General features: G+C 65.5%; 49 protein-coding genes and 1 pseudogene (2 of these 50 running past the window's edge). 27 read left to right on the top strand and 23 right to left on the bottom strand.

The window, feature by feature from the left end; translation table 11 throughout:
- Positions 1-489 carry the 3' end of an L-threonine dehydrogenase gene (gene yiaY, locus AC2CGW_RS09920; protein ID WP_484573969.1) on the top strand. The gene continues 660 nt to the left of window position 1, outside the view, so only the last 489 of its 1,149 coding nucleotides appear in the window; its start codon lies beyond the left edge, outside the window; the stop codon is at positions 487-489.
- Between the two features lie 60 nt (positions 490-549).
- Here the strand turns inward: yiaY and AC2CGW_RS09915 are convergent, their stop codons facing one another.
- From AC2CGW_RS09915 to AC2CGW_RS09895, 5 genes are all read right to left on the bottom strand, one after another.
- Complete coding sequence (locus AC2CGW_RS09915; protein ID WP_186665346.1) at positions 550-1,476, bottom strand: HvnC protein; 927 nt, start codon at positions 1,474-1,476, stop codon at positions 550-552.
- A 283-nt stretch (positions 1,477-1,759) separates the two neighbouring features.
- Entirely contained in the window at positions 1,760-2,947 is a 1,188-nt protein-coding gene (locus AC2CGW_RS09910) for a hypothetical protein (protein ID WP_186665344.1), read from the bottom strand.
- 91 nt (positions 2,948-3,038) lie between these two features.
- Positions 3,039-3,506 (bottom strand): VOC family protein, encoded by a 468-nt coding sequence (locus AC2CGW_RS09905; RefSeq protein WP_484573968.1) that lies wholly within the window; start codon positions 3,504-3,506, stop codon positions 3,039-3,041.
- Between the two features lie 100 nt (positions 3,507-3,606).
- Entirely contained in the window at positions 3,607-5,226 is a 1,620-nt protein-coding gene (locus AC2CGW_RS09900; RefSeq protein ID WP_186665342.1) for an NADP-dependent glyceraldehyde-3-phosphate dehydrogenase, read from the bottom strand.
- Positions 5,227-5,378: 152 nt separating this feature from the next.
- Positions 5,379-9,263: a dermonecrotic toxin domain-containing protein gene (locus tag AC2CGW_RS09895; RefSeq protein ID WP_484573967.1), complete on the bottom strand. Its 3,885-nt coding sequence runs from the start codon at positions 9,261-9,263 to the stop codon at positions 5,379-5,381.
- A 296-nt stretch (positions 9,264-9,559) separates the two neighbouring features.
- Here AC2CGW_RS09895 and AC2CGW_RS09890 point away from each other — a divergent pair, with 296 nt between their 5' ends.
- The 3 genes from AC2CGW_RS09890 (at position 9,560) to AC2CGW_RS09880 (ending at position 15,998) form a co-directional block, all read left to right on the top strand.
- Complete coding sequence (locus AC2CGW_RS09890) at positions 9,560-13,645, top strand: RCC1 domain-containing protein (protein WP_484573966.1); 4,086 nt, start codon at positions 9,560-9,562, stop codon at positions 13,643-13,645.
- Positions 13,642-14,535, top strand: coding sequence for an Ig-like domain-containing protein (locus AC2CGW_RS09885; protein WP_186665338.1), 894 nt, complete (start codon positions 13,642-13,644; stop codon positions 14,533-14,535). Before AC2CGW_RS09890 ends, AC2CGW_RS09885 begins: the two co-directional genes overlap by 4 nt.
- Positions 14,536-14,684: 149 nt before the next feature.
- Positions 14,685-15,998, top strand: coding sequence for a hypothetical protein (locus AC2CGW_RS09880; RefSeq protein WP_484573965.1), 1,314 nt, complete (start codon positions 14,685-14,687; stop codon positions 15,996-15,998).
- Positions 15,999-16,074: 76 nt separating this feature from the next.
- Here AC2CGW_RS09880 and AC2CGW_RS09875 read toward each other — a convergent pair whose 3' ends face one another.
- From AC2CGW_RS09875 to AC2CGW_RS09800, 16 genes are read right to left on the bottom strand one after another with little or no spacing between them, the layout of a single operon-like run.
- Entirely contained in the window at positions 16,075-16,836 is a 762-nt protein-coding gene (locus AC2CGW_RS09875) for a ChbG/HpnK family deacetylase (RefSeq protein WP_484573964.1), read from the bottom strand.
- A complete protein-coding gene (locus AC2CGW_RS09870; protein WP_484573963.1) occupies positions 16,808-17,968 on the bottom strand; it encodes a GNAT family N-acetyltransferase in 1,161 nt (386 codons plus the stop codon). The genes AC2CGW_RS09875 and AC2CGW_RS09870 overlap by 29 nt, the downstream gene beginning before the upstream one ends.
- 4 nt (positions 17,969-17,972) lie before the next feature.
- On the bottom strand, positions 17,973-18,662 hold the full coding sequence (locus tag AC2CGW_RS09865) for a GNAT family N-acetyltransferase (protein WP_186709594.1): 690 nt from the start codon (positions 18,660-18,662) through the stop codon (positions 17,973-17,975).
- A gap of 34 nt (positions 18,663-18,696) precedes the next feature.
- The gene (locus AC2CGW_RS09860) at positions 18,697-20,607 is read right to left on the bottom strand and encodes a hypothetical protein (protein ID WP_484573962.1); all 1,911 of its coding nucleotides are present in this window, start codon (positions 20,605-20,607) and stop codon (positions 18,697-18,699) included.
- On the bottom strand, positions 20,604-21,908 hold the full coding sequence (locus AC2CGW_RS09855; protein ID WP_484573961.1) for a lipopolysaccharide biosynthesis protein: 1,305 nt from the start codon (positions 21,906-21,908) through the stop codon (positions 20,604-20,606). Before AC2CGW_RS09855 ends, AC2CGW_RS09860 begins: the two co-directional genes overlap by 4 nt.
- The gene (locus AC2CGW_RS09850; protein ID WP_484573960.1) at positions 21,905-22,915 is read right to left on the bottom strand and encodes a polysaccharide deacetylase family protein; all 1,011 of its coding nucleotides are present in this window, start codon (positions 22,913-22,915) and stop codon (positions 21,905-21,907) included. Before AC2CGW_RS09850 ends, AC2CGW_RS09855 begins: the two co-directional genes overlap by 4 nt.
- Positions 22,916-22,924: 9 nt before the next feature.
- Entirely contained in the window at positions 22,925-24,061 is a 1,137-nt protein-coding gene (locus AC2CGW_RS09845; RefSeq protein ID WP_484573959.1) for a glycosyltransferase, read from the bottom strand.
- Positions 24,054-25,019 carry a glycosyltransferase family 2 protein gene (locus AC2CGW_RS09840; protein ID WP_186709610.1) on the bottom strand — a complete coding sequence of 322 codons (966 nt, stop codon included), beginning with the start codon at positions 25,017-25,019 and terminating at the stop codon, positions 24,054-24,056. Before AC2CGW_RS09840 ends, AC2CGW_RS09845 begins: the two co-directional genes overlap by 8 nt.
- Positions 25,016-26,386, bottom strand: a complete 1,371-nt coding sequence (locus AC2CGW_RS09835; protein WP_484573958.1) for an O-antigen ligase family protein — start codon at positions 26,384-26,386, stop codon at positions 25,016-25,018. The genes AC2CGW_RS09840 and AC2CGW_RS09835 overlap by 4 nt, the downstream gene beginning before the upstream one ends.
- Positions 26,383-27,510: a glycosyltransferase family 4 protein gene (locus tag AC2CGW_RS09830; RefSeq protein ID WP_484573957.1), complete on the bottom strand. Its 1,128-nt coding sequence runs from the start codon at positions 27,508-27,510 to the stop codon at positions 26,383-26,385. Before AC2CGW_RS09830 ends, AC2CGW_RS09835 begins: the two co-directional genes overlap by 4 nt.
- Positions 27,507-29,081, bottom strand: coding sequence for a GumC family protein (locus AC2CGW_RS09825; RefSeq protein ID WP_186665325.1), 1,575 nt, complete (start codon positions 29,079-29,081; stop codon positions 27,507-27,509). The genes AC2CGW_RS09830 and AC2CGW_RS09825 overlap by 4 nt, the downstream gene beginning before the upstream one ends.
- 14 nt (positions 29,082-29,095) lie before the next feature.
- Positions 29,096-30,115 (bottom strand): polysaccharide biosynthesis/export family protein, encoded by a 1,020-nt coding sequence (locus AC2CGW_RS09820; protein WP_186665436.1) that lies wholly within the window; start codon positions 30,113-30,115, stop codon positions 29,096-29,098.
- A 22-nt stretch (positions 30,116-30,137) separates the two neighbouring features.
- Positions 30,138-30,785 carry a CpsD/CapB family tyrosine-protein kinase gene (locus AC2CGW_RS09815; RefSeq protein WP_288376867.1) on the bottom strand — a complete coding sequence of 216 codons (648 nt, stop codon included), beginning with the start codon at positions 30,783-30,785 and terminating at the stop codon, positions 30,138-30,140.
- A 1-nt stretch (position 30,786) separates the two neighbouring features.
- Positions 30,787-31,533 (bottom strand): sugar transferase, encoded by a 747-nt coding sequence (locus AC2CGW_RS09810; protein ID WP_186709615.1) that lies wholly within the window; start codon positions 31,531-31,533, stop codon positions 30,787-30,789.
- A complete protein-coding gene (locus tag AC2CGW_RS09805; RefSeq protein WP_484573956.1) occupies positions 31,530-32,591 on the bottom strand; it encodes an NAD-dependent epimerase in 1,062 nt (353 codons plus the stop codon). The genes AC2CGW_RS09810 and AC2CGW_RS09805 overlap by 4 nt, the downstream gene beginning before the upstream one ends.
- On the bottom strand, positions 32,588-33,952 hold the full coding sequence (locus tag AC2CGW_RS09800) for a UDP-glucose dehydrogenase family protein (RefSeq protein ID WP_484573955.1): 1,365 nt from the start codon (positions 33,950-33,952) through the stop codon (positions 32,588-32,590). Before AC2CGW_RS09800 ends, AC2CGW_RS09805 begins: the two co-directional genes overlap by 4 nt.
- 385 nt (positions 33,953-34,337) lie before the next feature.
- Here AC2CGW_RS09800 and AC2CGW_RS09795 point away from each other — a divergent pair, with 385 nt between their 5' ends.
- From AC2CGW_RS09795 to AC2CGW_RS09705, 19 genes are all read left to right on the top strand, one after another.
- A complete protein-coding gene (locus tag AC2CGW_RS09795; RefSeq protein WP_484573954.1) occupies positions 34,338-36,038 on the top strand; it encodes a sulfatase-like hydrolase/transferase in 1,701 nt (566 codons plus the stop codon).
- Positions 36,039-36,198: 160 nt separating this feature from the next.
- A complete protein-coding gene (locus AC2CGW_RS09790; protein ID WP_484573953.1) occupies positions 36,199-38,175 on the top strand; it encodes a YncE family protein in 1,977 nt (658 codons plus the stop codon).
- On the top strand, positions 38,172-38,825 hold the full coding sequence (locus AC2CGW_RS09785) for an SCO family protein (RefSeq protein WP_484573952.1): 654 nt from the start codon (positions 38,172-38,174) through the stop codon (positions 38,823-38,825). Before AC2CGW_RS09790 ends, AC2CGW_RS09785 begins: the two co-directional genes overlap by 4 nt.
- Positions 38,822-39,478 carry an SCO family protein gene (locus AC2CGW_RS09780; RefSeq protein ID WP_484573951.1) on the top strand — a complete coding sequence of 219 codons (657 nt, stop codon included), beginning with the start codon at positions 38,822-38,824 and terminating at the stop codon, positions 39,476-39,478. The genes AC2CGW_RS09785 and AC2CGW_RS09780 overlap by 4 nt, the downstream gene beginning before the upstream one ends.
- A 21-nt stretch (positions 39,479-39,499) precedes the next feature.
- Entirely contained in the window at positions 39,500-41,008 is a 1,509-nt protein-coding gene (locus AC2CGW_RS09775) for a cytochrome c/ABC transporter substrate-binding protein (RefSeq protein ID WP_484574019.1), read from the top strand.
- Between the two features lie 12 nt (positions 41,009-41,020).
- On the top strand, positions 41,021-41,662 hold the full coding sequence (locus AC2CGW_RS09770) for a SurA N-terminal domain-containing protein (RefSeq protein ID WP_484573950.1): 642 nt from the start codon (positions 41,021-41,023) through the stop codon (positions 41,660-41,662).
- A 229-nt stretch (positions 41,663-41,891) separates the two neighbouring features.
- A complete protein-coding gene (locus AC2CGW_RS09765; RefSeq protein ID WP_186665306.1) occupies positions 41,892-42,425 on the top strand; it encodes a response regulator in 534 nt (177 codons plus the stop codon).
- A 57-nt stretch (positions 42,426-42,482) separates the two neighbouring features.
- On the top strand, positions 42,483-44,180 hold the full coding sequence (locus tag AC2CGW_RS09760; RefSeq protein WP_186709632.1) for a GspE/PulE family protein: 1,698 nt from the start codon (positions 42,483-42,485) through the stop codon (positions 44,178-44,180).
- Complete coding sequence (locus AC2CGW_RS09755) at positions 44,161-44,949, top strand: hypothetical protein (RefSeq protein WP_484573949.1); 789 nt, start codon at positions 44,161-44,163, stop codon at positions 44,947-44,949. Before AC2CGW_RS09760 ends, AC2CGW_RS09755 begins: the two co-directional genes overlap by 20 nt.
- A 1-nt stretch (position 44,950) precedes the next feature.
- Positions 44,951-45,493, top strand: coding sequence for a pilus assembly protein (locus tag AC2CGW_RS09750; protein ID WP_484573948.1), 543 nt, complete (start codon positions 44,951-44,953; stop codon positions 45,491-45,493).
- Positions 45,480-46,031, top strand: a complete 552-nt coding sequence (gene pilO, locus AC2CGW_RS09745; RefSeq protein ID WP_484573947.1) for a type 4a pilus biogenesis protein PilO — start codon at positions 45,480-45,482, stop codon at positions 46,029-46,031. The genes AC2CGW_RS09750 and pilO overlap by 14 nt, the downstream gene beginning before the upstream one ends.
- Positions 46,031-46,549 carry a hypothetical protein gene (locus AC2CGW_RS09740; protein WP_288376849.1) on the top strand — a complete coding sequence of 173 codons (519 nt, stop codon included), beginning with the start codon at positions 46,031-46,033 and terminating at the stop codon, positions 46,547-46,549. Before pilO ends, AC2CGW_RS09740 begins: the two co-directional genes overlap by 1 nt.
- On the top strand, positions 46,546-48,408 hold the full coding sequence (locus tag AC2CGW_RS09735; RefSeq protein WP_288376847.1) for a secretin N-terminal domain-containing protein: 1,863 nt from the start codon (positions 46,546-46,548) through the stop codon (positions 48,406-48,408). The genes AC2CGW_RS09740 and AC2CGW_RS09735 overlap by 4 nt, the downstream gene beginning before the upstream one ends.
- Positions 48,405-48,878, top strand: a complete 474-nt coding sequence (locus AC2CGW_RS09730) for a type II secretion system protein (protein ID WP_186665292.1) — start codon at positions 48,405-48,407, stop codon at positions 48,876-48,878. The genes AC2CGW_RS09735 and AC2CGW_RS09730 overlap by 4 nt, the downstream gene beginning before the upstream one ends.
- A 5-nt stretch (positions 48,879-48,883) precedes the next feature.
- Positions 48,884-49,258: a type II secretion system protein gene (locus AC2CGW_RS09725; RefSeq protein WP_186665290.1), complete on the top strand. Its 375-nt coding sequence runs from the start codon at positions 48,884-48,886 to the stop codon at positions 49,256-49,258.
- Positions 49,233-49,754, top strand: a complete 522-nt coding sequence (locus AC2CGW_RS09720) for a type II secretion system protein (protein WP_186665288.1) — start codon at positions 49,233-49,235, stop codon at positions 49,752-49,754. The genes AC2CGW_RS09725 and AC2CGW_RS09720 overlap by 26 nt, the downstream gene beginning before the upstream one ends.
- A complete protein-coding gene (csgE, locus tag AC2CGW_RS09715) occupies positions 49,751-50,146 on the top strand; it encodes a curli production assembly/transport protein CsgE (protein WP_186665286.1) in 396 nt (131 codons plus the stop codon). The genes AC2CGW_RS09720 and csgE overlap by 4 nt, the downstream gene beginning before the upstream one ends.
- A complete protein-coding gene (locus tag AC2CGW_RS09710) occupies positions 50,143-50,556 on the top strand; it encodes a curli assembly protein CsgF (protein ID WP_186665280.1) in 414 nt (137 codons plus the stop codon). The genes csgE and AC2CGW_RS09710 overlap by 4 nt, the downstream gene beginning before the upstream one ends.
- Before the next feature lie 29 nt (positions 50,557-50,585).
- Positions 50,586-51,428: a CsgG/HfaB family protein gene (locus AC2CGW_RS09705; protein ID WP_186665278.1), complete on the top strand. Its 843-nt coding sequence runs from the start codon at positions 50,586-50,588 to the stop codon at positions 51,426-51,428.
- 19 nt (positions 51,429-51,447) lie between these two features.
- Here AC2CGW_RS09705 and AC2CGW_RS09700 read toward each other — a convergent pair whose 3' ends face one another.
- Entirely contained in the window at positions 51,448-52,776 is a 1,329-nt protein-coding gene (locus AC2CGW_RS09700; protein WP_186711612.1) for an MFS transporter, read from the bottom strand.
- A 161-nt stretch (positions 52,777-52,937) separates the two neighbouring features.
- Between AC2CGW_RS09700 and AC2CGW_RS09695 the strand changes: the two genes are divergently transcribed.
- The 4 genes and pseudogenes from AC2CGW_RS09695 (at position 52,938) to AC2CGW_RS09680 (ending at position 56,892) form a co-directional block, all read left to right on the top strand.
- Entirely contained in the window at positions 52,938-54,035 is a 1,098-nt protein-coding gene (locus AC2CGW_RS09695; protein WP_186665274.1) for a sugar diacid recognition domain-containing protein, read from the top strand.
- Between the two features lie 121 nt (positions 54,036-54,156).
- Positions 54,157-55,296, top strand: coding sequence for a glycerate kinase (locus AC2CGW_RS09690; protein WP_484573946.1), 1,140 nt, complete (start codon positions 54,157-54,159; stop codon positions 55,294-55,296).
- Positions 55,297-55,536: 240 nt separating this feature from the next.
- A pseudogene (locus tag AC2CGW_RS09685) lies at positions 55,537-56,355 on the top strand (PAS domain-containing protein); the annotation flags it as partial.
- 30 nt (positions 56,356-56,385) lie between these two features.
- A complete protein-coding gene (locus AC2CGW_RS09680; protein ID WP_426351458.1) occupies positions 56,386-56,892 on the top strand; it encodes a methyl-accepting chemotaxis protein in 507 nt (168 codons plus the stop codon).
- Between the two features lie 10 nt (positions 56,893-56,902).
- Here the strand turns inward: AC2CGW_RS09680 and AC2CGW_RS09675 are convergent, their stop codons facing one another.
- Positions 56,903-57,230, bottom strand: partial view of a lipocalin family protein gene (locus AC2CGW_RS09675; RefSeq protein WP_186711615.1) — the 3' portion only. Its footprint extends 221 nt past the window's final position; 328 of the gene's 549 nt are visible here — the last part of the coding sequence; the start codon falls outside the window, past its right edge; it ends in the stop codon at positions 56,903-56,905.

Raw genomic sequence — 57,230 nt, 5'->3', positions numbered from 1 at the left:
TTGATCAACGACAACCTGCGCCAGGCGGTCGCCAATGGCCAGGACTTGCAAGCCCGGGAGAACATGGCGTACGCCCAGTTCCTCGCCGGCATGGCCTTCAACAATGCCTCGCTGGGTTATGTGCATGCCATGGCGCATCAGCTCGGTGGCTACTACGACCTGCCGCATGGGGTCTGCAACGCGGTGTTGTTGCCGCATGTGCAGCGCTTCAATGCCCAGGTCAGCGCCGCGCGCCTGCGCGATGTGGCCAAGGCCATGAGTGTGAAGGTGTGCGGGCTGACGGCAGAGCAGGGCGCGGGAGCGGCGATCTCGGCGATCGAGCATCTGGCCGTGGCAGTGGGGATCCCGGCGGGCCTGGCAGAGCTGGGGGCCAAGCGCGAGGATGTGCCGGTATTGGCGGCCAATGCGTTGAAGGACGCCTGCGGGCTGACCAACCCGCGTAGTGCCAGCCAGGCCGAGATCGAGGCGATTTTCGAGGCGGCGTTCTGACGCGAGACTTTTGGCAAAGCACTGTTGCGCGGTCTGGCAGGAGTGCTTTGCCATCTGTGGTTATTGAGTTTGTTGACGAAGACCTTGCTCATCAGGATTGTAGTGAGCCACAAGCCCGCGGGTTGTCGAATAGGAAAGACTGACGACAGGTAAATACTGGCCGTACTTTTGGTAGTAACGCTGTTGGTCATGGTTGGCTTTATTCAGCGCATCCATATTCCCCGCCTGGTAAAAGAATGCCAGCAGGGGCAGTGTTGCTGAATTGATGTTGTGCCACGGCTCCAGAATCAGCTCGTTCCATTCATTCCATTGCCCTTCTCTGGCGAGCAATGAACGTGCACGAATACTCTGGTAGAAACGATCGGCAGAGGTAGTAATACCCGCGCTTACATTCCAGCCACAAATACGGTTGGTCTTACCCATCTGATCGTAATGACGCTTCCAATCTTCTGCAGTGTTGATGCCTTGCTCATTGCAGGGTTTGCTTGCCGGATAACCGGCGTACTCAGAGCAGGCTGGCATCCTGTTATCAGTCGCTGCATCACGGGGGAACGTACATTTCACGTGAATTTGCGCCTTCCCTGCAGGTCGTTCCATGACCGGATAGAGTATGAAGCCGTTGCGGAACTTAAACGTGCTGTAAATAGGGGAATCCTGTCGAAGCCAGGATGCCGAAACACCTTGCCTGGAAATCGAGCGGGGACTTGGCTCCCATGGATCGAAGGACTGGTAACTCTGAGTCACGCGTATCAATACACCACTGCAAAGAAAGGCAGGGCGTTGCGATGACCCACAATCGATTCGGCTATCTCGAAACCACCGATCAATTTTTTGCAGTGCATTTTCCGCGTTCGTGTCCAGCACCTTCAAAGTCTCTTGGGTTATTGACGGGCTGGAAGAGCGTGTGGGCATGGGTGGGGAAAGTTCAGGAGTTTTCGCGCAGGCAGCAATCATGACGGCAAGGGTAAACGGAAGAAAAGTTCTCATGGCGGCGTTTCTCTAAGCGCTGGATGAAACCGCACTATAGATCCATGAAAATAGCCAGGGTACTGGCATTTTTATCAGTTGCTGGAAAGGTTCGGGTAGTTTCAAGCGTTCGGCAGGGGAGCGTTTTTTATAGGTGTTATTGGCTGTTTCTGTAAGCGTTAAGCTCATACAGGGCCCTTGCTCGTCCCTTATCGCCCTGTAGACCCTCGGCTCTGCAGGAAAAGTTCTGTAGGCGTGGCGGTGCCTCCCTCAACGAAGGATGCCTCTTCTTCTTGTACAAAACCTAACGCTCACGCATGAAGAACCCCGCCACATACTTGCGAAAGGTTTCCGGGCTCTTGAAGTCTGCGTAGCGCTTGAAATTATCCGTATCGGGCTCCGGCCCGAGCGGTTTTTCCAGCAGTGACACCGACAGCACGCGGTCCTGGTCGGAGGTCAGCACCAGCTCGTCCATCACCTCGCCACCGATCACCGGGCGGCGCATCAGCACTTTCACCCCCTTGCTCGCCATCCAGTCGATCAGCGAGACCAAGGCTTTCAGCGGCTCGCGTTCCTCGTCGCGGTATACCGGGAACAAGTGCACACGTGACAGCACCGGTACGCTGGCGACATGGATCAGTTCGTAGTAATGACTACCGGCAGTGGTGGGCGAGTACAGCGCCAGGGCCAACAGCGGGCCGCCGGTCTTGCTGCCGCCCCAGAGCAGGTGATGGCCCTGGAAGTCGAAGCCGTCCTCGCTGCGGGCGTTGAACAGCTTGCGGCCCTTGATCTGCTCGACGCAGTCCAGCAACAGGCCGTGGCGACGGTGGTTGCCGAATACGGTGGATTCACGCAGGCGCGCCTTGAGCATCATCATGTGCTTCATGTCCAGGCGCGTTTCCAGATAGTTGCTGGCCGGAACTCGCTCGAGCAGCGGATAGCGGCCAGCGACACCGCGCAGTTCGGCGAACTGTGCGGTGAGGTCTTTTTTCAGGTGCGTGGCGTAGACGTTCAGGCCGCTGGCCTCGATCCAGGTCAGCAACAGTGACAGCAGCCGCTGTTGCTCACGGCGCTCCGCGGTTTCACCGCCTGCTCCATTACCTGCGCTGGCGCGACGGAAGTCGCCGAGCAGACGCAGCGGCGTGTCGGGTGGCAGCCAGGCTGCAGGCGGCGGCACATCCTCGCTGCGCTCGATGGCTTCGCGCTCGTCCTTGGTGAAGGGGCAGCCGGGGGCATGCTCGGGGGTGTCGGGGTTGTTGCGCAGGAACAAGGTGCCGGTGTTGCCGTTGAGGCTGACATTGAGCACCGGCAGGGCATCCTTGCGGCAGTCGCAGGCCAGCCATTGGTTGGCGCTGCGTACCTTCATCAGCCACTGGTTGGCTTGCAGCAAGCGCGGGCCAACCAGCGTGGCACTGGCAAAACCGGCCAGCAGTTCTTCTTCGGCCGGTGTGAGGGTGCGCACCTGCGCGCCGTTCTTTTCGATGATTCGCATTCAATAGCAGCTCCGAGCTACAAGCCTCAAGCTTCAAGCAAAGCCGCGGCGCTTTCAACTTCAAGCGCACGGCCTGCGACTCGTCGCCCGTTCAGTTCCCGCCGAACAGCTTGGCCGCGCGGGCGCGGATCTCTTCGGGGCTCAGGTCTTCCTTGTGGGTGGACACGAACCAGAGGTTGCCGAACGGGTCTTTCAAGGTACCGCTGCGATCGCCGTAGAACTGGTCCTGGACCTCTCGCAGTGGCGTGGCGCCGGCAGCGACGGCCTGGGCATAGACCTTGTCGCAGTCCTCGATATACAGGTGCAAGCCGATGGCCGCCCCTGGCAGCGACTGGCTGGCGGTGAGGCCACCGTCCATGTCGCAGGGATCGGCGAGCATCAGCGAGGAGTCGCCGATTTTCAGCTCGGCATGACCGACGCGGCCGTCGGGACCGTCGAGGCGAAACATCTCGACGGCGCCGAAGGCTTGTTTATAAAAGGCAATGGCCTTGTCGGCATCCTTGATACCCAGGTAGGGCGTGATGCTGTGCTGGCCTTCGGGGATGGGTTTGGCTGGCATTGCGGATACCTCCTGTGGAAGGTGGCCATTCGTCGAAACTGTATATTTGTACAGTTTCGACGAATGCGCAAATGCCGTTTTCCGATTAAGCGCCTGCTGGCTAGAAGATGTAGTCGGTGGTCAGGAAGCTGGACTGGCGATTGCGGATGATCTCGCTGATCAGCGTCTTGTTGGCCTCCTGGAACTTGGTGGCCACCAGGGTACGGATCGAGAATACCCGCAGCGCGTCATGCACCGACAACGTACCTTCTGCGCTGTTCTTGCGGCCGTTGAACGGGTAGGTGTCCGGGCCGCGCTGGCACTGGGCGTTGAGGTTGATGCGCCCGACCTGGTTGGCGAAGGTATCGACCAGCGCACCGACGGTCTGCGGATCGTTGCCGAACAGGCTCAGCTGCTGGCCGTAGTCGGAGTCGAGCACATAGTCGATCACCGTCTGCAGGTCGCGGTAGGGCACCACCGGCACCAGCGGGCCGAACTGCTCTTCGTGATAGACGCGCATCGACGGTGCCACCGGGTACAGCAGGGCGGGGTAGAAGAACGATCCCCGGCTCTGGCCGCCGCCCGGGTTGATGACCTTGGCGCCGTGGGCCTGCGCATCGGCGACCAGGCCGTCGAGGTAGTCGACCTTGCCCGGCTCCGGCAGCGGCGTCAGTGCAACGCCGGGTTCCCAGGGCATGCCAGGCTTGAGCGCAGCAAGCTTGCGCTGGAATTTCTCGAGGAACGGCTCGACCACATCCTCGTGCACGAACAGGATCTTCAATGCCGTGCAACGCTGGCCGTTGAACGACAGGGCGCCGGTCAAGGCTTCGTCGACGGCATTGTCCAGGTCCACCTCTGGCAGCACGATCCCTGGGTTCTTGGCGTCCAGGCCCAGCGCCGCACGCAGGCGGTGGGGGCGCGGGTGGAGCTTTTTCAGGTCGCTGGCGGCCTTGTGCGTGCCGATGAAGGCGAACACATCGACCTTGCCGCTGGCCATCAGGGCGCTGACCGTCTCGCGGCCACGGCCATAGATGACGTTGATCACCCCCGGCGGGAAGCTGTCGCGGAAGGCTTCGAGCAGCGGGCGGATCAGCAGCACGCCGAACTTCGCCGGCTTGAACACCACCGTGTTGCCCATGATCAGCGCCGGGATCAGCGTGGTGAAGGTTTCGTTGAGCGGGTAGTTGTATGGCCCCATGCACAGCGCCACCCCCAGTGGTGCGCGGCGGATCTGGCCGAGGGTGCCCTGTTCCAGCTCGAAGCGGCTGGAGCGGCGGTCCAGGTCCTTGAGGGCGTTGATGGTATCGACGATGTAGTCGCAGGTGCGGTCGAACTCCTTTTCCGAGTCCTTGAGGTTCTTGCCGATCTCCCACATCAGCAGCTTGACCACCGCCGTGCGCTGTTCGCGCATGCGCGCCAGGAAGGCTTCGACATGCTCGATACGCTCGGCAACACGCATGTTCGGCCACGCGCCGCGACCCTTGTCGTAGGCCTGCACCGCGGCATCGAGGGCGGTGAGGGCGGTGTCGGCATCGAGCAGCGGTGCGCTGCCGAGGATGACCTGGCGTTCTTCATCGCCTTGCTTGAGCCACACCGGGCTGCGCACGGTGGCCAGCGGCCCGTCCCAACGCCTGAGCTGCCCGCCCACCAGGTAGTCGCGTTGCTCCAGCGGCTCGCCCAGGCGCCAGGCCTCGGGGATGTCTTCTGGGGTGGGAAACAGCGAATCGAGCAGACGGTCCATGGGTACTGCACCTCACTTTTTAGCTGATCAGGTGAAACGCTTCAGCCGAGCATGCACCTGCTGTCGGAAATATTCCAGTCTGGTTCAAGCGCGAGGGTTCGCCATCGACGACCCACCGGCGCCCGGCAGGCGCCGACGGGTGGCCATGGTGTTTACTCTTCCGGTGACGGCGGCTCCGGCGATTCGGCAAGCTCGGCTTCGGGCGCCGGTGGGAAAGGCAGTTCCAGCAAGTGTTGGGCACCTGCGGCAACGGCTTGCTCGCCCAGGACCGGGTCTTGATCCATCAGGTAAAGGCGCCGCCAGATTTCTGCGAGGTTTGCGTCGGGTGCTGCATTGAACTGCTCGTCCTCGATCAGCGGCCTCAGGTCCCTGCGGTACTGAAGGGGCAGGCGCTCCCAGACGGCGGTGTCCTCTTCGCTGGCCATGGACAGCAAGGCTTCGTATTCATGGTCGGCGACCATCAGGTCTACGCCGAAACGCACATAGTAGGCATTGATCTGCGCAATCATGCCGTCGCCCATGTGCTGGCTTTCCAGGCGCATCACCTGAGCGAGTGGACGCGGCAGAGGTTGTGGCTGTGGCAGTTCGGTGAAGCGGTTTTCCGACAGGTTGACGATGTTCGGGTTGCGCATGTTCACCAGCCCAGCGGGCATTTCGGTCAGTTCGCAATTCCCGAGCATCAGTGAGTCCAGGCGGGGCAAGGCTTCCAGGTTGGGGCTTGCCTGCAGCGGGTTGTTGGTGAGGTCCAGGGTCCTGAGGTTGACCATCTCGTTGAGCCTTTGCTGTGCCTGCTCGTTCCAGGTCAGGTTGTTTTCCTCCAGGTCCAGCAAGCGTAGGGTTTGCGGGTTGCTCAGTTGCGGAATGTGTTGCAGCGAGCACTCTTCCAGGGTCAGCCCCTGCAGGTTGGGCAAGCGTTCCAGCAACGAAGCGGGCAGGGTGTCGATGTGCGGGTTGCGGGCCAGGTCGAGGATCCCGACATGTGGGAAATGGTGGGGCAGCTCTAGGCTGGCGAGGTCGTCGTTGGTGAGATCGAGGTCGGCCAGTTCCATTGAGAACAGCCGGTCTTCGCCCAGCGATTGTCGACTCATGCCGCGCCAGCTGTTCAGCAGTCGCGGCATGGCCCGGGTCCGTGCAGGTGAGCCTGCGGCCCAGGCAGCGAAGTTGGACGTTACTGATTGATACTGTGCGTTCAGGGCTGCCACGGCCTGATCCGGGCTTGCTCCTTGCTCACGACTCGAGGCAAAGAAGGCATTTATGCCGTCATTGTTCATCGTGGGGTAGACCTGCTGCACCTGGCGGTAAAGCGCTCGGTCGATCGGTGCGGGAGGTGGCGGGGGGACGACCGCCGGCTCAGGCTCGCCGCCTGGCGCAGGGTTCGGATCCATTGGCGCTCCACCACGCAGGCCCTGTTGGCGCAACCAGGCGAAGTCGCCGAATGGGCGCAACTGTCTGGCCCAGGCTTGGCGGTCGGTGTCGACCAGGGCTGTCAGGCGCGCTCGCAGGCTGTCGCTGGCTCCGGCCTCAAGCTCCATCGCTGCGCGTTCACTGGCCGACAGTACCTTCGCCGCCGCCTGGCACAGATCGGCAGTGTCATGTGGGGGAGCGGGACGCTCGCCCAGATAAGGCGCGTAACCTTGCGCAGACTTGATGATGACCCGCAAGCGAGTCGCGTAGCGGCTGCCAGCCGCGGCCAGGGTACGCCCCTGGAGATCCTCCGCGCGCAGCTCGATGCGCACATCCTGTGGCCAGCCCTTCAGCGCCGTCATGGCCTTGAGCGCAAGGCGTTCGCTGTGGGCGCTGGCCAGCTCGGGCAGGTTCAGGCCTTCCAGACCTCGGGCAACCGGCAGCTCATCCTCGAGGCCCCGCGCAAGGTTGGCCAGGCGTGCTGGAAGGTCTTGTCCGGTGCTCCAGGCCGCCTGCTCGGTCGTGGTCATCGAACCGAGCAGGCGCCTGCACAATGGCGCACTCAGTCCCGGGTAGTCCTGCTGCATCCGTGTTTCGTCGGCATGGGCTGGCACACTGGCCCCGTAGCCTTCGGCGAACAGCCTGTCACGCTCGGCGCCGCTGGCTGTCGGATAGGTTTGCGCGATCTGCCGTTGCAGGCGCAGGCGTACCAAGGTGTCGGCCAGCAGCGGTGGGGTCTTGGCATGGGTCAGGTGTACCTGGCGCAGTTGTGCTTCGTCCACGCCGCTGATGCGCGCAGCCAGCTCCAGCTGTGCCGGGGTGAAGGTTTCAAGACGGCTGTCCAGCCGCCTCACCAGTGTCGCCAGTGGCCAGTCGCGGGGTTGTTCGTGCTCGGCGCGCCAGGCCGTTTCGTCATTGTGCTCCAGCAGGGGCTGGTAGGCGTCAGGGTCGTCAGGATGAACCAGCCGCCAACGCTGCAGCTGTGCGTCGAAGCGTCGTCGATACCAGTGGCCGTCCATCTGCAAGGAGTCCGGCGTGGCGTCGGAGGCCGGGATACGGTAGGGCGCCAGGTCGGGGCGCCAGAGGCGTTGGCTGCCATCGGCCCGGGTGATCGGGTCGAGGCTCTCGAGCAGCGGTGTGCGGGTGAGCGTGCGCACCACCTGGCCACCGACATGCAGCCCGGCGATTACCGCCAGGTTCAGGCCTACCACTTTCAGATGCTGGAACGCCTCGTCGCGATCACCGACCTCCCAGGCCTCGTAGCCTTCGTAGACCTCATGCAACAATTGGCAGGCGGTCACGGCGATCATCAGCACGCCGATGGCCGGTATGAAGAAGCCGAGGGTCATCAGGGCATTCAACCCAAGGCTCTCCCACATCTGCAGGCGCTTCTTGCGCGCCCGCTCGTCGGCCTGGGCCGTGGGCACGGCGAGCAGCAGTGCCTCGGCCTTGAGCCAGGCGAGATGGTCGCTGTACAGGAACTCGAACAGCGGCCCTTCGATGTCGTGCCGCTCCAGGTGCAGATCGGCTCCCTCAGGCAGTGTCCAGGCTTGATCGTAGCTTGCGTGCGCATCGCTGCTGAGGTTTTGCCGTGCCCGATCGAGGAACTGCAGCCGATCTTCGCTGGCGATGAGCGCCAGGCACCGTCTGCGAAAGGTGGGGTCGCAAAGATCGGTCTGCAATTGCGCGACCAACGCCTGCTCACTGCCGAAGGCGCGGACGGCGGCTTCCTGCCCCGGGAGATACAGCAGTCGACCGGCTTCACCCGCATCGACCAGCAGGGCCTCGTGCAACGTCACGCCGAACACTTGCAATTGCTGGCAAGGCAGGGCCGATCCGTCGTCGAGCAACTGCTGGATGCAATCCCGTGCGTTGCCGCCGATCCGATGCTGCAGTCGCGCCAGGTCGGCTGCCAGTTGCAGGTTGCTTTGGTAAAGCCTGATTGCGGCGGGGCGGACATCGGGCGCGCTGAACCTGGCTTCCAGGTGCGCTTGGTAGCGCTGGCCCAGGTCGAGGTCGCGGCAGGTGCTGGCAAAGGCCTCGGGAGTAAGCGGCAGCGGTTTGATCTTGAAGGCTTTGGAGGCCAGGGAGTAGGGCACCTGGGTTTCGCTGTCGCCAAGGGTCGTGCTACCGGTCACGGTAATGTCGGTGATTTCGCTGTCGCCCTCGAGGGCCAGCGCGCTCTTGATGTTGAAGCTGACATCGTCGGCAAAGTTGTGCAGTGCTGCCTGGAGCAGGCTGCGTCGTTCGTAGGTGCTTACGTAGACCTGATGGGTGAACAGATCATGGACCTGGATCAGCTCCGAGGTACGCAGCGGGGTCTCGAACCCGTGCTCGGCCTTCAGGCGCTCGGCGAGCAGTGGTTCGGCGAACGCGTCGATCTGCTGCAGGCCCTTGAGCGCCCTGGCCAGGCTTTGCTGGGCCGTGGCCAACTGTGTCTGGCTGGCCAGTACGGCTCCGCGCAGGTCGGGCAAGGCGTTTTCGAACCAGGCGGCGTGCTGCCCTGGCAGGCCCTGCTGAGGCAGTGCACTGGCACGCAAGGTTTGCCATTGCTCTTCTGCAAGTCTCGATGCCCAGGCGGGCAAGCGCTGGGTGATCAGGTTCTGGTGGGTGGAGGGGAGAGTTGAAGGCATGGCTGTCGCTCCTGTTGTGGAACGCAACAGCAGGCGCCATCGATGGATGGGGGGGGTGGTAAATAGATGGGGCCTGATTATGAAGTTTGAAGGTTTCCAGGAAACCAGAGGCGATTCAGGAGCGTGCGGTGGCTCGGTGAGGGTAAAACCTGAGCCTGGCGCAAGGCGAACGCTGGCCGTTCTGGCCAGGTTTGATGGGCGCTGTCACCTGGTATTTCTGTCAGTTGTGCGATGTGGGCAACTGCTTTTCAATCAGCGGACCAAACATGCCGGGTCCAAGGGATTGGGAGACAGCCATGCCGAATGACGCGCAGTTCAATGAGCCAGACGACGAGGGCGGCGTCGTGCTGACCCTCGATGAGATGATCAAGGCCTTTAACCAGCAACTGGCGACGCAGGAGATGAGCATGTTCTCCGTGGGCGGTGCCGGCCTGGCGGCGCTGGAGCGGATCTACATCCCGGGGCAGATCACCTCGGTGAAAACCCCAGGTGTCCAGGTCGGCGTCAACTTCAACATGGCGCACACGAATGCCCGCGGGTTGTTGATCATCATCCAGCGCTACTCGAACATGCGCATTGGTGACTGGATCGAGGTGTTCTGGGGGGATGACACTCTGCCTGTAGCGTCCGACAGGCTTCAAACCCAAGAGCAGGTTGATCAGCTTTTTCCGATGTACGTGCCCTCGGAGAAAGTGAAGGAGGGGGTGTTCGACCTGTGGTGCAAGGTCACCCGTGCCGGGGGCGGTAATGAAGATAAGTCCACGCCGCTGAGCGTGCTGAGCCGCCTCATTTTCCCCGGCGGAACCGACCCCGAGCCGGAAAAGCCAGGCCATCAGCACCTGGTACCGCCGAAAGCCAAAGTCCCGCCCTCTGGCGTCATCGGTGAGGACGAAGCGAAAGCCGGTGTCGAGGTGGAGATTGAGGTGTACCCGAACATGCGTGAGTACGACCAGATCCGCCTGAGTTGGGGCGGGGAGTTCGTACTCCACGATGTGCAGCCGGCAGAGGTGGGGAAACCCGTGGTGATTACTGTGCCGGAAGCGACCATTCGGGCCGCAGGCGACAGTGATGCCCTGGTCCTGACCTACCGGGTGACCGACGAGGTGAACAACCCGTCCAGCGACTGGTCTGAGCGCAGCACGCTGAAGACGGAAGTCGGTGTCGGGCTGCTGCCGGCACCTTACATCTTCAACCCTGACCCTGGCGCCGATCCTGAAGATGTCATCGACTTGGATGCGTTGGGTGATGCTGACCTGGAAATCGAAGTGGACACGCCGAGAACGGACTTCGAGGTGGACGACGTGATCACCGTCACCTGGCTAGGTAGCTCCACGCACGGCGAAACCCTTGAAGTCACCCCACCGTCTCAGACTGTAAGTCGGGTTGGACGCACGCTGGTGTTCAGCATTCCCAATGACAAGCTGTTCGCCTTGGGCGGCGGGCGTGGCGTTGCATCATTCGTCAACACTCGTGGCACTGACGATACCCCCTCCAAGCGTGCGTTCGTCAGTATTGCTGGTGTTATCCCCGTCCCGGCCAAACCTGACCTGCTCGAGGCTACCGGGGGTAGTTTGGACCCCACCCTGGTGGAGGCCACCGTCCAGGTGCCTGCGCAGGTGAACCTCGTGCGGGGGGACAGAGTGACGTTGACGTGGCTGGGGACGCGTGCCAACGGTACGCCGCTGCTGCACACGGAAATCAAGACTGTCAGTACCTCCCAGGCGGGCAAGGCCTTGGCGTTCCATGTACAAGGCGCTGCCAACCTGGCCCCGCTGGACGGCGGCAGCCTCGCCCTGAGCTACCAGCTCAAGCGGCGTGATCTGGACACGCCGCTGGATTCCGCGCATGAAGTGCTGCAGGTGGGTGACGCGCGTGCGGCATTGCCCGCGCCCTCGACGCGCCCACTTGTTCCCGGCGGCAAACTGGACCCAGACGCTTACCCACGGGGTATCGAGGTCATCGTACAGCCCTACACGAACATGAAGCAGGACCAGGACATGTACCTGGAGTGGACGTCCACCGTGGGGCAGCCGTACTACGACGATGTGCCGGTCACCCCGGGGCAGGAGACCATCTTCGAGGTCAGCCCCGCCCAACTGCGGGCGAATGATGGCGGCGCGGTGCTGGTGGGGTATCGGATCACCGAGGCTGGACAACCGGACCGCTATTCCGAGTACCTGGAGTTGCAGGTAGGTGCCGGCGAGAAGGTTGATTTGCTCGCGCCGGAGGTCGTGGAGGCCCAGGACGGCATTCTCAACCCTGGCGTTGTCACCGGCGGTGCGACGGTGCGGGTGCCGGCCAGCGCCGATCTCAAGGCGGGCGATGAGGTAGAGGTCTTCTGGGACGGCGACAAGCCGGGTGGGGTGACCTCGGTGTCTGACTTCGTGCTGGCGGATGGTGGTTTCCTGGACCTGCCCATCGACTATGCCTTCGTCATCGCCAATGCCGATGGAAACGTCACTGTCCGCTATGCGATCTATCGATTGAGTGGCGCAAAGGACAAGTCGCTGGTTCTGTCGATCCGCGTGCAAAGCGCCGCCTTGCCACTGCCGACCGTTCTCGAGTCCATAGAGGGTAATATCAACCCGGACGACGTGGTCAGTGGTGCGACGGTGGTCGTCGAGGCGGTGGCGCAATTGCGTGAGCGTGATGTGGTGACGGTCGAGATCGTCAGCCCGGCGCCAGGCGGCAGCACGACGATTCCGGTCCCTGTGCCGACCGGTGGTAACAATCAGGCATTGCGCGTACCGGTGCCCTATGCCGTGATCAACGCCAGCAGTGGAGCGACTATCGCCCTTGAATACAGAATCGATCGCGCCGCTGGCGGCCCGCCGGAGAGTTCACCGTCCAATACCTACTCCGTGAGCCGGGTGATCGGTGCGGGGCCCATCCGTATCTTCGGTGCCCGTTATGGCGCCAGTTCCTCCCTCGCCTCGGGCTCGCCACGGATTATCAGTGCCTACAACTCGACCACCGACCAGCCCATTCTCGTGGAATGGCAATACGCTGGCGATGTGGCCTGGACGGCAGGTTACACCTGGCTCGACCGCCAACCCCAGCGGCCCCTGCGGGTGCGCAGCACCACCGATGCGGTGTGGCTCAACCCGGCCAATGTCGTCGGCAACGGTAAAGAGGCACTGGGCAATGATCAGGCAGCCTTTGCGGTGATGCTCGACAACCCCACCCCTGGCCTGTTCAGCCTCTATGGCTGGGGGAGCGCGGCCTATGGCGCCAATTTGCCTCCGACACTTATCACCTATGATGATGTGGTCGAGGTCAGTGGTACCCGTAGCGCTTACGCAGCACGTCTGCAGAGCGGCTCCGTGGCCTGCTGGGGCGATACCGCCGAAGGCGGGACCCTGCGACCTGAAGACATAGGACAGCCATTCCTCGAGGTTCGCAGCAACAGCACGGTGTTCGTTGGCCGCCTCCAGGTAACGCCGGGAAGCAACAACGGCCGACTGACTGCGTGGGGCATTGCCGCCAATGGCGCAACGGTGCCGCCGGACATCCTCGCGCTAACTGATATCACGGCGGTGTTCGGCGCTGGCTCTGCCTTCGCTGCACAACGGGCGAATGGGCGATTGGTCGCCTGGGGCTATGCACAGTATGGGGGTACCCTACCTGCAGATATCGCTGCGCTGAGCGACATCCAGATTGTCAAGGGCAACTGGGGGGCCTTTGGCGCCCGGCGGGCCAACAAGCGCCTGGTGGCCTGGGGTAACGTCACCTATGGCGGAACGATACCGGCGTCTATTGCGGCACGTAACGACATCGAAACCCTGGAAGGCGCCACGGGTCAAGCCTTCAGCGCCCTGACCACCGCTGGGCAAGTAGTGGCCTGGGGGGCGACCAGCCATGGCGGAACAGTCCCTGCAGAAATCGCCGCGCTCAGCGATATCGTCGAGGTCACCGGCACCCTTCATGCGTTCTGCGCACGGCGTCGCAACGGCCATGTGGTGGCGTGGGGCAATACCGCCTATGGCGGTACGGTGCCTGCGCCCATCGCGCAACTGTCAGATATCGTTCAAGTGACGGGCAGCGCCTGGAGTTTCGCCGCCTTGCGCCGCAACGGCACGGTGGTGGCCTGGGGCAGTGCAGACTCTGGTGGCGATACAAGTGCCGTGGTTGCGCAGTTGACCCATGTGCAGGCGGTGTATGCCAACACTCACGGTTTCACCGCACTGACCACTGACGGGCGTGTGGTCACCTGGGGCAATGGCCCAGGTGGTGGTGACAGCTCGGCAGCGCAACCGGTCATTGCTGGGCGACTGCTGGCGGGCCGCCCTGACCCGAGTGCGGTCAACGCCGCAGTCAACGAGCGGAACGGGATGAGCCGCTTGGCGCTCGACAGCGCCAGTTTGTCGGAGAGCACACGATGAACGATATGACAGAAGCACAAGCAGCGCAGAATAGCCTTGCCGTACCCACCATGGCGAATGTGATCAATGGCAAGCTCGATCCAGCCCAGGTGCCGAGTAACGGTGCCCCGGTGGTCATGGCAGTGGGGGCGGAGCATGCCGGCAAGACCCTCACGCTGGTGCTGGCATTGGCCCAGGGGACTGAGCTTTTCACCCAGAACCTGCCCATCGGCTCTACGGGGCGCTCCATCACGCTGCGTATTCCCAAGGAGCACTTCACCAATAACCTGGCTGCTCAGGTGAAGGTGTTCTACCGGGTCAGTACGGTAGGGGATAGCCCCGTGCTGACGTTCCAGATCGACCAGGGGTTCGCGGGCGCTCATGAGTTGGACCTGACGGCACAGCGGTTCACGCCGGTGTACCTCGACGGTGAACTCAAGCTGCCTGGCCAGTTGCCGGTATTTTTGCGTTTCACCCGGATCGCTCCGGGGGCGACCAGCTACGCCAGCAGCGACGAGAGTGTGGCCACGGTGGATAACCAAGGGCAGGTCACGGCATTGCGCAACGGCCAGACCACCATCACCGCGCAATCACCTGGCGGACCGCAGAGCTATGTGCTGACGGTCAAGGGCATTCGTGGCCTGGAGTTCCTCGCGCGTCAAGGCTCTACCTGGCAAAGCGCGGACACCCTGTGCAAGAGCGCGGGCATGCAGCTACCGACCCAGGCGGACTTCACCAAGGTCCAGGGTGCATACGGCGTGCAGATGGCCGACCTGGGGCTGCCGAACTACCCCATCTGGGGGGCGGCACTGGATGGCGGCACGGCCTGGACCTACCACCCCTACACCCAGGTCCTGACCTCCGAGAGCACTGACGCCAACACCCTGCGTCAGGTCGCCGGGGTCGGTTGACCTGCGGTGTGCTGCTTCGCTGAGGGGCGGCGAACCCCACTCCCCACTTCTGTCAGGCGTTCCATCATGCGATCCCTGGGGTGGTGACCTATCGCCTGGAAGAGCAAGTGGTCAGTTGATCACTCGCTGAGCATGTCTGAGGTTTTCTTGTGAGAATGCCGTGGCTGTCACGTTGTTGTGTGCTGTTGGGCTGCCTGCTGGCCCCCGTTGCCTGGGCGCTGACCGGCCCAGAGCTGGCGGTCGCTCTCAACCAGTCTTACCAGAGCGGTGCGCTGCGCTGTGCAGGTAATCGGCCAGCGTATTTTTGCAGCGGTGTGCTGGTGCGACAGCAGCCTGCCAATGCGCCGCTGCCGTTCTGGACCCATGGCCCCGAAGCCATCGGTCAGGGTGCCGAGCGCTTCAGTTGGTTGCGACATGACGTGGGGGGAATGAGTGTCAGCGAGCCCAGTGGCTACATCTTCAGTAACCGTTTCGAGGCCATGGCGCAGGGCAAGGACTACAGCGTGCAAGGCGATGACGGCGGCACCCGGCCTGGCGAACTGCGGGTGGTCAACTGGGACACGTCGTTGCCCGAGCGCCTGGCCGTAGTGGCGGTGTACTACAACCGTGGCGACATCAACGGCCTACTGGCGGCCCAGCGGGACCAGCGCGCCTACCACGAGGCCGTTGGCGTGTGGTTGCCGGTACTGCGACTCGACCCCGCCCTGCCACAGAGCGCGGTGTTCGGTTTCGACTCGCGCGAGCAACTGTACCGCGGTTACCAGGTCGCCGACCGGCTGAACTTGCGCTACGCCGACACCGCCGCCAGTTGCTACGATGCGAGCCCCAGTTACAACTGCAATGGTGTGCTGATCCGCGCCACCGGTGCCTCCGCCGGCTTTCGTTCCTGGAACCCCACGCAGAACTCCATTTCACGAGATGGTGTTTCGTTCACCTATCTACGCGCCGATACCGGTGTCCAGCGCTTGGCCAGCAATGAGCCGGGTTTGATCTTCGATCGTCTGGATCAACCTGTCACGCATCCGGTCAGGTTGCGCTGCGCCTACCCGGCCAATGCCGGCACCAGCGGCATCCCGAACAGCTGTCGAGCCAGTTGCTTGTCGCAAGGTATTACCACGGTCGCGGCGTGGCGCGCGCGTTACGCTGGCAGCGCTGCGAACAGTTGCGCCTTCAGCATGGAGCCCACGCCCAATGCTGCGCAGTTCCAGTTGAACATCGACGTGCGCGCCAGCGCTGGTGCGCACAACGAAATCATCATTGGTGCCTGGCCGCAGAACATACCTCGGGAGTTGCCTATCGAGGCGATCTACTATCCTTCCGGTAGCGCCAGCCTGGCCGGGGCGAAGCTGATCCAGCGTGACTACTTCCAGCACACCGGCGTTTTCATGCCGGTAGTGCGCGTGAACCTGGCCAGTGGCAATGGTCAGGTGTTCACCTTCGTGGCGCAAGACCAGAACCTCTAGGAGTCAGAGTGAGCGACGTGCCATTAGCCAATGATTTCGACGAGCAAGAGACGCTCGCCCCTCGAAAGGCTGGTACTTAAAGCGCGGTGGCGTAACCCACCCGCGGTACGTCCTCAAGACGCGCATCGATCAACGATTTCAACGATTCCCCACTCTCCAGGTAGGCATCGCCAAAATCATGCCCGCCCAGCGCGCTGGGATGCGCGACCACCTCCAGCACCCCCTCGCGCGGCGCCAGGCCCGCCTTCAGGTCCGCGGGGGTGCACACATAGTCGGCCGTGGCCCCGCTCAACTGGCGCAGGCGCCGGTTCAGCAGGGTCTTGAACAGCCGTTTCGCCGGGCCGATGTTGTGCCCCAGGTTGCGTGCCAGGCGCACCGGCACGCCCTGCTCACGGGCAAAACGCGCAACCACCTCACCGACCGGCCAGATGTTGTGCACGTGCTGGTGCGAGTCCAGGTGGCTGGGCATGACGCCATGGGCCACGCAGCGTTGCCATTGGGCTTCGAGTTCCTGGCGCACGGCCTCGCGCTCGCTGCGTGACAGGTGCACGGTGCGCTGGCGCAGCCCGAGGTCGAACTCGCCCTGGGCGGTACAGAAGCGCGGTTCGGCGAGGATCGCCTGGCTCAGGGGGCGGCCGTAGGTCAGGTTGAAATGCAGGCCGATCCGGCCCTTCAGCGCTGGCTGCTGGGCCAGTACGCACGCTGCCTGGAACGCCGGCATGTTGGCCATCAGTGTTGCCGAGCTGATCAGCCCGGCCTGGAACGCGTGCAGGATCACCGCGTTGATGGGGGCACTGAGGCCGAAGTCGTCAGCGTTGACTATGACCTGGGATGGCATCCGGGCGCTCCTGTGTGGGGTTCGGGGTGACGGTGGCTGCGCTGTGGGCCTTGCGCAGGCGTGGCTTGAGCCAGCGCCAGCAACGCAGGGCCAGGCCCAGGACGATGCCGTCGGGGCGCCAGCTGTAGCTGCTCAGGCGCCATTGTTCGACCTGGCCGGTCTGGCGTTCATGCAACTGGTGGCTGGAGTTTTCAAGGCTTACCCGCGAGGCGTCGACCCAGCTCCAGCCCTCGTCGAGGCCCCAGTGAATCCACTCTTCGAGCAGCACCCGGCCACTGCCCAGCTCGCGTTGTTCGGGCACGAACGCCAGGTTGTAGTCGTAGATGCGTCCGCGCTCGAGCAGGCCCAGGCGGTAGCTGATGCATCGTCCGTCCAGCTCCAGCAGCACCAGGCACACCAGCCCTTCGCCAGCCAGCGCGGTGAAGGCCTGGTACATCCACTCGCGGCGCTGGCTGCCCGAGAAGATGCCGACGTCATCGTCGCCTTTCCAGCTCGCCGCTTCCACGGCGCTGATCGCATCGAGCAGGGCGGTGATGTTGTGGCGGTCGGCGACCACCCGGCGCACCTGCGCGCCGCAGGCGGCGATGCGCTTGCGTGCACGGCGCAGCTTGTAGCGTGGGTCGCCACTGACCTCCTGGCGATCGGCTTCACTGATCCGGTGCACCGGTACACGGCAGCTCAGGCGCCGCTCGAAGGTCGAGCTGGCCGCAGCCCATTGGCGCAGCCAGTCCTCATTGTCACCCTGCACGACTTCACTCAATTGCAGCAGTGCATGGGGAAGATGCTTGCGGATGGTCTTGAGCACCTGTGTTGCGTGGTGCGCGGGCAGGTCGAGCAACAACGCGATGCGATCGCTCAGCGGATGACCCAGGTGACGCACCACCGGGACATTCAGCGGGCCTGCCGCCTGGCGTTCGCGCACCAGGGGCAGGCACAGGCACAGGCGGCCATCGAGATGACCGAGCAGAATCTTCAGTTGCTGGCCCGGTTGCAGAGCGGCCTCGGCGGCGCGCAGCCAGCCCAGGTGATTGAACGGGGTGCTGCCGGCCACGCGCTGGCGCAGCGCTTCATAGCCGGCGGCGGGAAAGCTGGGGGTGCGCAGCGAGGCGCACCAGCTCAGTTGCAGGGCCACGGGGTCAGGACGCCGCAGCCGTGGCGTTTTCGGACGCCGGTTTACGCAAGGGCTCCAGACGCGACTCGCTGTAGCGGCTCTCGCGGAAGAACTTCCAGCGCCCGAACAGGCAGTAGACATTCATGATGCGCCCTTGCTCCTGATAGCCCATGCGCAGGTGCAGTTTGAGCGCCGGGATGTTGTGTTGTTCGCAGACGTCCACCACCTTGGTGCAACCCTGCGCGGCCATGGCCTTCCACAACGCCACTTGCAAGTCCACCGACAGCTCGCTGCCCCAGTACTTGCGGATCAACTCGCCGCCGAACTCGAAGAACTCGCCCGGACCGACCGGGAACCAGCACCCGTAGTAATGGCGGTCGTGGTAATGGCGCGCACTGCCCCAGATGAAGGCCACGGTGTCGCCGTCGTCATCGAGGAACATCAACCCTGTGTGGCCCTCGGCCGCCAGCTCGCGCATGGTCTCGACGCGGTCGCCGAAGTGCTTGGCGAAGGCCTTGACGTTGTTCACGGTGATGTTCTCGATGCGCAGTGGCGCATAGGGTTTGAGACGGTGCGGGGGCACCGGGGTTTCCAGGTCGCGTTCCATCCACACCAGTTCCCAATGATAGAAGACGTAGTGTCGCCAGGCGCTGCTCAAGGTATTGCGTAGTCCCTTGCGCTTGATGCGATCCTGGATCTTGCTCAATGCACGCATGGTGCCTCCTGTTCGTGGCAGGTCGAGGTGCGTCTCATGACGCACTCCAGGTCAGGGCAAACAAGGTCTGCCCTGGCAATTGAAAACGAATCTGCCCCTGCTGGCAGCTGAAGCGGGCAGGGCGCGGTTGGTTATCGGGGCCGAACAGTTCGAGCTGGCCGGCGGGGCAGTCGCCCAGCGCCAGGTCGACTTGCTGCACGCGCTCGGCCTTGTTGACCCCCAGCAGGCTGCGCTGACGGCCGTCGGCCATGGCCAGCACGTCGACCTCGAAGGCGTCGTTGTCCAGGGCCAGCACCTGGCGCAGCCAGTGGCGCTGGATGAACTGCTGGGCAAGGCCCACCGGCTTGAGCTCGAAACGGTCATCGCCCAGCACGCGGATCATGCCCTTAGGCCATTCGGGCTCGTCGGCGACATGGAACCAGTTGAGCATGTCCAACAGGCCGTCCGCGGAGGCGTTGATCACAACCGAGGCCCACCACAGGCCCGCGTAGTGGGTGTTCTGGTCATAGGGGCTGAGGCTGGAGCCGCTGGACAGGTTGGTCTGGTCGAGCAGCAGCGCCTTGCGCGGCCGGCCTTGGCTGTCGAGGCCGACCAAGGCCGCGGCCTGGCGCACGCTGTCGCGGTAGCTGCGGGTGGCGAGCAGGTCGCGGACCATCCATTCGTGCCAGGCCAGGGCATCGATCTGCGCACCGTGCTCCTGCAGCAGGCGCCGGGCCCAGTCGATACCGCGCAGGTCCTTGCTGCCCTGGGTGAAGGGGCCGCCGAGCAGGCGTGACGAGGCGGGCATGGCGATTCGCACGCCCCCCTCCCGGGCGCCCGGCCAGGCGCTTACGCGCTGGGCCATGCCGGCGAAGAAGTCGCGGTAGCTTTCATAGTTGCGGTAATTGAGATTGGGCTCGTCGGCAAAGGCCAGGTAGTGCAGGCCCTTGCCGCCCAGGCGCGTGGTGCCGGCCAGCCAGGCATCGAGGCCGTCGTGGCTGGTGCGGTCGGCGGCAAGATCGGCGCGCCGACCCGTGCCGGCGAGCAGGGTGATGTCCTGGGTGATGCCGAAGCGCTGCTGGTACAGGAGGCGCCAGGCGTCTTCATAGCCGGGCTGGCGGGCGAGCACGTCCATGAAGCTGTAGTAGCCGGCCGCCTGCGGACGCAGGGCATCCAGGGCGGCGAAGCTCGACGGTGGCGGCAGCACGTAGGGCAGGTTGACCCCCAGCAGCGGCGTGTGGCCCAGCACCTTGGCCTGGAGCCTGAGTCGCACCTGCCCGGCAGGGTTGGCGACATCGCCCAGTTGATCGGCGCGCTGGGCGAACAGGTTGGCGCTGCCATCGAGCCAGAATGCCGCCTTGCCGCGCCCTTGCAGGCGCAGGCGCCAGGTTTCGTCGCGGGGGCTGACCGGCAGCGCCTGCTGGTCGAAGCGCCAGTAGGCGGGGTAGGGCTTGAGCGCCACCTCGACCTGCCGACCGTCGCTCAGGCGCTGCGCCGAGAGCCCGCGTACGCCGCCGTGGAACTTGCCGGCCAGCGTCGCCTGCTCACCGGCCTTGACGCGGAAATACAGCTCGACCCGTGGCCCGACCTCGGCGCTGAAGTGCACCTTGGCGGGAGCGAACAGGGCGCGTGTGGTGTCGCTGTGCTCGATCTGGTAGCCACGGAAGCTGTAGCCAGGCACCTCCAGGCGATAGGGGCCGGCGTCGGCGGTCAGTGGCCAGCGTTGCTCGCCGCGCAACTCCTCGGCCTTGATCGCCCGCTCGCCGCGCAGTTGGCCGTGGCCGTCGAGCAGGTAGATGCGCTCGGCATTGGCGTCGGCCTGCCAGGCCGGATGCCAGCGCAGGCGCAGTTCATCGTTGCGCGCGGGTTGCAGGTACAGGCTGCCGTCGCGGAGATCGCCCCATTGCAGGCTCGCCGCCGGTGCCAGCGGCACCCACAGGGCACAGAGCAGCAGGCAGCGCTTCATGCTGGCCTGCGCTGCAACATCTGGCGCAGCGGCGCGAAGTCGCTGGGCAGGATGATCAGGGTGTGCAGTACCGGCACCCCACTCAGGCGGCAGTACAGCACCAACATGGCGAGGGTCACCGCGAGATAAGCGATGGACGAGGCCGCTGCGGCACCGACGATGCCCCAGGTCGGAATCAGCAGCACGTTGAGCACCAGGTTCAGCGCGGCGCCGGCACCCATCATCAGCGAGACCGTGCCGGGGCGGTTCTTGCCCAGCAGGTCCAGGCGCAGGATGCTGGCGTAGCACAGCCCCAGCAGCCCTGGCAGCAAGGCCAGCAGCGCCGGGTAGGCCGGTTGGTAGGCAATGCCGAACAGGGTGACGATCAGCCAGTCGCCGATCACCGCCATGCACAGACAGGCGCCGAGCATCACCGTGGCGGTCAGGCGCAATGCCAGAGGGGTGAGTTTCTCCATGCCGGCGTCCTGTTGCAGCAGGCGCTTCATCAGCGGAGTGGTCACCGCTTCCGGCACGATCAGCAGTAGTTCGGCAGCGGCACTGGCCATGGCGTAGTGCCCCAGCGCAGTGCTGCCGAGCATCGCGCCGATGAACAGGTAGTCCGAGCGCAGGATGACTTGCTGGAACAACAGGTCGGGGTGGCTCTTGGCACTGTAGCTGAGCAGCTCGCGCTGACCGCCGCGATCCCAGCGCAGGGCCAGCGGATGCTGGCGGCGCAGCCACCACAGGCCCAGCAGCAGCACCAGGGCGATACCCAGCAGCCAACTGATCAATGCCGCCTCCAGCGCCTCCTCACGCCACATCCAGAACAACGCGAGAAACAGCAGCAGCGGTGCCGCCGATTCGACCAGGCGCAGCGCGTTGAACGCGCCGACGCCACCGCTGGCGTTGTGCAGTGTCAGCAGGCCGCTCTTGAGCACGGTCATCGGCACCGCCAGCAGCAACAGCCAGGCCAGCAGGCCCAGTTGCAGGGTGATGTCCAGGTCGGCACCGAACGCGCGCACCAGCACCACGCAGACCAGCGTCAACAACCCCGCCAGCAGGCAACCGTAGACCAGCACCTGGGTCAGCAGCAGGCCCATGTCGCGCTGCTTGGCCGCCTGGTAGCCAACGGCGCTGTTCAACCCGCCGCTGGTGGCGGCGCTGATCAGGTCGGGCAGGGTGCTGAGCAGGGCGAACAACCCTCGCTCGCTGGGGCCGAGGATGCGCGCCAGCAGTACGTTGCGCAGCAGGCGCAGGGCGATCATCGCAAGCTTGGTGCCCATGCTCAGTACCAGATGGCGCAGGTAATGGTTGCGGCTCATGAGCGGCCCCCGCGGCTGATGCGCCAGGCCAGCAGCGACGGACGGCTGGCATTGCGCTGGCTGACGCCGATGCGTGGCAGGGCCAGCGGATCGTCATGCCCCTGGCAGATGCCGGCGCGCGTGCTCAGGGCGAAGGGATAGCGGTGCGCCGCCACGCGTGCGCGCACGCGGTCGTCATGATCGCCATTGGGGTAGCAGTACACCGGCAGGGGTCGCTGGCAGCCGTGCGCCAGGGCGGCATGGCTGCGTTGCAGTTCCTCTTCCAGGCGCCGGTCGTCGAGGTAGGGCAACAAGGCGTGGCTGGCGCCGTGCGGGCCGAAGCGCACCAGGCCCGAGTCCTCCAGTTCACGCACTTGCTGCCAGTCCATGGCCTGGGGCAGCGATTCGGCAGGGCAGGCGTCGGTCAGTTGCTGCAGGGCTTGCGGGCTGAGGCTCTTGAGGCTCTGCAGGTAGTGCGCCAGGGCCTGGCTGCGCGCTTGCGAGCGGTCGTTCATGAAGTAGGCGGCCGGCAGCGGTCGGCCGAGCTTGCGCAGGTACTCGATGAGGCTGTGCCGTGCAGGCTCGCCGTGGCTGCCCCACAGGGTCTCGCCGACACTTTCCCACCAGAAGCGCTGGCGGCTGCCGATGTAGTCGGTGGACAGGAAGATGCTTGCCGGCACCTGGTGCTTGCGCAGCAGCGGGAAGGCGTTGCTGGCGTTGTCGCGCCAGCCATCGTCGAAGGTCAGGGCGACCTTGGGGCGCTGGTTGCCGCGCGGTGCCTCATGGTCCTTGAGCAGGTCCATGAGGCTGACGCAGTCGAAGTGGCGTGGCAGCCAGCGCAGCAGCCCTTCGAAGGCGCGTGGCCCGACACACAGCTCGTTGCGGTGCGCCAAGGCGGCGCTGGCATCATCGGCCAGTACCCGGTGCAGCATGAGGATCACCCCGGCGCCGCGCAATTCGGCGCGGCCCTTGGGCGACTTGAAATACAGCCAGCCACTGGCCTGTTTGATCTTCGTCTTGATCGGCATGTACGTCGCTCATCGATTCTGGTCGGGGTTCCATTGGCTGTAGCTGTGCCCGCGCAGGAATTGCCACAGGCCGACACTCATGCCCGCCAGCGTCACCAGCACGAAGGCGGCCAGGCGGAACGGCCTGGGCAGGCGGTGGCCGGCATCGAGCAGGCCGGCAATCGCGGCCGCATAGCCGAGCAGTTGCGCGGCCAGGGCCAGGTGGTAGAAGTGCGACTCACCGACCAGCCAGAGATTGGCCAGCAGCAGCGGCAGCAACAGCACCGGTGCCAGGCGGCGGATCAGCTTGTGGCTGATCAGGGCGATGGCGTACAGGCCGTGGCGTAGCGGGTTGAGCAGTTCGCTGCGCGCGGCCAGGCTCTGCAGGCCGCCGACGGTGACGCGTTGGCGACGGCGGAACTGCTTGTCGGCCTCGTCCACCCCCTGGTCGAGCACGATCGCCTCCGGCACGTAGACGATGCGCTGGCCGGCGGCCGGGGCGCAGGTGCTGATGTAGAAGTCGTCGTTGACCTGTTTGGGAATCGCCTGGTACAGCGGGCGACGCAGGGCGAGCAGGGCGCCGTCGGCCGAGACCATGCAGCCGGTGCGGTTTTCCACCTTGCGCACCCAGGCTTCATAGTGGCGGTACAGGCTGTCGCCCAGGCTCAGGCCCTTGCCTGGATCGGGGATGATCATGTGCCCGGCAGTTCCCCCCACATCGCTGTCGGCGAACGGCGCCAGCAGCAGGCCAAGGGTGTTGCCAGACCACTGGTTGTCGGCGTCGGTGAACACCAGGATATCGCCGCGGCAGACGCTCACCGCGGTGTTCAGCGCGCCGGTCTTGCCCAGGCGTGGCAGGTCGAGCACCTGTACCCGCGAATCGTCCACGGCGCGTGCCAGCGCCACGGTGCGGTCGCTGGAGCCGTCGCTGGCCACCACCACCTGCAGTTCGGCGGCCTGGTAGTCCTGGGCGAGCACGCTGGCGAGCTTGGCCTCGATGTGCCGCTCCTCGTTGTGCGCGGCGATCACCACGCTGACCCGCTGCGGCGGCAGCGGGCCGGGTCTGCGCACAGGAAAGAACGGCGCAGCCAGGGTCAGCAGCAGCGGATAGCCGACCCAGGCGTACAGCGGCAACAGCAGGCACAACCAGAAGATGATCTCAGCCACGAGCGGGCCTCCTTGCGGTGCGGTTGAACAGGCTGAGGATGAACGCAGCGCCAGCCAGGTGCAGGCGCAGCCAGTGCAGGCCCCAGAGCTGCAGGGTCAGCAACGTGTCGTGGTGCCTGAGGCTCTGGCGCAGGCTCAGCGCCAGGGCAGGCAGGGCGCTGATCAGCAGCAGCGCCAGGGCCACATGGGGGAAACCTTCGAGCAGCGTCGACAGCGCCATGGCGTCGAGTACCCAGGCGCCGACCGACAGCAGCGGGAAACGCAGCAGGCGCAGGCTCACGCCATGGCTGCGCAACAGTTGCAAGTGGCTGCCCTGACGCCACATCTCCTTGCCCAGCCATTCGCCCCAGCTGCCCTCGAAGCCCCAGTGCAGCACCACGGGCTGGCGCAGCACGCGCAAACGTGCGCCGGCTTCGTGCAGGCGCAGGGTGAAGTCCTTGTCTTCGCCGGTGCGCAGGCGCTCGTCGAAGCCGCCAACCTGGTCGAACCAGGTGCGGCGCATCAGCAGGTTGGGCGTGGGCAGCCAGGTGCAGTCCTGCACCGTCTGCCCGGCGCGCAGCGTGCGGCGTTGCCAGGCGTGGGCGAACCAGGGCGCCTGGCGTGGGGTGTCGCAGTCAAGGGCGAAGACATCTCCTTCGCCTCGGCGCTGCAGGCCCAGCAGCAGGTCGAGCCAGTTGTCGGGCACCTCGATATCGGCATCCAGGAACGCCAGCCACTCACCGTGGCTGACCTGTGCGCCCTGGTTGCGCAGCGCACCGATGGCCACACCGGGCAGGCTCAGCACCTGGGCGCCGTGCTGGCGGGCGATGGCCGGACCATCGTCGCTGGAGCCGTTGTCGACCACGATCAGCTCACAGCCCAGCCCCGCGCAGTGGGCGGCCTTGCGCGCGGCTTCGAGGGTGCGGCCGATATGGCGGGCTTCGTTGAACATGGGGATGACGATGCTCACCTGGTTCATGGCGTCGCCCCCGCGGTGCGCGGCTCGCTGGCCCGGCGCAGCAGCACGCTGGACAGCGCCAGCATCATCCACAGGTACTTGTGGCTGGGGGCGCTGAGGAACATCAGGAACAGCCCGATGGCCAGCATGCTCATGGTCAGGTGGGTCATCAGGTCGGCGTTGTCGTGCTCGCCGTTGGCCCGCCAGGCCGCGCGGGCCCGCCAGAAGTTGTGCAGGGCCAGGGCGATCATGCCGACGAAGGCCAGCCCCGCCGGTACGCCGGTTTCGCTGAACAGCTCCAGGTAGGTGTTGTGGGCGCGGCGATAGAGGTCGGTGGTCTTGCTGTTGACCGGCGCGAAGGCCTTGGAGAAACCGGTGTCGGCGTAGTGCAGCGGGAAGGTGCCGGGGCCGGTGCCGAGCATCGGGCTGTGGCTGATCATCTCCTTGCCCACCACCAGGTACGAGGCGCGCCGACCCAGGGATTCGTCCTGGTGCGCATTGACCCCGGACTTGAGCAGCATCAGCGACTGGATACGCTCGGCGTAGCCGGCCGGCATCAGCGCCGCGCCCAGCGGCAGGACGATGGCCAGGCCGAGCATGGCGAAGCCCAGGTGGCGCGGGCGGATGCGTGCCAGTTGCTCGCGGTAGTTGTACAGCACGATGCCCAGGCTGATCAGCAGCACCACCAGGCCTGAGCGCGACTCGGTCTTGGTCATGCCCACTAGCAGCAACAGGCAGCAGCCGGCCCAGAACAGCTTGAGCGGAATCTGCCGGGTCTTTATCGCCAGCCACAGCCCCAGCGGCATGGCGATGGTGATCAGCAGGGCGAAGGCATTAGGGTCGAGCATGGCCGAAGCGCGACCCTGCTCCTGGTATTTGCTGGAGAAGATGGCGAACAGGCAGGTCACGCAGACGCTGACGGTGATCAGCCGGGCCAGCATCGGCAGGTTGAGGTCGCGCCCCACCAGCAGGGTGATGACGAACACCACCAGGCCGACCAGCAGCTCGCGCAGGTGGCCGACGGACAGCTCGACGCTGTCGCTGGTCCACAGGCTCAGCAGGTACAGGGCCATGAACGGGATCAGCAATCGCCATTGATTGCTGCGCAGGCGCTCGGCAGGCAGCTGGCGCACGGCCAGTTGCAGGGTGAGGATCAGCACCAGGCCCAGGCCGATCAGCTTGGCGCCAGAGACCATGCTGTCCTTGAGCAGCCCTTCGAGCGGCACCAGCGCGGCGATCGCCAGCAGGCCCCAGGCTGGCTTGCGGTACAGCACCAGGGCACCGGCCAGGCCGACCACGGCGCCAGGGGCCAGGTAAGGGTAGGGGCTGGCCAGCAAGCCCAGCGACAGCAGGGCCACCAGGCCCACCAGCGACAGGGGGATGATCATGCGACAACCTCCGTGGCCGTGCCCCGGTACACCAGGGCCCAGCGTTGTGCCAGGGTCGGCAGGTGGTAGTGTTCGCGCTGGGTCTGGCGGGCGCGGGCAACCAGTTCTTCGGCCTGTTGCGGATCGTCCAGCAGCGCCTGCAGGTGGGCAGCGAGTTCATCGACTGCCAGCGGTGCGGCAAGCAGCCCGCTGCGCCCGTGTTCGATCACGTCGGGAATGCCGCCGACGCCGAAGGCCACCACCGGTACGCCGTCCTGCATGGCTTCGAGCAGAATCATTGGCGTGCCTTCGGTGCGCGAGCTGATCACCAGGGCATCCAGTCGGGTCATCCAGGCTGGCATGTCGCGTTGGAAACCCGGCAGCGTGATGCGCTCGGCCAGGCCGGCCGCCTCGATACGCGCCTGCAGCGTGGCGCGTTCGGGGCCGTCGCCGAGCATCACCGCGTGCAACCGTGGATGGCGCTGGCACAGCGGGATCAGGGTGTCGAGGAACAGGTCCGGGCCTTTTTCGCTGGACAGCCGCCCGACATAGCCTGCCAGCCAAGGGGCTTGGCGCAGTTCCTGGCTGTGCACCGCGGCGCCGCCATCGCGGGACGAGCCCGCTCCCACAGGCACGGGCTCCGGCAGGCCGTTGGGGATCACCTGCAATTTGCTGGCTGGAACTCCCGCCTCGCGATGGATGCGGGCAATGCTCTCGGCCACGCACACCACGGTCGCCACCGTGGGTGTGCGGCACAGTTGCAGGCTCAGCCAGGTGTAGAAGCGCTGCTTGGTGCTGCGCGGCGTGAAGCCGTGCTGGGTGGTCACCAGTGGCAGGTGCCAGAGGGTCGCGGCCAACCAGCCGAAGACCATGCCCTTGAAGTTGTGGGTGTTGATCAACGGCCGCTCGCCACGCTGGGTCGCCACTTGCCTGAGCAGTGCGCCCAGGCCATGGCAGCTCTGGCAGTCGATGCCGGCTTCGCGAAAGCGCGTCACCAGGTCCTGCGGCGCGTCGAGGAACAGCACCCGGTGCCTGCCAGGGGTTGCCTGGCAGTGGTCCAGGAGCATGCGCTCGGCGCCGTAGAATCCGCCGCTGCTGAGCAGGTGCAGGATCAACCGGCCGGTTGCGGGAGCTGCAGCGTTCAATTGCGCACCCAGTGCATCAGGCGAGGCAACGACCACGACTTGTGCGGGTTGGGCAACGCCGGGGTCTGGTCGTTGATCACCAGCAGCACCGGCAAGCCCAGCTCCTGGCCGATCTGTGCAGGGTGCTTGAAGCGGTGGTCGAAGAACTCCTTGACGTAGACCAGTGCGATCGCCAGCAGCAGGCCGGTGACCAGGCCGAACGGGATGATCAGGCCAGGTTTGGGGAACGACGCGGTGGCCGGCTCGTAGGGCGCGCTGAGGATCCGCGCGTTGGACTGGCTGCCATCGAGCAGGCCCTGGCCGCGACTTTCTTCATAGCGCTGGGCATAGGTGGAGAAGGCCTTGTGCAGGGCATCGATCTCGGTGTCGAGCTGGCGGGTCTTGCTCTGGGTCTCGCGCAGCTCGGTGATGCGGTTCTTGTACTCATCGATGCGTTGGGTCTTCTGATCGATCACCTGCTGGGTCACGGCCAGGTCCTGCTGGCGTTCGCGGATACGGTTCTCGACGATCTTGAGGAACTGACCGCGCAGCTGGGCGATCTGCTGACGCGCCATGACCATCTGCTCGGCACCGGGCTGGAACACCGTGGCATCGCCGTTGTAGCGTGCCAGCTGGGTGGTCAGTTGCTCGCCCAGTTGCTTGATCTCGCGGTCTTCGAAGGCGACGTTGTCGACCGTGGTGGTGAAGGTGTAGGGGAAGGCGTAGTCGGCCATCTTCGCCTTGCTCGCCGCCGCCAGGCTGCTCTGCAGGTAGTCGAGCCACTGCTGGTTCTCCAGCTTGCGGTCGCGCTGCAGGTTGAGTGCCTGTTCCTCGGTGTTGATCGCATTGAGGCGGAAGGTGATCTCTTCTTTCGGATCGGACGAGCCGATCGCCGTCAGCAGGGCCAGGCGTTGGCCCTCGAGGTCTCCAAGACGCGCCTGGTAGTGCAGTTTCTTCTGCTCGTAGAAGGTCTCGGGCAGCTCGTTGGACTGCAGGTCCTGGCGGTTTTTCAGGAAGTTGTCCAGCAGGCGGGCGACGAACAGGGTGCCGAGGCGCGCATCATCGGCGCTGTAGGTGACCGAGATGACGTTGGAGCCGGGCAGGGTCTCGATCTTGAGATCCTTGACGGCCTGGTCGGTGAGCTCGTCGAGCTGGGTGTCGCGCTCGTCGGCCACCGACTTGCCCAGCAGGCGATGCAGTGGATCGACGATGCCATGGCGCAGCGGGTCGATCACGGTGCGCCGCAGCAGGCCGGGTTCGGCCTGGTACTGGCCTTCCTGACGCAGCTGGCTGATGGTCTGGCGGATCAGCGTGGGCGAGCGCAGGATGTTGCTCTCGGTCTCCATGTCGGCCAGCGATGGCGGGATGAACTGGTCCGCCTGCTGGGCCAGCGAGGAGCTGGTGTCACTCTGCGACAGCTTCTTGGACTGCACGATGACTTCGGCGGTGATGTCGAAGCTCTGCTTGAGCACCAGCGGCAGGATCACCGCGATCACCGCGAAGATCAGGAACACCCGTTTCACCAACTGGCGGTTAGCGAAGAAGATGCGGAAGAACTCATGCACATAGTTTTCTTTCGGTTGCGTGGTCATGGTCCGTCCCCCGGTCAGTCGTTGCTTTCTTTGTTGTCGACGCGGTAGCTGAAGCTGAAGCCAAAGCCCTGGAACAGCACCACGTCAGCCAGTTGCCGGGACAGCTCGGCAGCGCTGGCCAGCTTGGTCTTGGGCACGTACAGCATGTCTTCGGGCTGCAGGTAGGCGAGCTTCTGGCTACCGCCGGAGAGGGCCTGGTCGACGTCGTAGTTGACCGCATGCACGGTGTTGCCTTCGCGGCGCATGATCACCACCGAGCCGAGCTTGGCCTTCAGGGTCGGGCCGCGGGCCAGGGTCAGGGCCTCGAGCACCGACACCGGACGCCGGATCTGGAATGCGCCTGGCTGGCCGACTTCGCCGAGCACGTAGATCTCGTTGGCGGCAGTGGACTTGAGCAGCACATCCACGCTCATGCGTCCGGGCAGGCTGGCGTAGCGCTCGTTGAGGTAGTCACGCAACTGGTTGACGGTCATGCCCTGCAATGGCACCGAGCCGATTTCCGGGAAGGTCGCGCGGCCGTCGTTGCCCACGGTGATGTCGCGGCTCATGCCGGTGCCGGGGTGGCTCAGGGCGTTCTTCAGGTTGACCTCGTCGGTCATGGGGCTCAGCACGCGCACCGTCACCTGGTCGCGGTTGGGCTTGAACACGCGCTTGTCGTTGTAGGCCTGGCGAATGGCGCTCTCCGCTTCGCTCGGGGTCAGGCCCTCGACGCGCACCGACGCGTTGGTGGATGGCAGGGTGATGCTGCCATCGGGCTGCACCAGTTGCTGGCCGTTCAGGCCGCTGGCGGCCATGAAGTTGAGGTCCAGGGTGTCACCGGACTGGATGCGGTACACCCCGGCAGAGCGGTTGCTGACATGGAAGATCACTTCCAGCACGTCCTGTGGCCGCAGCACCTGCTCGCGGCGGGCGACTTCGGTGGCCTGGCTCTCGGCCGGCGGCGCGGTGAGGATCTGTACCGGCATTTCGCGGCTTTCCTGGCTGGCGCATCCGGCCAGGGCGAGCACGCACAGGGCAATCGAGGGGTATCTCATGGCGATCATGGCGTGCGTCCTCTCACAGGTTGTCGTACAGCCACTTGGGCATGTAGTACTTGCGCTTGTTGAACACGCTGCCGATCAGCCGCGCGCCGGCTTGCTCGAGGCGCTGGACTGCGGCCTGGGCCACCTCTTTGCGGGTTTCCTCGGCGCGCACCACCAGGATCACGCCATCGACCAGGGTGCCGATCACCAGGCTGTCGGCGCTGGCGTAGATGGCCTCGCCGTCGATCACCACGAAGCGGTAGTGGGCGGCGAACTGGCGCAGCAGGATGCGCAGGCGCTCGGGGTCGAGGCGGTCGCGGCCGCGCTTCCAGGTGCCCACCGGCAGCACGTCGAATGGCTGGTCGGACAGGTGCACCACGCAGTCCTGCGCCAGCGGTGGGGTGTCCTCGTCGAACAACAGGTCGGTGTAGCCGCGCAGCTTGTTCAGCCCCAGTTGCTGGCTCAGGCCGTTGCTGCTGGAACTGCCGTCGATCAGCAGCACCGCACCTGCGCTCATCAGCGCCAGCTGGCCAGCGAAGGCCAGGGTGCTGGTGCTGGTGCCGGTTCCGGTGTTGGCCGCGGTCAGCAGCAGGGTGCGCTGGTCGAGGTCGAGGACAGTGGCGGTCAGGTTGGTCTCGCTCGGGTTGGCGATACTCAGGCTTCTAGAAGTGGAACCGTCCATCTCAACTTGCTCCGTGGCCAGTGAAAACCTTGAACGGGGTCTTGAGCAGGATTTTCAGATCCAGCAGCAGGCTCTGTTCGTTGATGTAGCTGAGGTCAAGCTCTACGCGTTGGTCAAAATCGATGTTGCTGCGTCCGGAGATCTGCCAGAGGCCGGTCATGCCGGGGTAGATCGACAACCGTGCCAGGTGGTTGTCCTTGTAGCGGTAGGCGTTGAACGAGGTGGGGCGCGGGCCGACCAGGCGCATGTCGCCGGTGACGACGTTGATCAGGTTGGGCAGCTCGTCCAGGCTGCTGCGCCGCAGCCAACTGCCCACCGAGGTGATGCGCGGGTCTTTGTCGATCTTGAAATCGATGGAGTCGGCGCCGTGCTTGTTCAGGTGGCGTACCGAGTCCTTCAGCGCCTCGGCGTTGGCGACCATGGTGCGGAACTTGAACATGCCGAACAGGCGGCCGCGGTAGCCGGTGCGTTTCTGCACGAAGAACACCGGGCCCGGGCTGGACTGCTTGATCATCACTGCCAGCACCAGGAACACCGGGGACAGCAGCAACAGCAGGGTCAGCGCCGCCAGACATGACAGCGCGCGGTTGGTGCGCGACAAGGTCCAGGGGCGCCCACCGACCCGGCCGGTCATCCAGCCGCGGCCTTGCATGTGGATGGCGGCATCGATGCGCTGGCGGTGCGCCGGGTCCATGCGTTTGTCCTGGTACAGCGCCTGTAGCTGGGCGCTTTTCGGTTGTCCTGTCATATCACCCTCCGTTGTTTCGACTGCTCGCCTGCAGGTTCGCCGTCTGTGGCGGGCGAGTAGTAGTGCTTGAACCAGGCGACGAATCGCCCGAGCCCTTCATCCAGGGAAATCGTTGGGGTAAAGCCGGTGACCCGGGCCAGGGCGCTGGCATCGGCACAGGTGGCCAGCACATCGCCCGGCTGCAGTGGCAGCAACTCGATCACCGCATCGCGCCCGAGGTGTTTTTCCAGCAGGGCCAGGTAGTCGAGCAGTTCCACCGGGCGTTGGCCGCCGATGTTGAACAGGCGCCAAGGCGCTGCGCTGCTGGCCGCATCGGGGCTGAAGGCGTCCCACTGCGCATCGGCGCGAGGCGGGTAGGGCAGCAGCCGCACCAGGCTTTCAACGATGTCGTCGATGTAGGTGAAGTCGCGCTGGTGCCGACCATGGTTGAACAACTGGATCGGCCGGCCTTCGCTGATGGCGCGGGCGAACTGCATCGGCGACATGTCCGGGCGGCCCCAGGGGCCATAGACGGTAAAGAAGCGCAGGCCACTGCAGGGGATGCCGAACAGATGGCTGTAGCTGTGCGCCATGGCCTCATTGGCCTTCTTGGTGGCGGCATACAACGACAGCGGATGATCGACTGCATCCTGCACCCGGTACGGCGTGCGCTGGTTGGCGCCATACACCGAGCTGGACGAGGCATACAGCAGGTGCTGCACCGGGTGTCGCCGGCAGCCTTCGAGAATGTTCAGGAAACCCGCCAGGTTGCTGTCCAGGTAGGCCTGGGGATTCTGCAGCGAGTAGCGCACACCCGCTTGCGCTGCCAGGTGCACCACCACCTCGGGGCGCTCCTTGGCGAACAGCCGGGCCATGGCGTCGCGGTCGGCAAGGTCCAGGCGGTGCAGCGCAAAGTCACCGACGCTCTGGCGCACCCAGTGCATGCGGGCATGCTTGAGCGACGGATCGTAATAGTCGTTGAAGTTGTCCAGGCCCAGCACCTCATGGCCGTCGCCCAGCAGGCGCAGGCAGGTGTGGGCACCGATGAAACCGGCGGCGCCGGTGACCAGCACTTTCATGGCGCGCCGACCTGCGGGGCATTCTGGTCGGGTGCGACCTGGCGCAGGCCGATGCCGCTGTAGTGCAGGCCGTGGGCGGCGACCTGCTCGGGGTTGTACAGGTTGCGACCGTCGATGATCACCCGTGTACGCAGCTTGCTGGCCAGCAGCGAGAAATCCACCACGCGGAAGTTTTTCCATTCGGTGCAGATCACCAGGGCGTCGGCGTCCTGCAGGGTGTCGTCGCGGGTGGCGCACAGTTGCAGGTCGTCGCGGTAGCCGTACAGGCGCCGGCATTCGTCCATCGCCTCGGGATCATAGGCCCGCACCGTGGCGCCTTCTTCCCACAGCGCTTCCATCAGGTAGCGGCTCGGTGCTTCGCGCATGTCGTCGGTGTTGGGCTTGAAGGCCAGGCCCCACAGGGCGATGGACTTGCCGCGCAGCCCGCCCAGGCGCTGCTGGAGCTTGGCGAACAGGATGCGCCGCTGCCGGTCGTTGACTTCGTTGACGCTCTGCAGCAGACGCAGGGGCATGCCGCTGTGTTCGGCGGTGTGCAGCAGGGCCTTGATGTCCTTGGGGAAGCATGAACCGCCAAAACCGCAGCCGGGGTAGATGAAGTGGTAGCCGATGCGTGGGTCCGACCCGATGCCGCGGCGCACCGCCTCGATGTCGGCACCCAGGTGCTCGCTGAGGTTGGCCAGTTCGTTCATGAAGCTGATACGCGTGGCGAGCATGGCGTTGGCGGCGTACTTGGTCAGCTCGGCGCTGCGGTTGTCCATGAACATCAGCTTTTCGTGGTTGCGGCAGAAGGGCGCGTAGAGTTCGGCAAGCTGGTCGTGGGCGACCTGGTCATGGGTGCCGACGATGATCCGGTCGGGGCGCATGCAGTCGGCCAGGGCGCTGCCTTCCTTGAGGAATTCGGGGTTGGACACCACGCGCACCTGCAACTTGCCCTTGCCCAGGCGCAGCAGTTCGGCGCGGGCAAGGGCCTCGACCTGGTCGGCAGTGCCGACCGGCACCGTGGATTTGACGATCAGGGTACGGTCGGTCTCCATCAGCTCGGCAATCTTCCGGGTGACGTCGAGCACATGGCTCAGGTCGGCCGAGCCGTCCTCGTCAGGTGGGGTGCCGACGGCGATGAAGATCAGTTCGGCATGGCTGACCGCATCGCTGGCCTGGGTACTGAACAGCAGCCGATCTTCCTTGATGTTGTCTTCCAGCAGGCCCGACAGGCCCGGCTCGCTGATCGGCGGGACGCCCTGGCGCAGTTGGTTGATCTTGTGGGCATCCACGTCCACGCACAGGACCCGGTGGCCAACGTCGGCAAGCGCTGCCGCTTGTACCAGTCCTACGTAGCCAGTGCCAAAAACGCTCACGTCCATGTCGGCGTGCCTCGTATGGATGAGTAAGAGGTATGAAACAGTGGTGTGATTTCTGTATAGCTCAGCTCGCGGGAAATGCGTCAAACCAATGGCATGTTTCGTCGCATTTACAGACGCCAAGCAAAACGGCCACTGGCCATCAACCCTTTGTCAATCCGGGGTTTAGCGTTGAAAGCTACTGGCAGTTGGCCGTTCGACGAACTGATGAACGGTTGCAGGCCGCGAATAATGCGGGCTTATGACGATAGAGCGTCTCAACCATGTTACGTTTTTTGCGCCAGAATATGGCGTTGCGATATCGCCGGAAAATTGACATTTCCGCCTTGTGATTTGTTTCAGGACTGCTACGGTGTGAATGGAAACCCATGACCGGAGTGGTCGAATCATGCGCGGATGGATCAAGCTGGCCCTGCTGTTCATCTACCTGGCGAGCTTTCATGGCTATTACCGGGAGCGGATGGAAGCACTGGGTCTTGGCCTGCCGTTGTTGCTTTACCTGGGCGTGGCCGGGGTGCTGGTGGTGGGGCTGCTGCTGGCGGCGTGGATTCGCCCGGGTTGGCTGCGCTGGGCGCTGGCGGCGGCTTTTGCGGTGAGTGCGCTGTTCTTCGATGCTTATCTGCGAATCACCGATTCCTACCTCACCTATAGTGCGTTCGTGTCCATGGTGTTTGCCGGTGGCTTCATCCAGGAAGCACTGGAGCAGTACCACTATGCAATCACCTTGGCGGCGTTCAGCTCGCTGCTGGTGCTGTTGGGTGTAGGCTTGCGGCCGGGCCCTGTGCCGCGCTTGCCGCGCCTGGTGCCGGTTGTCGCGCCGTTTCTGGCGCTGGCGTTGCTGATCGGCGTGCTGTTCATCCGCGCCGGCGAGGGTGCCCGTGGCCTGCCAGTGATGTACACACCCTTGGCTTACCTGAGCCTGTTCGGCTACGAGGCGCTGCACGACCGTGTCGGCCCACGCGAGCCGGTGAGCCTGGCGCAGTCCGGCAAGCCGATGGCGCGCGATATCGTGCTGATCATCGACGAAAGCATTTCGGGCAACTACTTGGACCTCAATACCCCAGCCGGCGTGGCGACTCACCTGCTGCAGCCGCAGCCAGGGGTGAGTATCTTCAACTACGGCTACGCCGCTTCGGTGGCCAACTGCAGCGCCGACACCAATGTCACCCTGCGCTATGGCGGCACCCGCAGCGATTACCTGCGCATCAACTCGACCCAGCCGTCGATCTGGCAATACGCCAAGCGTACGGGGCTGGGCACGGTGTACATCGATGCCCAGCGCACCGGTGGCAACCTGCAGAACCTGATGGACGACAACGAAAAGCGCGACATCGACCGCTTCGTCCAGTTCGATGACACTCCCGTGGTGCAGCGCGACATGGCGGCGCTGGAGCAACTGGTCAGCCTGCTCGAGGATGGCCAGCCGCAACTGATCGTGATCAACAAGGTTGGCGCGCATTTCCCGGTGCACGACAAATACCCCGACGCCTTCCTGACCTACCAGCCGGCATTGCCGCGCGGGCATTTCACCGATGTGGCCGACACCGGCACGCGTGAAGGCTTCGATGGGCGCCCCGAAGACTGGGTGCTGTATCGCAACGCGTACCGCAATACGCTGGGCTGGAACGTGGGTGAGTTCTTCCGCCGCCTGTTCGCCGAGGCCGACCTGAGCCAGGCGGTGCTGATCTATACCTCCGACCATGGGCAGGACCTGCATGAGCGCGGCAATCCGGGCCTGAACACTCATTGCGACAGCGAGCCGGTGATGGAGGAGGGGCTGGTGCCGCTGGTGGTGATTCAGGGCGAGGGCGTCAAGGCCCTGGACTGGCAGGCGCACCTGGCACAGAACCGCAACGCCTCCAGCCACTACAACATCTACCCCACGCTGCTGAAGTTGCTCGGCTATGACGCCGCAGCCGTCACCCGCACATACGGCCAGGCGCTGGATGTGCCGACCGACGATCCGTTCACCTTCAACGTGCGCTTCAACGCACGGCTGGGCGCCAAGCCGGACTTTCGTCACATCGACCTCAGCCAGGTGGTGACCCCTGACCAGGCCAAGGGTGTCGCGGTGACGGCGGCGCCCTGAGCGTTCAGCCAGGCCCCAGCATCGGGGAATCGGGTGGGGGATGGACATGGATGTCGCTGCTGTATTGTTCGTAACATTCTGATTTTGTTGAGTTTTCTCAATGGCATGACGCTTGCTTTGCCCTCAGGGAGTGCTCATATCCCGCAAGAGGGGACCGCGCATGAACAGGAAGACTCGCCCCGCCTACCTGGGGCTGTTGCTGGGGGTAGCGCTGATCGGCCTGGGTGTCGCCTACGAGAAACTCTGGTGCGATCCCCGCGAACTGCTGCAGGCGCCTGCCGACCCGCAGGCCCTGCATCGGCTCAGCCGCGAGGGCGTGACCGTGGAGTTCGAGGCGCGGGCAATGGACGGCGGCGAGTTGCGTGAAGGCAGCTTCGCCAACGTGCGGTTCAAGCTCAGCGACCAGGCCAGCGGCCAACCGCTGTCGGGCATGGCGCCGGGGGCCTGGCTCGATCCGGCGCAGTCGGCGCCGACGGGCGATCGCGACAGCAGTTGCAAGGCGCGGGTCGCGTTGTTTCTCAAGAGCAGCATCGGCGCACGGCCGTTGCTCGACCTCAACAGTTACTTTCTGCTGGTGCTGAACAAGGATGCCAGCCTCACCGTGATCGACCCGACGGTGTCGGTGGGCGGTGTCACCAGTACCCTGGCGCGCATTGACCTGCCGGGGCGGCCGATGGACTGGGCGGCCAGCAGCGACGACAAGCAGGTGTTCGTCTCGCTGCCCGAGCGCGGCCAGGTGGCGCTGATCGATACCGAGACCTTCCGCCGCACGGCCCTGCTGGAGGCCGGCGAACAGCCGGTGCGCGTCGCCCTGCAACCGGACCAGCGACGCCTGTGGGTTGGCAACAACAGCGCGGACCCAGCCAAGGGAGGGGTCACCGTGATCGATGTGCCCAGCCGCAGCACGCTGAAATCCTTCGCCACCGGCTCCGGCCATCATGAGATCGCCTTCAGCAGCGACTCGCGCTTCGCCTTCGTCAGCAACCGCGACGGCGGCACCCTGAGTGTCATCGATATCGCCGACATGCGCTTGCTCAAGACCCTGGAGGTCGGCCCGCATCCGCTGTCGGTGAGCTACTCGGCGTTGTCCCAGGCGGTCTATGTGGTCGATGGCCAGGAGGGCACGGTGCGGGTGATCGATGCGCGCAGCCATCAACTGCGCCATACGGTCAAGGCCGAGCAGGGGCTGGGACCGATGCGCTTCAGTGGTGACGGGCGCTACGGTATCGTCCTCAACACCCTGGAAAACCAGGCGTTGGTGATCGATGCGAGCACCGATACGCTGATTCACCGTATTCCGGTGGCCGCCGAGCCTTACCAGCTGACCTTCACCAAGGGTTATGCCTACGTGCGTGGCCTGGCCTCGCCCAAGGTCAGCATGATCAACCTGTCGAGCCTCGGCGAAGGGCGCACACCGATCGTCCAGGGCTTCGAGGCCGGACCCGCTGCGCCGCGCCAGGCAGGTGACCTGCCGCTGGCCCAAGGGGTGAGCGTGTCGCGGGACGACAACTCGGTGTTCGTGGTCAATCCGGTGGACAACACCACCTACTTCTACGCCGAGGGCATGAATGCGCCGATGTCCGGCTACAACAACCGTGGCCATCAGGCGCGCGCGGCCATGGTCATCGACCGCAGTCTGCGCGAGCTCGCACCGGGGGTGTACGGCTCGACCGTGAAGATGCCAGCGGCCGGCACCTTCGATGTGGCCTTTCTGCTCAACCAGCCGCAGATCATCCATTGCTTCAGCACCGAGGTGGCCGCGCTGCCGCAGGCGATCCGACGCAAGGGCGTGCATGCCGAATTCATCGGTACCGAACAGCCGCACCTGCAGGGCCACCCCTTCATCGCCCGGGTGCGCATCCTCGGTCACGACGGCATGCCGCGCGTCGGGCTGAGCGACCTGAGCCTGCGCTACTTCCTCGCGCCCTCGTCGTTGCCGCGCAGCGTCCCGTTCCAGGACATGGGCGAGGGTGTCTACCAGGCCTCGCTGCAGCTGGGCGAGGCCGGTGCCTGGTACCTGCATGTGCAGTCGCCCACCCTCGGGCGCCGCTTTGCCGAAGAAAACTACACCAGCCTGCGCGTGTTGCCCGCCGCAGCGTCCACCGCTTCCCAAGGGGAATCCAGGAGTGTTCGATGAACCGCAATCATGCCGCCGGACTGTTTGCCCTGAGCCTGGCACTGACCAGCCACCTGGCCTTCGCCCATGCCGGCCACGACCATGGCGGCAAGCCTGAACCGGCGCCTGTGGCACGCCAGGAAAAGGCCAGCGTGCGCTTTGCCGATGTCTCGCTGCTCGATCAGAACGGCATGCCGGTGCGACTGGAAAAGGACCTGGTCGGCGAGCACCTGGTGGTCATGGGCTTCATCTACACCAGCTGCACCACCGTGTGCCCGGTGGTGTCCTCGATCATGAGCAAGGTCCAGCAACAACTGGGCGGCCGGGTGGGCGAGGAGATCCGGTTGGTGTCGATCAGCGTCGATCCGCAGCGTGACGATTCCAGTCGCCTGCTGGGCTACGCCAAGGCGTTCCAGCATGGCCCGGGCTGGAGCTGGCTGACTGGCTCGCCCTACGCGATCAGCGAAACCCTCAAGGGGCTGGGCAGCTTCAGTGCCGACCTGACCCAGCATCCGCCGCTGATCCTGGTCGGTGACGGGCGCACCGGTCACTGGACGCGTTACTACGGCTTCACCGACCCCAACGTGCTGATCGCCGAGATCAATCGCCTGGGCGCCCGCCGGGTCCATGCCAAGAGCACCGCCATCGCCGGCCAGGAGGTTCAGCCATGAGCAGCTTCAGCTCCCGCCACGGTGGCATGCGCAGCCTCGACTGGCTGACCCTCGGCGCCTGCCTGTGGATCTTCGCCTCGATGGCCCTGGCCCATGAAGGGCATGCCCCGCAGCCACAACCGGCGCCGCCGACCATGGCCAGCGGCGCAGGCACCCGTGATGCGCAGACCTGGTTCACCGACACCCTGCTCAAGGACCAGAATGGCCGGGAGCTGCGTTTCTACAGCGACGTGCTCAAGGACAAGGTGGTGATGCTCAATGTCATCTTCACCCACTGCAACGATGCCTGCCCGCTGATCACCCGCAAGCTGCGCGAAGTCCGCGAAGCGATGGGCCCGCAGTTGGCGGCGCAGGTGACCTTCGTCTCGCTCAGCAGCGATCCGCTCAACGATACCCCCGAGGTGCTCAAGGCCTTCGCCGAGAAGCAGGGTGTGGACGGGCCGAACTGGCTGTTCCTGACCGGCGACAAGGCCCGTGTCGACCTGGTGCTGGGGCGGTTGGGGCAGTTCCTGCCCAGCCCCGAGCAGCACTCCACCCAGCTGATTGCCGGCGACGTGGCAGGCAAGCGCTGGAGCAAGATCCGACCTGACGCTCCCCCTGCGGCCATCGCCCAGCGTCTGCAACTGCTGGCCCAGCCGCTGGCGGGACGGTGAGCCATGGGCATCCGTGCGGCAATGGCCCGGGCGTGGCTGGGCGTGGCGCTGGTCCTCTGCGGCCCGGTGCAGGCGCTGGACCTTACGCCGGAGCAAGCCGCTGGCAGGCGGCTGTACCGCGAAGGGCTTTCCAGCAGCGATGCGCAATTGTTCGCGCGGGTCGGCGCCAGCGACATGCGCGTGCCGGCCAGTGTGCTGCCGTGCGCCAGCTGCCACGGCAATGACGGTCGTGGCCGTGCCGAGGGCGGCGTGCGTGCGCCTGACCTGGACTGGCAGCGCCTGGCCCTGGGGCAGGGTGAGCGCCAGAGCAATGCCCGGCGCTACCCGGCCTACGATGACGCCAGCCTGGCGCGGGCGATCCAGCGCGGCATCGATCCGGGCGGCAATCGCCTCGATTCGGCCATGCCGCGTTTCGACCTGACCCTGGCCGACCAGCGCAACCTCACCGCGTACCTCAAGCGGCTGGGTGAGGACCGTGATCCGGGGGTAGAGGAGAGCATCCTGCGCCTGGGCACCCTGCTGCCGAACGACGGGCCGCTGGCCGAAGCAGGACGGGTGGTGCGCGCGGTACTGGAAGACGGCATCGAGCAGCTCAATCGTCAGGGCGGCGTGCATGGCCGGCGCGTGCAACTGGTGAGCGCCGACCCGGGTCATGACCCCGCCAGTAGCGCCCAGGCGCTGCAGTACCTGGCCAAGCGGGAGCGGGTCTTCGCCCTGGTCGCACCGCTGGCGCCGCTGCTCGATGGCTCCGCCCTGGAGCGTGCGGGGCTGCCAATGATCGGCAGTACGCCGCGTGGCGGCGGCAATGCGCTGCTGTTCGACCCGTTGCCGGACGCCGTGCAGCAGTTGCTCAGCGTTGCCCGGCATGCGCGCGACGCACTGGGCCTGGCGCCTGATGCGCTGCAGGTGGTGTACGCCGGCGACGGGCAGTCGGCATCGGCCGAGCGCCTGCGTCAGCGTCTGGTGCAGATGGGCTGGGCGCCTGGGCCCGTGCAGGCGTTCCAGGGGCAGGCAATCGCGGGCGAGGGCATCGTCTTTCTCGGGCGGGCGCAGGCCTTTGCCGAACTCGCCGCCACGCTGCAGGCGGCAGGGCGCAGCCCCTATCTGTTTGCTGCATCCGGCCAGGTGGCCAGTGCCGTCGGCCAGTTGTCGCCGCAATGGTCGCAGCGTGTCTGGTTGAGCTACCCGTTCGTGCCCGATGACTGGACCGAACAAGGCCGTGCTGCGCTACTCGGTGTGCAACAGCGCCAGGGGCTGGATCCGCGGCAGGCTTCGGTGCAGGTCGGGGCCCTGTGTGCCTGGCGCTTGCTGGTCGAGGCGTTGAAGCAGGTGGGGCGCGATGCCAGCCGCGAGCAATTGCGCGTGGTACTGGAGCAACTGTACGACATCGACACCGGCCTGACCCCGCCGCTGGGCTTCGGGCCCGGACGTCGACAGGGCCTGGCGGGCGCCCATGTGGTGGCGGTCACCTTGCCGGGGCCGGAATTCAGCACCGTCGCACCCTATCGCCCATTGCCAGACCTGCCTTGAGAGGAACCCGCCATGCGTATCCTGCTGCTGTGCCTGCTGCTGGCGCTTGCCCAGGCGAGCCGTGCCGATCTCGCGGTGGCGCGGGTCAACGGTGTGGAGATCGGCGTCGTGCGCCTGGAAGGCTATTTCAGCGAGTACCTTCAGGCCCAGGGGCGGGCGTTGACCAGCATCCGCAATCCGACGCTGTACAAGCGCCTGCGCGACCAGGCGCTGGACGAGTTGATCGACAAGGAGCTGCTGTGGCAGGAGGCACAACGCCAGGGCATCACGGTCAGCGACGACCAGGTGTCGGCCCAGGTCGGTCAGCTCGAGGCGGCCTTCGGCAGCCCGGCGGTGTTCGAGCGGCGCCTGGGTGAGGCGGGTTTCGATAGGGCGAGCTTCGCTGACTACACTCGTCATGAGATGGCCGCCCAGCAGGTCTACGCGCGCCTGAGCCAGGTCGATGAGCCCAGCCAGGGCGAGATCGCCGCGTTCTACCAGGCGCACCGAGAAAAGCTGCAAGGCCAGCAGAACCAAAGTGCTAATGCTTCAGTCATAGCTGAACAGGGCCTGGCCATGGCCAGGGATGCACTTGTCGCGCAGTTGCAGGCCCAGGCGCGGCAATCGGTGCGCCAACGTTTGCGCCAATCCGCTATCGTGGAGCGCGCCGACTGAGCCCCGACAGTGGCAGTTCCCCAACAGTGGGGAATGGCTCCAAGGCAAAGTGCTATCAGACTCCCCGGAAGTGGGTAATCTCCGGCATGCGTCATAGGGTCGAGACAGCAAGATCAATGACTTACACGTGGTGCGACATGACTTTTCACGCCTGGCACGAAGCCTGCTCAAGCCTCTACAAGGCCGCACTTCGCAGACCGGGAAACCGGGCAGTTCATGGGAGTGGACCTTGGTGAACAGAGTTTTGGTAGTCGACGACGAACAGACCCTTGCGCAGAACCTGCAAGCGTATCTGCAGGCGCAAGGCCTGGACGTCCATGTTGCCCACGACGGTGCCGAAGGGATCGAGCTGGCTCAGCGCCAGGCACCGGATGTGATCGTGCTGGATTATCGCTTGCCCGACATGGAGGGGTTTCAGGTTCTGGAGACCGTACGCAGGAACAGGCAGTGCCACTTCGTGCTGATCACTGCGCACCCGACCGCCGAGGTCCGTGAGCGCGCCGCCGAGCTGGGTGTCACGCATGTCCTGTTCAAGCCGTTCCCACTGGCGGAACTGGCCCGTGCGGTATTCGACCTGATGGGCATCGAGCGCCAGCGCAGGGCGACGGACAATCCGGCCGAAGGGTTCGTCGAGCGACGCCAGAGCAGGAACCAGACGTTCCCCCTGCAGTTGTACGATGGCAGCTGGGTCCTGGCCGAACGCCGACGCAACGGCGCCAAGCCGCCCGGACCTGACGACGACCAACTGCTCACTGGGGAATAGCGGCGCCCGCGGCCATTCCCTCAGCCTGCGACGCGCCCCTGAGCGGAGTCGCAGGCCATGTCCGAAGCCTTTGATGCAGTCAGTAGCGGCCCTTTGGCGGGGGCCCTGCAATACCCCCGCGAACTGCTGGCCCGCGCCCGCAACACGTCTGGTGACGAGCGCCTGCTCACTTGCCTGGAGCGTCTGTCCTGCGATACTCCGGCCGCCTTCACCCAGCGTCTGGCCACAACCCTCCATTACCCGAGCCTCGACACCCAGGCCCTGTTCGCCAGCCAGCCGCGTTTCGAATGCGTGAGCCTGGCCCAGTGCCTCAAGCGCGAGTTCGTCATGGTGGAGCAGGGCGGTCAACTGATCGGCGTGTTCGCCGACCCCTTCGATCCCGCCCGCCTGGCCTGGATCGACGATTGCCTGCAAGGTGCGCCGCTGTACCTGGCGCACGCCGCCGACATTGCCACCTTCCTTGCCCGCCACGAAGAAAGCTTCCACGCCGTCGATGCCCTGGGCCATGACGGCGAAACCGGCGTCGAAGGCGATGCCTTGCAGCGCCTGTCGCTGACCAGCATCAGCGAGGACCAGAGCCGGGTGGTCAAGCTGGTCAACTCCACGCTCTACGATGCGCTCAAGCTGCATGCCAGCGACATCCACCTGGGCATGACCGGCCAGGGCCTGACCATCAAGTACCGAATCGACGGCGTGCTCAACGGCGCCGGCAAGGCCAGCGGCAGCGCTTTCGCCGACCAGGTGATCTCGCGCATCAAGGTCATGGCCGAACTCGACATCGGCGAAAAACGCGTGCCCCAGGATGGCCGCTTCAAGGTCGCCATCGGCGAACGCCAGATCGACTTTCGCGTGTCGATCATGCCGAGCATCTTCGGCGAAGACGCGGTGCTGCGGGTGCTCGACAAGCAGGACCTTTCCGACCAGGTCAGCGGTGTGCGCCTGCAGGCGCTGGGGTTCGCCGACGACACCCTGCGCGCCCTGCGCCGCCTGGCCAGTGAGCCGTACGGCATGATCCTGGTCACCGGCCCTACCGGCAGCGGCAAGACCACCACCCTCTACGCCATGATCAGCGAGATCAACCACGGCGTGGACAAGATCATCACCATCGAAGACCCGGTGGAGTACCAGCTCCCTGGCGTGTTGCAGATACCGGTGAACGAGAAGAAGGGCCTGACATTTTCCCGTGGCCTGCGCTCGATCCTGCGCCACGACCCGGACAAGATCCTGGTCGGCGAGATCCGTGACCCGGACACCGCGCAGATCGCCGTGCAGTCGGCCCTTACCGGGCATCTGGTGTTCACCACCATCCACGCCAACAACGTGTTCGACGTGATCGGCCGCTTCAGCCAGATGCAGGTCGATCCCTACAGCTTCGTCTCGGCGCTCAACGCCGTGCTGGCCCAGCGCCTGATTCGCCTGGCCTGCCCGCAGTGTGCCCGTGAGCACACCCCGGACGACGAATTGCTGGCTGCCTCCGGGCTGACCCGCGACCGTATCGACGGCTGGCGCTTCGTCCGTGCCCAGGGGTGCGGCCAGTGCCGTGGCAGCGGCTATCGCGGGCGCAGTGCGATTGCCGAGCTGCTGCACCTGGACGATGACCTGCGGCAGATGATCGTCGAACGCCGTCCGCTTTCGCAGATCAGGCAGCTGGCCTGCCAGCGCGGCTTGCGCCTGCTGCGCGCGTCGGCGCTGGACCTGGTCCGCGAGGGCCGTACCACACTCGAGGAGATCAACCGTGTCACATTCATTGCGTGATCCTGACAGATACTGCGCCGTGCTCGGTGCCGAGGGTGTCGGCCTGGGCCGGTGGCACGGGCGGCAACACCAATGGCTGGGCAGCCGCGACTTCACCTGTGACCCCACCCAGCCGGCCTGGGTGCCGGCGCTGGACACCTTGGCGGCACTGCTAACCGAGCACGCACCTCGGGGGGCGGCACTGCGGGTGGTGCTGTCGGGGCGCTACAGCCGTTTCTGCCTGGTGCCCTGGAGCGATGCCATCGGCCACCCGGGGGAGCTGCAGGCCTATGCCCGGGCCTGCTTCGAGAGCCTCTACGGCCAGCCGCTGGACGACTGGCGCATCGTGCTCTCACCGGAGCCTGCCGGTGCTGCGCGCATCGCCACCGCGCTGCCCGAGGCCCTGCTGCAGGGGCTGCAGGCGCTGGGTGTGCAAAGCCACCTGAAGCTGCGTTCGGTGCAGCCGTACTTGATGGCGGCCTATAACCGTTGCTCGGCGCAGCTGGGCCAGGGCGATTTTCTCTTCGTCCTCGCCGAACCCCGGCGCAGCGTGCTGTTGCTGGCTGCCGGTGGTGCCTGGCAGCAGGTGCTGGCGCAGGGCTGCGCCGACAGCGACCAGGCGCTCAAGGCCTTGATCGAACGCACCTGCGAGCTGTACGGCGAGCCACTGCCACAGGTCTACCTGCATGCCCCAGGGCGCGCAGACATCGCCGAACTGGGCGCGGTGCAATTGTGCGTAGCGGCAGGCGACGCTGACCCGTTGCACGCCATGTGGCGGGCGGTGGCCTGACATGCGCCGCCTCGACCTGGAATTCCAACCCCGGCGCAGCGGCGCACTGGCCTGGTCGCTGCTGGCCCTGGGCAGTGCCGTGGTGGCGCTGCTGTTGGTACTGCACCAGCAGTTGCAGCACGAACAACTGGTGCTGGACGGTCGCGTCCATGAGCTGGAAATCAAGCTCGGCCGGCGCCCGGCCACCGCCGCGCCGCAGACCAGTGCCGCCAGTCGCGAACAGGCTGAGCAACTGGCCCAGATGCGCAGTGTCTCGCAGCAGTTGCAACGGCCTTGGGAGCAACTGTTCGCCATGCTCGAGGCCATGCCCCAGGAAGACGTCGCGCTGCTGGCCCTGACGCCGGATGCACGCAAGGGCCAGGTACGCATCAGCGCCGAGGCTCGCAACCTGGAGGCGATGCTGCAGTACCACCAGCGCCTGGAGCGTAGCGCCGAGCTGCGCGATGTGTCGCTGCTCAACCACGAAGTGCTGGCCGGCCAGGCTGAACACCCGGTGCGCTTCAACCTCACCGCCACCTGGGAGACCGGTCATGCGCGTCCCTAGCCTGATTCTTCATGAACGCCTGCGCGCGATGGGTCGGGCAGGGCTGGCCGCACTGCTGACCGGAGTGCTCGCGCTGATCATGGCGGTCGCCGTGGTGTTGCCTCAGTGGCAGGCCGTGCGCGAACTGCGCGCCAGCGAGGCCGATGCCAGCGTGCAGGTGCAGCGCCTGGCCCGAGGTGAGTTGAAGGTTGCCGCCAAGCCCGAGCAGCAGACCCTCGACAGCCTGCGCCAGCAACTGCCCGGTCAGCCCCAGGCCAGCGCGCTGATCGAGCGCCTGTACCACCTTGCCAGCGCCGAACGCATCAGCCTGGCCCGCGGCGAGTACGCGCTGGGTATCGATCCGAAGACCCAGCTGGTGCGCTACCAGATTGTCCTGCCGGTGCGCGGCAGCTACCCGCAGATCCGCGGTTTTCTCCAGGCGCTGCTCGGCCAGTTGCCGACCCTGGTGCTCGAAGACCTGGAGCTGCAACGCAAACGCATTGGTGACCGGGAACTCAACGGTCGCGTGCGCATGACCCTTTACCTGTCGAGGTCGTGATGAACACTCAGCGCGTAGTGATGTGGGCGGGTTTCCTCGGTGTGAGCGCGCTGTTGGCGTGGGCGCCGGGGCACTGGTTCGGCGGGGAGGAGGGGGTGGCGCTATCGCGGGACAAGCCCGCTCCCACACAGGCAACTGCGCATGACACGCCCGCTGTGGGAGCGGGCTTGTCCCGCGATGGCGTCGGCACTGCCCCCGCCTCCGGCGACCTGTTCCCCGCCCAGCGCTGGGCCGCCGCCCCGACCCTGGCCAGCGTCACCGAGCAACCCATCGCCCCGGCACCGCTAGCCCCGGTAGCCGCCAGTGCCCCGGCCCTGCCTTTCCAGTTCGTCGGCCGCCTGGACGACCGTGACGACCTGCAGATCTTCCTGCAGAACGGCGAGAAGCTCTACGTCGTGCGCCAGGGCGATGTGATCGAGGACACCTACCGCCTCGACCGGGTCTCGGCCAGCGAGCTGAGCCTGGTCTACCTGCCGTTGCACCAGTCGCAGACCTTGTCTGTGGGGAGCGCACCATGAAACCGTCGAAGCTGTGCAAGCCTGCCCCGTTCATGCTCCTGGCCCTGTGCGTGGCCCTGGCGGGTTGTGGCTCCAGTGGCACGCGCAAGGACAGCGCCGAGTTGATCAAGGAAGGCCAGTACGAAGCCGGGATCGCGTTGCTCGAACAGGCCCTGCGTGAAGATCCGCGTGACACCGAACTCAACATCGCCCTGGCCCACGGTCGCCAGCAGGCGGTCGAGGCCTTGCTGGCCCAGGCCGACAGTGACCGCGTGCGCCACGACTTCGCCGGTGCACGCATGGGCTACGGCCGGGTCCTGACCCTGGAGCCGAACAATCGCCGCGCCCAGGAAGGGCTGCGCCAACTGGAGCTGATCCGCACCCTCGACGACCGCGTTGCCCTCGGCCAGGCGGCCTTGCGCCAGGGCGACCTGTTCGGCGCCGAGCGCTACATGCGCGAAGTGCTGCGCCTGGACCCGCAGAACCAGAAGGGCCAGATCCTGCGCAGCGACATCGAGAACGTCCAGGCCCGTACTGCCCAACCCTTCCCGCAACTGCGCAGCAAGCTCGAGCGCCCGGTCACCCTGGAATTTCGCGATGCCAACCTCAAGACCATCTTCGAGGTGCTGGCCCAGGTCGCCGGGATCAACTTCATCTTCGACAAGGATCTGCGCCCGGACATGAAGGCGACGATCTTCGTGCGCGAGGTGCGTATCGAGGACGCCGTGGCCCTGCTGCTGGAGCAGAACCAGTTGCGCCAGAAGATCGTCAACGACAACACCCTGCTGGTCTACCCCGACTCGCCGCAGAAGACCAAGGACTATCAGGAATTGGTCATGCGCACTTTCTACCTGACCAGCATCGATGCCAACACCGCGCTGAACATGGTCAAGACTTTGCTCAAGACCCGGGATGTATTCGTCGACGAGCGCCTCAACACCCTGACCCTGCGCGACACCCCCGATGCCGTGCGCATGGCCGAGAAGCTGTTGCAGTCCCAGGACCAGTCCAACCCCGAGGTGGTGCTGGAAGTGGAGGTGATGGAGGTGGCGCGTTCGCGCATCCTCGACCTCGGCCTGCAATGGCCCAACACCTTCGGGGTGATCAACAGCGACGGCAGCGCGGTGGGTGTGCTCGACCAGCTGCGTGGGATCAACTCCAGCCGCATCACCATATCACCGTCGCCACAGGCCAAGATCAACGCCCAGGACAAGGACATCAACACCCTGGCAAGCCCGGTGATCCGCGTCAGCAACCGCGAGCAGGCGCGCATCCACATCGGTCAGCGGGTGCCGATCATCAGCGCCACCTCGGTGCCGTCTACCCAGGGGCCGGTCATTACCGAGAGCGTGACCTACCTCGATGTCGGCCTGAAGCTCGAAGTCCAGCCGACCGTGCACCTGAACAACGAAGTGGCGATCAAGGTGGCGCTGGAAGTGAGCAATGCCACGCCGCTGGAGCCGACCCGTCAGGGCACCATCCCGGTCCAGGTCGATACCCGCAACGCCCAGACCAGCCTGCGCCTGCACGATGGCGAGACCCAGGTACTGGCAGGCCTGGTGCGCAACGACCATAACGCCAGCGGCAACAAGATCCCGGGCCTTGGCGACATTCCGGGGCTGGGCCGGCTGTTCGGCAGCAACAAGGATGACATGAGCAAGTCCGAACTGGTGCTGGCGATCACCCCGCGCATCGTGCGTAACCTGCCTTACCAGAGCCCGTCGGACATGGAGTTCGCCACCGGCACCGAGTCGGCCCTGCAGGTCCGCCAACTGGCGCAGCCACTGCCAGCCGATGTCGTGCCCAGTGATACCCCCAGCGAGGCTGCGCCGGTGATCGAGGGGCAGATGGCGGTGGTGCCTCGGAGCCCGCGGCCATGAAACGCCGCCAGCAGGGGTTCAGCCTGATCGAGGTGGTGCTCACCCTGGCGCTGCTCGGGTTGCTCGCCAGCATGGCCGCGCCCATGGCCGAAACCCTGGTGCGGCGCAACAAGGAGCAGCAGTTGCGCGAGGCGTTGTACCAGATCCGCGATGCCATCGACGCCTACAAGCGCGCTTTCGACGCCGGCTACATCGAGAAGCGCCTGAACGCCAGTGGCTACCCACCGAGCCTCGAGGTGCTGGTCGAAGGCGTGCGCGACGTGCGCAGCGCCAAGGGCGCGAAGTTCTATTTCCTGCGGCGCATCCCTCGCGATCCGCTGCGCGAGGCGCGGCGCGACGACCAAGGCGGCTGGGGCCTGCGCGCGTACGACAGCAGCGCCGATAACCCGCGTGAAGGCGAGGACGTGTTCGATGTGTACTCCAAGGCGCCGGGCAAGGGCCTGGACGGCACCCCCTACGGGCAATGGTGATGGCCATGAAACGCAACCGCGGTTTCACCCTGATCGAGTTGCTGGTGGTGATGGCGATCATCGCGACGTTGATGACCATCGCCATGCCGCGCTACTTCAACAGCCTGGAGGCGAGCCGCGAGGCGACCCTGCGCCAGAGCCTGGCCGTGTTGCGCGAGGCACTGGACCACTACTACGGCGACACCGGCCGCTATCCCGAGTCGCTGGAACAACTGGTCGAGCAGCGCTACCTGCGCAACACCCCGGTCGATCCGGTCAGCGAGCGCCGCGATGCCTGGCAGCTGGTGCCACCCCCCGAGGGGGTGGCCGGTGGTGTCGCCGACATCAAGAGCGGGGCAACGGGGAGGGCGCGTGATGGCAGCCTCTATGCCGAGTGGTAACGCCGGCTTCACCTACCTGGGCGTGTTGCTGCTGATCGCCACCAGCACCCTGGCCCTGGCCGCCACCGGCACGTTGTGGGCCACCAGCGCCCAGCGCGAGCGCGAGCGCCAGCTGCTGTGGGTCGGCGGCCAGTACGCCCAGGCGCTGCGCAGCTACTACCGCGCCTCGCCGGGGCTGGCCCAGTACCCGCAGGATCTGGCCGAGCTGCTGGAGGATAACCGCTTCCCGGCACCGCAGCGGCATATCCGCCGGCTGTACCGCGACCCGATCGGCGCCAGCGAGGACTGGGGCCTGATGCGTGCGATCGACGGCCGAATCACCGGGGTGTACAGCCGCTCGCAGGCCGCGCCGATCAAGCGCAGCGGCTTCAGCGCGCAGTGGTCGGGGTTCGAGGGGCTGGCGCACTACAGCGACTGGCAGTTCGTCGCCGAACAGGCCTTCACCGAGAGCGGCACTGGCCCGCGTCGGCACAGCGGCCCGGGAGAGGCGCCATGAAGCGCCTGGCCATCGCCCTGTGCCTGGCGCTGTCGCTGGCCCAGGCTGCGGCACGGGCCGGCAGCGAGGACGAAATGATGGGCTTCATCGTCGACAACACCATTTCGCACATTGGCCACGACTTCTACTCCGTGTTCACCGACCGCTTGCGTGCCACCAGCCGCCTGGACTTCAACCTGGTGGTGCGCGAACGACCCGATGCGCGCTGGGGCAGCCTGGTGACCGTGGAGCACGAACGCGAGGTGCTGTACCGGCGCTTCCTGCCACCGAACACCACGCAGCTCAACGACGAGGCCATCGCGGCCGCCGACCTGGTCCGCCAGCAGATCATTCAGCGCAAGCTGCAACGTCTGCTGCAGGACACCACCGATCTGGAGAGGGACGAGCTATGAACACCGCCATTTCACGCAGCATCGCCGCCTGCCTGCTGGCAACGGCCTTCGGGGCGCAGGCCACGGAGCTGGTCTACACCCCGGTCAACCCGGCCTTCGGTGGCAACCCGCTCAACGGCACCTGGCTGCTCAACAACGCTCAGGCGCAGAACGATCACGAAGACCCGAGCCTCAAGAGCCGCAGCTCGGCGTTTTCCGGCACCACGGCCCTGGAACGCTTCAGCAACCAGCTCGAGTCGCGGCTGCTCTCGCAGTTGCTCGACAACATCAACAATGGCCGGGCCGGCAGCCTGGCCACCGATTCGTTCCTGGTCGATGTGATCGATGACTCCGGTGCCCTGAGCATCCGCGTCACCGACCGTGCCACCGGGGAAATCTCGATCATCGAGGTCAGCGGCCTGAACCCCTGAGAGGGACTGGCCAACAGGGGAGACATGCCATGAAACGCCTGCTGAGCACACTGCTGATTCTCGCCACCCTGCAAGGTTGCGGCCTGCGTGAACCGATGCCTGCCGAGCAGGACGCCGAAACACCGACCCTGACCCCGCGTGCCTCGACCTATTACGACCTGCTCAAGATGCCGCGTCCCAAGGGCCGGCTGATGGCGGTGGTGTACGGTTTCCGCGATCAGACCGGGCAGTACAAGCCGACCCCGGCCAGTTCGTTTTCCACCAGCGTGACCCAGGGCGCGGCGAGCATGCTGATGGATGCCCTCAACGCCAGCGGCTGGTTCGTGGTGCTCGAGCGCGAAGGGCTGCAGAACCTGCTGACCGAACGCAAGATCATCCGTGCCTCGCAGAAAAAGCCCGACGTGGCCGAGAACATCCAGGGCGAGTTGCCGCCGCTGCAGGCGGCCAACCTGATGCTCGAGGGCGGCATCATCGCCTACGACACCAACGTGCGCAGCGGCGGTGAAGGCGCGCGCTACCTGGGCATCGACATCGCCCGCGAGTATCGGGTCGACCAGGTCACGGTCAACCTGCGTGCGGTGGATGTGCGCACCGGGCAGGTGCTGGCCAACGTGATGACCAGCAAGACCATCTACTCGGTGGGGCGCAGCGCCGGGGTCTTCAAGTTCATCGAGTTCAAGAAACTGCTCGAAGCGGAGGTGGGCTACACCACCAACGAGCCGGCACAGTTGTGCGTGCTGTCGGCCATCGAGGCGGCGGTGGGGCACCTGCTGGCCCAGGGCATCGAGCGGCGGCTGTGGCAGGTGGCGGGCGATGGCAGCGGTGACAAGGCGGTGCTGGAACGGTACCTGGGGCAGTTCCAGCAGCCTTGATGCACGCGGCCCGCAGGCCTCAGTTGGCCCGTGCGGCGTTCAGTGCCCCGGCGCGCGACACGCGCAGGGCCACCAGGCTGCCCAGCACGATCACACCCGCCAGCGAGTACAGCGCCGCGTCCGTCGAGCCGGTCTGGTCCTTGATGAAGCCCACCAGATACGGGCTCAGGAAGCCGGCCATCTGGCCCACCGAGTTGATGATCGCCAGGCCCGCGACAGCGGCACTGGCGCTGAGCAGCGCGGTCGGCATCGGCCAGAACATCGGCAGGCCAGTCAGTGCGCCCATGGTGGCGATGGACAGGCCCAGGATGGCCACGGTCGGGTTGCTGGCGAAGTTGACCGCGATCAGCAGGCCGATGGCGCCCATCAGCATGGGCACCACCAGATGCCAGCGGCGTTCGTTGCGCAGGTCTGCCGAGCGGCCGACCAGGATCATGAACACCCCGGCCAGCAGGTAGGGGATCGCACTCAGCCAGCCGATCAGCAACGGGCTGTCGAAGCCCAGGTTCTTGATGATCGAGGGCAGCCAGAAGTTGATCGCATAGACACCGCTCTGGATGCAGAAGTAGACGAAGCCGAAGGTCCAGATCAGTGGGTTGGTCAGTACGGCCAGCACGCTGTCGCCGGTGGTGCTCGGCTTGCTCGCGGCATCGGCGGCGAGGTCCCTGGCGATCAGTTGGCGCTCGCTGTCCGACAGCCAGGCGGCCTTCTGATAGCCGTCGCTGAGCAGGAACACCGCGAGTATGCCCAGCGCCACGGTCGGCAAGCCCTGGATCAGGAACATCCACTGCCAGCCCGCCAGGCCGTGCTGGCCTGCGGCGAAGTGGTCGAGAATCCAGCCGGAGAACGGCCCGCCGAGCAGGCCCGAGACCGGGATCGCCGACATGAACAGGGCCATGATGCGCCCGCGCCGATCAGCCGGGAACCAGCGCGAGAGATACAGGACCACGCCGGGGAAGAACCCGGCTTCGGCGGCGCCGGTGAACAGGCGCAGCACGTAGAACTCCATCGGTGTGGTGACGAACAGCAGGCAGGTCGAGAGCGTGCCCCAGGCGATCATCATCACCGCGATCCAGCGCCGGGGGCCGAAGCGGTTGAGCGCCAGGTTGCTGGGCAGGCCGCAGAGCACGTAGCCGATGAAGAAGATCCCGGCGCCCAGGCCGTAGATGGTCTCGCTGAACTTCAGTGCGTCGAGCATCTGCAGCTTGGCGAAACCGACGTTGACGCGGTCCAGGTAGTTGAACAGGTAGCAGATGAAAATGAACGGGATCAACCGCAGGGTGATGCGCCGGTACAGCGCATTGCGGCTGGGGTCTTGGCCTTGGTCAGGGGCAGGGCTGTGTGCCATGATGAAATTCTCTGTTGTTATGGTTGTCACGCGGCGCCTGTCCCGGCGCTCGCCTGAAACGAGTCTCGGCGAGCAGGGCGCCGCTGTCTTTGTGCTTTTGCACAGCGTAGGGCACGCACGGCTGTGCTGCGGAACAAAGTCTGCCACTGCAAGGAACCCACATGTTCGAGCTAGACCACGACCTGGCCCAGGATATCGTCGACCGGGCGATGGCGATCCTGCCGTGCAACGTCAATGTCATGGACAGCCAGGGCCTGATCCTGGGCAGCGGCGAGCCAGAGCGCATCAACACTCGTCATGAGGGGGCACAACTGGTCCTGGCCAATGGGCGTATCGTCGAGCTCGACAGCGAGGCGGCCAAGTGCCTCAAGGGCGTGCAGCCGGGGGTGAACCTGCCGTTGATGCTCGACGACCGACTGATCGGCGTGCTCGGCCTGACCGGCGATCCGCAGCAACTGCGCACCTATGGCGAGCTGGTACGCATGACCGCCGAGATGCTCCTGGCCCAGCGTCACCTGCAGGTCGAACAGCAGTGGCGCCGACAGCGCTGCGACGATCTATTGGCGCTGCTGCTGGGCGGCAGTGGCGATTCACCCCGGCTGGTGGACGAAGCCCGGCAACTGGGGCTCAAGCCGCAACTGGCGCGGGTGCCTTGCCTGTTCGAGCTGGAGGGCGGCCCACCGGGCGAAGTGCTGTCGGCCTGGCTGAGCAGCCGTTATCCGGACAGCTGGTGCGTCAGCCCGGCGCGTCAATCGCTGCTCTGGTGCCGCCCGGCAACCGTGGCGCTGGACGAGGTGCGCCTGATCGAACGCTTGCAGCGCCATGGCTGGCAGGTCCAGCGCCTGGCCCTGGGCAGCGTGGCGCAGAGCCTGGAGCAGTTGCGACGAGGTTATCGGCGGGTCCGCGACCTGTTGGCCTATGGCCGCGAGATAGTGCCCGGCGAGCGCGTGTTGAGTTTGTCGCGCTACCGCTTGCCGGCGTTGCTCTGGCGTCATCGCAATGACGACGCCCTGGACGAATTGCTCGAACCGCTGCAACGCATCCGCGCCAAGGATGCCAGCGGGCAATTGCTCGCCACCCTGCGCGCCTGGTGCGCCCATGACGGACAAAGCCAGGCGTGCGCCGATGCCTTGGGGATCCATCGCAACAGCCTGCGTTATCGACTGGAGCGTATCGCTGAACTGGGCGAGGTGGATCCGCTGCGTCTGGAGGGGATGCTGAGCCTGTACCTGGGCTTGCAGCTGCTGCCTGCCGAGTGAGCCTGGGGAACCGGGCGAAGGCATTTGCCCAAACAACCGGTCGGGCGTTTTGTGCATCCGACCGAGGCCGCTCTGGCGCGCAGCTGTCAGCATGCGGGCTAACAGGACCAGGAGATTCCCCATGAAAGTCGTCATCGCCCCCGATTCGTTCAAGGACAGCCTCGATGCCGCCGGTGTCGCCCGGGCGATCAGCGCCGGGCTGGCCAAGGTCTGGCCCGAGGCCGAGCGTGTCGAGTGCCCGATGGCCGATGGCGGTGAGGGCACCATGGAGGCGATCGTCGCGGCCACCGAGGGCGAGCAGCGCCGCCAGGTGGTGCGCGGTCCGCTGGGGGCGCCAGTGGAGGCGAGCTGGGGCTGGCTGGCGCAGAGCAGTACCGCCGTGATCGAGATGGCCCAGGCCAGTGGTATCCAGTTGCTGCCCAGCGGTGAGCGCAATGCCTGCCGCAGCAGCACCTGGGGCACCGGGGAGCTGATTGCCGCAGCCCTGGCGGCAGGTGCGCAGCGCATCGTGCTGGCAATCGGCGGCAGCGCCACCAACGACGCGGGCAGCGGCATGCTGCGGGCGCTGGGGCTGCGGTTGCTGGACAGCGAAGGCCAGGCACTGGCCGAGGGCGGCTTGGCCCTGGCGCAACTGGCACGCATCGACGCCAGCGACCTCGACCCACGTCTGGCCGAGGTACAGTTCGAGGTGGCGGCGGATGTCGACAACCCCTTGTGCGGCCCCAACGGCGCCTCGGCGATCTTCGGCCCGCAGAAGGGCGCCACGCCTGAGCAGGTGCTGCTGCTGGACCAGGCCCTGGGGCACTTTGCCGACCACTGCGCGCAGTTGCTGGGGGAGGATGTGCGTGAGTTTCCTGGTTGCGGTGCGGCGGGCGGCATGGGCTTTGCGGCCAAGGCGTTCATGGGCGCGCGCTTTCGTCCCGGGGTTGAAGTGGTGGCGGAGCTCGCTGGGCTGGACGGGCTGGTGCAGGGCGCGGACCTGGTGATCACCGGCGAAGGACGTTTCGATGCCCAGACCCTGCGCGGCAAGACCCCGATGGGCGTGGCCCGCGTGGCCAAGCGTCATGGTGTGCCGGTGGTGGTGATTGCCGGCACCCTGGGGGAGGGCTACGAGGCGTTGTATGCCCACGGCATCGATGCCGCGTTCGCTGTGACCAGCGGGCCGATGACGCTCGAGCGCGCTTGTGCCGAGGCCGGGACGCTGCTCGAGGCGCGGGCGGGGGATATCGCACGGCTGTGGCAGGTGGCGCGGGGGGTGTAGGCGCTATTTCTTTCGAGGGGGTTGTGTGGGGGCGAACACCTGTCCGCCCCCACGAATCCCTCCAGCCAACCCCAACGGCACACAACCGTTCATCGGATCAGAAAGTTATTTTGTAACGGCTAATAGCACTTTGATAGCGGCTCTCGGTCTTTCCTGAGATGCTGCATCACATTCTCGTTTGAAAGTGACGGGCCCACGGAATCCGGGGCCTGACGGCCACCAGGGAAGCTGGCTTGCAGGATGCGTGAGTGCTTTACCACACAACTGTTCGCAAGGTGTCCCATGTTCGATCGAAAAATCAAAGCTCGGCTCGCGGCAAGCGAGGCCGAGGTCAAACGCCTGCGTGCGGTGCTCGAGCAACTGGAGCAAGGCAGCCTGGCCCTGCGTCTGGATGCCAACCTGAGAATCATCGCCTGCAACGAAGCATGCGCCGCCGCGCTTGCACAACCCTCGAGGGCGCTGATCGGGCGGCCGCTGAGCGATATCGTCCCCGGCTACGTGACAACCTTGCCCTGCTACCGGCAGTTCACCCAGGCCATATCACGGCTGGAGCCGGTGGCCGACGACTATCGTTTCCTGCGCGCCGACGGCCACATGGTCTGGCTACGCCTGAAGTGGTTGCCAGTGCGCGGCGAGGACGGACGCCTGGACTATGTGCAGGGCTACGGCAGCGAGGTGTCCGCCGAGGTCGGTCAGCGCCTTGAGAACACAGCCTTCATCGACGCGCTGTTCCGCTCGACGGCGATCATCCAGTTCGACCTGAGCGGCAACATCGTCACGGCCAACGAACGCTTTCTCGAGGCCATGGGCTATTCGCTGGAGCGCGTGGTCGGCCAGCATCACCGCCTGTTCTGTCCGGCCGATGAAGCGGCGACACCGGCCTACACGGAGTTCTGGAAGACCCTCAACAGCGGGCGCTATGTCGCTGGGCGCTTCCGCCGACTGGACAGCCGTGGGCAGGAAGTCTGGCTGGAGGCCAGCTACAACCCGGTCTACGACGCCGAAGGCAAGATCAGCCGGGTGATCAAGTTCGCCTCGGTGATCACCGACCAGGTGCGCAAGGAGCAGGCTATCCGTCGCGCTGCGCAAATGGCCCTGGAGGTGTCGCGCAACACCGACGTCAGTGCCCGCGAGGGGGCGAGCGTGGTGCAGGAAGCGGTGCAGACGATGCAGGCGGTGGCCGATCAGATGCACAGCGCCTCGAGCACCATCGAGGCGCTGGGCAAGCAGTCGGTGGTCATCAGTTCGATCGTGCAGACCATCGGCAGCATCGCCTCGCAGACCAACTTGCTGGCGCTCAACGCTGCCATCGAAGCGGCCCGCGCGGGCGAGCAGGGGCGTGGGTTTGCCGTGGTCGCCGATGAGGTGCGCCAGCTTGCAGCGCGCACCAGCGCGGCGACCGAAGAGATCGTCGCGGTGGTGGCGCGTAACCAGCAACTGGCCGATCAGGCAGTGGTGGAGATCGAAAACAGCCGCGAGCAGGCCGGGGTCGGGCTGACCCTCGCAGGCCAGGCGGGCAGCGCCATCACTGACATTCAGGAAGGCGCACGCCGCGTGGTGCAGGCGGTCGGACAGGTGACCCAGGACCTGCGCTGAGCCGCAGGCCTCAGTCGGGCTGGCGCCAGATCAGTTCGCGGGTGTCGTAGCCGCGCTGGCGAGCGACTTCGAGCAACTGGTTGCGTGTGCGTTCGCTCACTGTCGGGGTGCGTGACAGCAGCCACAGGTACTCGCGATTCGGGTGGCCGACCACGGCCACGCGGTAGTCCGGATCGTGGTACAGCACCCAGTATTCGCCCTTGGCGGTATCGGGCGCCAGTTTGCTGAACCAGTTGTCGAACCTCACCCACAGCTTGTCGGTCTGGCCGGGTTGCTGCAGTTGGGCGATGCCGGTCGCCTGCTGCCAATCGCCGTCTTCGTCACGGCAGCGGTTGGTG

It is taken from the genome of Pseudomonas sp. SYWMCR5, from assembly GCF_057197165.1.
Note: the sequence above shows the minus strand (reverse complement) of the source record. Positions and strands in the feature narration are given on the sequence as shown.

Bases quoted from the DNA above. Each gene is read 5' to 3' on its own strand.
- AC2CGW_RS09915 (WP_186665346.1), bottom strand. From the start codon at position 1,476: ATGAGAACTTTTCTTCCGTTTACCCTTGCCGTCATGATTGCTGCCTGC.
- AC2CGW_RS09910 (WP_186665344.1), bottom strand. From the start codon at position 2,947: ATGCGAATCATCGAAAAGAACGGCGCGCAGGTGCGCACCCTCACACCG.
- AC2CGW_RS09905 (WP_484573968.1), bottom strand. From the start codon at position 3,506: ATGCCAGCCAAACCCATCCCCGAAGGCCAGCACAGCATCACGCCCTAC.
- AC2CGW_RS09900 (WP_186665342.1), bottom strand. From the start codon at position 5,226: ATGGACCGTCTGCTCGATTCGCTGTTTCCCACCCCAGAAGACATCCCC.
- AC2CGW_RS09895 (WP_484573967.1), bottom strand. From the start codon at position 9,263: ATGCCTTCAACTCTCCCCTCCACCCACCAGAACCTGATCACCCAGCGC.
- AC2CGW_RS09890 (WP_484573966.1), top strand. From the start codon at position 9,560: ATGCCGAATGACGCGCAGTTCAATGAGCCAGACGACGAGGGCGGCGTC.
- AC2CGW_RS09885 (WP_186665338.1), top strand. From the start codon at position 13,642: ATGAACGATATGACAGAAGCACAAGCAGCGCAGAATAGCCTTGCCGTA.
- AC2CGW_RS09875 (WP_484573964.1), bottom strand. From the start codon at position 16,836: ATGCCATCCCAGGTCATAGTCAACGCTGACGACTTCGGCCTCAGTGCC.
- AC2CGW_RS09865 (WP_186709594.1), bottom strand. From the start codon at position 18,662: ATGCGTGCATTGAGCAAGATCCAGGATCGCATCAAGCGCAAGGGACTA.
- AC2CGW_RS09860 (WP_484573962.1), bottom strand. From the start codon at position 20,607: ATGAAGCGCTGCCTGCTGCTCTGTGCCCTGTGGGTGCCGCTGGCACCG.
- AC2CGW_RS09855 (WP_484573961.1), bottom strand. From the start codon at position 21,908: ATGAGCCGCAACCATTACCTGCGCCATCTGGTACTGAGCATGGGCACC.
- AC2CGW_RS09850 (WP_484573960.1), bottom strand. From the start codon at position 22,915: ATGCCGATCAAGACGAAGATCAAACAGGCCAGTGGCTGGCTGTATTTC.
- AC2CGW_RS09840 (WP_186709610.1), bottom strand. From the start codon at position 25,019: ATGAACCAGGTGAGCATCGTCATCCCCATGTTCAACGAAGCCCGCCAT.
- AC2CGW_RS09835 (WP_484573958.1), bottom strand. From the start codon at position 26,386: ATGATCATCCCCCTGTCGCTGGTGGGCCTGGTGGCCCTGCTGTCGCTG.
- AC2CGW_RS09825 (WP_186665325.1), bottom strand. From the start codon at position 29,081: ATGACCACGCAACCGAAAGAAAACTATGTGCATGAGTTCTTCCGCATC.
- AC2CGW_RS09820 (WP_186665436.1), bottom strand. From the start codon at position 30,115: ATGAGATACCCCTCGATTGCCCTGTGCGTGCTCGCCCTGGCCGGATGC.
- AC2CGW_RS09815 (WP_288376867.1), bottom strand. From the start codon at position 30,785: ATGGACGGTTCCACTTCTAGAAGCCTGAGTATCGCCAACCCGAGCGAG.
- AC2CGW_RS09810 (WP_186709615.1), bottom strand. From the start codon at position 31,533: ATGACAGGACAACCGAAAAGCGCCCAGCTACAGGCGCTGTACCAGGAC.
- AC2CGW_RS09805 (WP_484573956.1), bottom strand. From the start codon at position 32,591: ATGAAAGTGCTGGTCACCGGCGCCGCCGGTTTCATCGGTGCCCACACC.
- AC2CGW_RS09800 (WP_484573955.1), bottom strand. From the start codon at position 33,952: ATGGACGTGAGCGTTTTTGGCACTGGCTACGTAGGACTGGTACAAGCG.
- AC2CGW_RS09795 (WP_484573954.1), top strand. From the start codon at position 34,338: ATGCGCGGATGGATCAAGCTGGCCCTGCTGTTCATCTACCTGGCGAGC.
- AC2CGW_RS09790 (WP_484573953.1), top strand. From the start codon at position 36,199: ATGAACAGGAAGACTCGCCCCGCCTACCTGGGGCTGTTGCTGGGGGTA.
- AC2CGW_RS09785 (WP_484573952.1), top strand. From the start codon at position 38,172: ATGAACCGCAATCATGCCGCCGGACTGTTTGCCCTGAGCCTGGCACTG.
- AC2CGW_RS09780 (WP_484573951.1), top strand. From the start codon at position 38,822: ATGAGCAGCTTCAGCTCCCGCCACGGTGGCATGCGCAGCCTCGACTGG.
- AC2CGW_RS09775 (WP_484574019.1), top strand. From the start codon at position 39,500: ATGGCCCGGGCGTGGCTGGGCGTGGCGCTGGTCCTCTGCGGCCCGGTG.
- AC2CGW_RS09770 (WP_484573950.1), top strand. From the start codon at position 41,021: ATGCGTATCCTGCTGCTGTGCCTGCTGCTGGCGCTTGCCCAGGCGAGC.
- AC2CGW_RS09760 (WP_186709632.1), top strand. From the start codon at position 42,483: ATGTCCGAAGCCTTTGATGCAGTCAGTAGCGGCCCTTTGGCGGGGGCC.
- AC2CGW_RS09750 (WP_484573948.1), top strand. From the start codon at position 44,951: ATGCGCCGCCTCGACCTGGAATTCCAACCCCGGCGCAGCGGCGCACTG.
- pilO (WP_484573947.1), top strand. From the start codon at position 45,480: ATGCGCGTCCCTAGCCTGATTCTTCATGAACGCCTGCGCGCGATGGGT.
- AC2CGW_RS09740 (WP_288376849.1), top strand. From the start codon at position 46,031: ATGAACACTCAGCGCGTAGTGATGTGGGCGGGTTTCCTCGGTGTGAGC.
- AC2CGW_RS09735 (WP_288376847.1), top strand. From the start codon at position 46,546: ATGAAACCGTCGAAGCTGTGCAAGCCTGCCCCGTTCATGCTCCTGGCC.
- AC2CGW_RS09730 (WP_186665292.1), top strand. From the start codon at position 48,405: ATGAAACGCCGCCAGCAGGGGTTCAGCCTGATCGAGGTGGTGCTCACC.
- AC2CGW_RS09725 (WP_186665290.1), top strand. From the start codon at position 48,884: ATGAAACGCAACCGCGGTTTCACCCTGATCGAGTTGCTGGTGGTGATG.
- AC2CGW_RS09720 (WP_186665288.1), top strand. From the start codon at position 49,233: ATGGCAGCCTCTATGCCGAGTGGTAACGCCGGCTTCACCTACCTGGGC.
- csgE (WP_186665286.1), top strand. From the start codon at position 49,751: ATGAAGCGCCTGGCCATCGCCCTGTGCCTGGCGCTGTCGCTGGCCCAG.
- AC2CGW_RS09710 (WP_186665280.1), top strand. From the start codon at position 50,143: ATGAACACCGCCATTTCACGCAGCATCGCCGCCTGCCTGCTGGCAACG.
- AC2CGW_RS09705 (WP_186665278.1), top strand. From the start codon at position 50,586: ATGAAACGCCTGCTGAGCACACTGCTGATTCTCGCCACCCTGCAAGGT.
- AC2CGW_RS09700 (WP_186711612.1), bottom strand. From the start codon at position 52,776: ATGGCACACAGCCCTGCCCCTGACCAAGGCCAAGACCCCAGCCGCAAT.
- AC2CGW_RS09695 (WP_186665274.1), top strand. From the start codon at position 52,938: ATGTTCGAGCTAGACCACGACCTGGCCCAGGATATCGTCGACCGGGCG.
- AC2CGW_RS09690 (WP_484573946.1), top strand. From the start codon at position 54,157: ATGAAAGTCGTCATCGCCCCCGATTCGTTCAAGGACAGCCTCGATGCC.
- AC2CGW_RS09680 (WP_426351458.1), top strand. From the start codon at position 56,386: ATGGCCCTGGAGGTGTCGCGCAACACCGACGTCAGTGCCCGCGAGGGG.